This window comes from Citrobacter sp. CK206, from assembly GCF_030333125.1.
Classification (GTDB): Bacteria; Pseudomonadota; Gammaproteobacteria; order Enterobacterales; family Enterobacteriaceae; genus Citrobacter_B; species Citrobacter_B koseri.
In genome coordinates this window covers 225,404-280,833 of record NZ_JAOWGM010000026.1, presented here as the reverse complement: position 1 = coordinate 280,833, position 55,430 = coordinate 225,404, and the positions used below count along the sequence as shown (strand labels likewise).

Here is a 55,430-nt window from a genome sequence, read left to right as displayed (position 1 = left end):
CACCAACAAACGTCTGATTGCCGCAGGTGCCGGGAACCCGCCGGTGGTGGTGGATGAAACCGCTGACCTGGCGCGCGCCGCGCAGTCCATCGTCAAAGGCGCATCCTTCGATAACAACATCATTTGCGCCGACGAGAAGGTGCTGATTGTTGTCGATAGCGTTGCCGATGAACTGATGCGCCTGATGGAAGGGCAGCATGCGGTGAAACTCACCGCCGCACAGGCCGAACAGCTTCAGCCGGTATTGCTGAAAAATATCGACGAGCGTGGCAAAGGAACGGTCAGCCGCGACTGGGTTGGGCGTGACGCCGCCAAAATCGCCGCCGCGATTGGGCTGACGGTGCCGGAGCAAACGCGCTTGCTGTTTGTGGAAACGCCTGCCACGCACCCGTTCGCGGTCACGGAACTGATGATGCCGGTACTGCCGGTGGTACGGGTCGCCAACGTAGAAGAGGCCATCAAACTGGCGGTCACGCTGGAAGGCGGTTGCCACCATACGGCGGCGATGCACTCGCGCAACATCGACAACATGAACCGGATGGCAAACGCCATTGATACCAGCATCTTCGTCAAGAATGGGCCATGCATCGCCGGGCTTGGTCTGGGCGGCGAAGGCTGGACCACCATGACCATTACTACGCCAACCGGGGAAGGAGTGACCAGCGCGCGCACCTTCGTGCGTCTGCGTCGCTGCGTGTTGGTGGATGCGTTTCGCATCGTCTGATACCGGCCCCGCAGACTGTTTATAAGGAGAAAAGAGATGGCGCACGATGAACAACGTTGGCTGACGCCGAGACTCCAGAAAGCCGCTGAGCTATGTAATCAGCATCCCGTCGCCAGCGATTCGCCGCTGTGGCTGGGTATTGATTTAGGGACGTGCGATGTGGTGTCGATGGTTGTCGACCGCGACGCGCAGCCAGTCGCCGTTTGTCTGGACTGGGCTGACGTCGTGCGTGACGGCATCGTCTGGGATTTCTTCGGCGCCGTCACCATCGTGCGTCGCCATCTCGACACGCTCGAACGCCAGCTTGGCTGCCAGTTCACCCACGCGGCGACCTCATTTCCGCCAGGCACCGACCCGCGTATCTCCATCAATGTTCTGGAATCCGCCGGGCTGGAGGTCAGTCATGTGCTGGATGAGCCGACCGCCGTGGCGGATCTGCTGCGACTGGATAACGCGGGCGTGGTGGATATCGGCGGCGGTACGACGGGGATCGCCATTGTGAAGCAGGGCAAGGTGACTTACTCCGCTGATGAAGCGACCGGCGGACACCATATTTCCCTGACGCTGGCCGGAAACCGCCGCATCGAACTGGAAGACGCTGAGCAGTTCAAGCGCAGCAACGCCCGGGAGATTTGGCCGGTGGTAAAACCGGTATACGAAAAGATGGCGGAGATTGTTGCCCGGCATATCGAAGGGCAAGGTATAGCCGATCTGTGGCTGGCGGGCGGCTCCTGTATGCAACCGGGCGTGGATGAACTATTCCGTAAACGCTTCCCGGAACTGCGGGTGCATTTACCTGAACACAGCCTGTTTATGACGCCGTTGGCGATTGCCAACAGCGGGAAAGAAAAAGCGGAGGGGATCTATGCAAAGTGAATTGCAGACCGCGCTCTTTCAAGCATTCGATACCCTGAATCTGCAACGGATAAAAACGTTCAGCGTTCCGCCCGTCACGCTGTGCGGCCTGGGGGCGCTCAGCGCCTGCGGGCAGGAAGCGCAAACGCGCGGGCTGACGCATCTGTTTGTCATGGTTGACAGTTTTCTGCATCAGGCAGGGATGACCGCCGGGCTTGAACGGAGTCTGGCGATGAAAGGCGTGGCGATGAGCATCTGGCCCTGCCCGGTGGGAGAACCTTCCATCACTGACGTTTGCGCGGCGGTCGCGCAGCTGCGCGAATCAAAATGTGACGGCGTGGTGGCGTTTGGCGGCGGCTCGGTGCTGGATGCGGCAAAAGCCGTAGCGCTGCTCTTTACCAACCCAGGGCAGACGCTGGCGGATATGACGGCGCAGAGCGTACTGCGCCCGCGTCTGCCGCTGATTGCCGTGCCGACGACGGCGGGGACGGGGTCGGAAACCACCAACGTGACGGTGATTATTGATGCGGTAAGCGGGCGCAAGCAGGTTCTGGCGCATGCCTCGCTGATGCCGGACGTCGCCATTCTGGATGCGGCGCTGACGGAAGGGGTGCCTTCTCACGTAACGGCGATGACCGGGATTGACGCGCTGACCCATGCGGTTGAGGCGTATAGCGCTCTGAATGCCACGCCGTTTACCGACAGCCTGGCGATTGGCGCTATTGCGATGATCGGCAAGTCGCTGCCGAAAGCGGTGGGGAACGGGCACGACATGGCGGCGCGGGAAAACATGCTGCTGGCGTCCTGCATGGCGGGGATGGCCTTTTCCAGCGCGGGGCTGGGGCTGTGTCATGCGATGGCGCACCAGCCGGGCGCGACGCTGCATATTCCGCATGGCCAGGCGAACAGTATGTTGCTGCCGACGGTGATGGGATTTAACCGCATGGTGTGTCGCGAACGGTTCAGCCATATCGGCCGGGCGTTACTCAACAAGAAAGCGGACGATCGCGACGCGATCGGCGCAGTTAGCGAACTGATTATTGAAACCGGGCTGACAAAACGCCTCGCCGATGTTGGCGCGACGTCCGCGCATTACAGCGCGTGGGCGCAAGGCGCGCTGGAAGATATTTGTATTCGCAGTAACCCACGAACCGCCACGCAGGAACAGATTATCGACCTGTACGCGGCGGCACAATAAAGCATACCAGGATGTAGGCCGGATAAGGCGTTCGCGCCGCCATCCGGCAAAAACGCGGCACTATTGCCTGATGGCGCTGCGCTTATCAGGCCTACGAAACACCTGGCAAATGGAGATAGGGCTATGGGAATTAATGAAATCATCATGTACATCATGATGTTCTTTATGCTGATTGCCGCCGTGGACAGGATCCTGTCGCAGTTTGGCGGTTCGGCGCGTTTTCTCGGTAAATTCGGTAAGAGCATTGAGGGGTCGGGCGGTCAGTTTGAAGAAGGTTTTATGGCGATGGGCGCGCTGGGGCTGGCGATGGTCGGTATGACCGCCCTGGCGCCGGTGCTGGCGAAGCTGCTCGGGCCGGTGATTATCCCGCTGTATGAAATGCTCGGCGCGAACCCGTCGATGTTCGCCGGAACGCTGCTGGCCTGCGATATGGGCGGCTTCTTCCTCGCCAAAGAACTGGCGGGCGGCGATGTGGCGGCATGGCTGTACTCCGGCCTGATCCTGGGTGCGATGATGGGGCCGACGATCGTCTTCTCCATTCCGGTGGCGCTCGGCATTATCGAGCCGTCTGACCGCCGCTACCTGGCGCTGGGCGTGCTGGCGGGGATTGTCACCATTCCCATTGGCTGTATCGCCGGTGGTTTAGTGGCGATGTACTCCGGCGTGGAGATCAACGGGCAACCGGTGGAGTTCACCTTCGCGCTGATCCTGATGAACATGATCCCGGTGATCATCGTCGCGGTGCTGGTTGCGCTGGGGCTGAAATTTATCCCGGAGAAAATGATCAGCGGTTTCCAGATCTTCGCTAAATTCCTGGTGGCGTTGATCACCATTGGTCTGGCGGCTGCGGTGATTAAATTCCTGCTGGGATGGGAGCTGATCCCAGGCCTCGACCCGATCTTCATGTCCCCTGGCGACCAGCCTGGCGAAGTGATGCGCGCCATTGAAGTGATCGGCTCTATCTCCTGCGTTCTGCTCGGCGCCTATCCGATGGTGCTTCTGCTGACCCGCTGGTTTGAAAAACCGCTGATGCGCGTTGGCGGCCTGTTAAAAATCAACAATATGGCGGCAGGCGGCATGGTAGCGACGCTGGCGAACAATATTCCGATGTTCGGCATGATGAAGCAGATGGATACCCGCGGCAAAGTGATCAACTGCGCCTTCGCGGTCTCCGCTGCCTTTGCGCTGGGCGACCACTTAGGCTTTGCGGCCGCCAACATGAACGCGATGATCTTCCCGATGATTGTCGGCAAGCTGATCGGCGGCGTGACGGCGATTGGCGTGGCGATGATGCTGGTGCCCAAAGATGAAGACGTTCCGGCAGAAACGGAAGTGGAGGCGCAGTCGTGAACACTCGCCAGCTACTGAGCGTCGGTATCGATATCGGCACCACCACCACTCAGGTGATCTTCTCACGCCTTGAGCTGGTTAACCGTGCGGCAGTGTCGCAGGTGCCGCGCTACGAATTTATCAAACGTGAAATTAGCTGGCAAAGCCCGGTCTTTTTTACCCCTGTGGATAAGCAGGGCGGATTGAAAGAGGCCGAACTTAAGGCGCTGATTCTGGCTCAGTACCAGGCGGCGGGGATTGCGCCGGAGACGGTGGATTCCGGGGCGATCATCATTACCGGCGAAAGCGCGAAAACCCGCAATGCGCGTCCGGCAGTGATGGCGCTGTCGCAGTCTCTCGGCGATTTTGTCGTCGCCAGCGCCGGGCCGCATCTGGAATCGGTGATTGCCGGGCACGGCGCGGGGGCGCAGACCCTATCTGAACAGCGTTTGTGTCGCGTGCTCAACATCGACATCGGCGGCGGCACTTCGAACTATGTTCTGTTTGACGCCGGAAAAGTGAGCGGCTCCGCCTGTCTGAACGTGGGCGGCAGATTGCTGGAAACGGACGGCCAGGGGCGGGTGGTGCATGCGCATAAACCGGGGCAGATGATCGTTGAGGCGGTGTTCGGCGCGGGCACTGACGCCCGCTCGCTCAATGCCACACAGCTGGCGCAGGTCGTGCGGCGGATGGCGGATTTGATTGTCGAAATCATTGACGGCGAGCCTTCGCCGCTGGCGCAGGCGCTGATGCAAACCGGATTACTGCCCGCAGGGGTGAAACCGGAGGTGATCACCCTTTCCGGTGGCGTCGGGGAGTGCTACCGCAATCAGCCTGCCGATCCGTTCTGCTTTTCTGATGTCGGCCCGCTGCTGGCGACGGCGCTGCATGAGCACCCGCGACTGCGTGAGATGAACGTGCAGTTCCCGACGCAAACCGTGCGCGCCACGGTGATTGGCGCGGGGGCGCACACGCTGTCGCTGTCCGGCAGCACCATCTGGCTGGAGGGGGTGGCGCTGCCGCTGCGCAACCTGCCGGTGGCGATTCCACAAGATGAAAGCGAACTGGTGGCCGCCTGGGAACAGGCGCTGACTCAGCTCGATCTCGACCCTGGCACTGACGCATACGTGCTGGCGCTTCCCGCCCGGCTTCCGGTGCGCTACGCGGCATTACTCACGGTCATCGACGCGCTGCTGGCGTTTACCGCGCGTTTTCCCAATCCGCATCCCCTGCTGGTGGTGGCCGAGCAGGACTTTGGCAAAGCCCTGGGCATGTTATTGCGCCCACAGTTACAGCAACACCCGCTGGCGGTCATTGACGAAGTGAGCGTCCGGGCGGGGGACTATATCGACATTGGTACGCCTCTTTTTGGCGGATCGGTTGTGCCGGTGACGGTGAAATCACTCGCATTTCCTTCCTGAGGGAACGACTTATGAAACTAAAGACCACATTGTTCGGCAATGTTTATCAGTTTAAGGATGTAAAAGAGGTGCTGGCAAAAGCCAACGAACTGCGTTCGGGGGATGTGCTGGCAGGTGTTGCGGCTGAAAGCTCACAGGAGCGCGTTGCCGCGAAACAGGTGTTGTCGGAAATGTCGGTGGCGGATATTCGCAACAACCCGGTGATTTCCTATGAAGAGGACTGCGTGACGCGTCTGATTCAGGACGACGTCAATGAAACGGCCTATAACCGCATTAAAAACTGGAGCATCAGTGAGCTGCGCGAATATGTGCTGAGTGATGAAACGTCCGTCGATGACATTGCGTTTACGCGTAAAGGGCTGACTTCGGAAGTGGTGGCGGCGGTCGCGAAGATCTGCTCCAACGCCGACCTGATCTACGGTGGCAAGAAAATGCCGGTGATCAAAAAGGCCAACACCACCATCGGTATTCCGGGCACCTTTAGCTGCCGTTTGCAGCCGAACGATACCCGTGACGATGTACAGAGTATCGCCGCGCAAATCTATGAAGGGCTCTCTTTCGGGGCGGGCGATGCGGTGATTGGCGTTAACCCGGTAACGGACGACGTGGAAAACTTAAGCCGCGTGCTGGATACCGTGTACGGGGTGATCGACAAGTTCAATATTCCGACGCAGGGCTGCGTGCTGGCGCACGTCACCACTCAGATTGAAGCCATTCGTCGCGGCGCGCCGGGCGGGCTGATTTTCCAGAGTATTTGCGGCAGCGAAAAAGGATTAAAAGAGTTCGGCGTGGAGCTGGCGATGCTGGATGAAGCGCGTGCGGTCGGCGCGGAGTTCAACCGTATCGCCGGGGAAAACTGCCTGTACTTTGAAACCGGGCAGGGGTCTGCGCTTTCGGCTGGAGCCAACTTCGGCGCCGACCAGGTGACGATGGAAGCGCGTAACTACGGCCTGGCGCGGCACTACGATCCGTTCCTGGTGAATACGGTGGTCGGTTTTATCGGGCCGGAGTATCTCTACAACGACCGGCAGATTATTCGTGCCGGTCTGGAAGATCACTTCATGGGCAAGCTGAGCGGCATCTCAATGGGCTGCGACTGCTGCTACACCAACCACGCCGACGCCGATCAGAACCTCAACGAAAACCTGATGATTCTGCTCGCCACCGCAGGCTGTAACTACATTATGGGCATGCCGCTCGGCGACGACATCATGCTCAACTACCAGACCACCGCATTCCACGATACCGCAACGGTACGTCAGTTACTCAACCTGCGTCCGTCGCCGGAGTTTGAGCGCTGGCTGGAAACGATGGGCATTATGGAAAACGGTCGCCTGACCAAGCGGGCGGGCGATCCGTCACTGTTCTTCTGATGACGCGGGGATGACATACGATGGATCAAAAACAGATTGAAGAAATTGTACGCAGTGTAATGGCGTCAATGGGCGAGTCGCAGCCGCAGGCCCCCGCAGAATCCGCGCCAGCCTGTAGCGCTAAACAATGTGCCGCACCTTCAGCGCCTTCAGCGGCGGAAAGCTGCGCGCTGGATTTAGGTTCGGCTGAGGCGAAAGCCTGGGTAGGCGTGGAGAATCCGCATCGCGCGGATGTTTTGGCCGAACTGCGCCGCAGCACCGCTGCGCGCGTGTGTACCGGTCGCGCCGGCCCACGTCCGCGCACCCTGGCGCTGTTGCGCTTCCTGGCGGATCACTCTCGTTCGAAAGATACCGTTCTGAAAGAGGTGCCGGAAGAGTGGGTGAAAGCACAGGGGCTGCTGGAAGTGCGTTCGGAAATCAGCGATAAAAACCTCTACCTGACCCGCCCGGATATGGGGCGTCGTCTGAGCCAGGAGGCCATTGACGCGCTGAAAGCGCAGTGTGTCGCCAGCCCGGATGTCCAGGTGGTGATTTCCGATGGTTTATCGACGGATGCGATTACCGCCAACTACGAAGAGATCCTGCCGCCGCTGCTCTCTGGCCTGAAACAGGCGGGGCTGAAAGTCGGGACGCCGTTCTTTGTACGCTATGGCCGCGTGAAGATTGAAGATCAGATCGGCGAAATTCTTGGCGCGAAAGTGGTGATTCTGCTGGTGGGCGAGCGTCCTGGCTTAGGTCAGTCGGAAAGCCTCTCCTGCTATGCGGTTTACTCACCACGGGTGGCAACCACCGTTGAAGCGGATCGTACCTGTATTTCGAATATTCACCAGGGCGGCACGCCGCCGGTTGAAGCCGCAGCGGTAATTGTGGATTTGGCGAAACGTATGCTGGAGCAGAAAGCATCCGGCATCAATATGACCCGTTAAGGAGGCAACATGCCAGCATTAGATTTGATTCGACCGTCGGTCACCGCAATGCGCGTGATTGCCTCGGTGAATGACGGTTTCGCGCGTGAGCTTAAATTACCGTCACATATACGTAGCCTCGGTCTCATCACGGCAGACTCTGATGACGTAACGTATATTGCGGCAGACGAAGCGACAAAACAGGCGATGGTGGAAGTGGTGTATGGCCGTTCACTGTATGCCGGAGCGGCCCACGGGCCGTCGCCGACGGCCGGTGAAGTCTTGATTATGTTGGGCGGCCCGAACCCGGCGGAAGTGCGGGCGGGTCTGGATGCGATGGTGGCGCATATTGAAGGCGGCGCAGCGTTCCAGTGGGCCAACGATGCGGAAGATACTGCATTCCTGGCGCATGTGGTTTCGCGTACCGGGTCTTATCTCTCATCAACCTCAGGCATCGCGCTGGGCGATCCTATCGCCTATCTGGTGGCGCCGCCGCTGGAAGCGACGTTTGGCATTGATGCGGCGATGAAATCCGCCGATGTCCAGCTGGTGACCTACGTGCCGCCGCCGTCAGAAACCAACTACTCTGCGGCGTTTTTAACGGGGAGCCAGGCCGCCTGTAAAGCCGCCTGCAACGCCTTTACCGATGCCGTTCTGGATATTGCCCGTAATCCCGTCCAGCGCGCGTAAGAGAGGTAGCGATGATCAATGCACTGGGATTACTGGAAGTGGATGGCATGGTTGCCGCCGTTGATGCGGCGGACGCCATGCTGAAAGCCGCCAATGTGCGATTGCTCAGCCACGAAGTGCTCGATCCCGGCCGGCTGACGCTGGTGGTGGAGGGCGATCTGGCGGCGTGTCGCGCGGCGCTGGATGCCGGAAGCGCCGCAGCACAACGCACGGGCCGTGTTATCAGCCGCAAAGAAATTGGGCGGCCGGAAGACGACACCCAGTGGCTGATCGGCGGCTTTAAGCGCCAGCCAACGAAAGTCGGAAAGACGCCAGATGCGCCTGTTACCTCTGAATCCTCAGAAGCGCTGTTGGCGTTATTAGCATCAGTACGTCAGGGAATGACGGCAGGGGAGGTGGCCGCGCATTTTGGCTGGTCACTGGAGCGCGCCAGAAATGCGCTGGAGCAACTCTTTTCTGACGGGGCGTTGCGTAAACGCAGTAGTCGCTATCGTCTGAAGAAAGTATAACCTGTCGGAGGTGCCGGGGACGTTGCGCCCCGGCTTTGAAGATCATGAAAAAGACTCGTACAGCAAACTTGCACCATCTTTATCATGAAGCGTTACCCGAAGACGTTAAACTTACGCCTCTGGTTGAGGTGGATAATGTTCACCAGCGGCTGACAACGGACGTCTATGAACACGCCCTGACGATAACCGCCTGGCAGCAGATTTACGATCAGCTGCATCCCGGTAAATTTCATGGGGAATTCACGGAAATCCTGCTGGATGAAATTCAGGTGTTCCGTGAGTACACCGGTCTGGCGCTGCGTCAGTCTTGCCTGGTCTGGCCGAACTCCTTCTGGTTCGGTATTCCGGCAACGCGCGGCGAGCAAGGTTTTATCGGCACGCAGTGCATTGGCAGCGCGGAGATCGCCACCCGTCCTGGCGGGACGGAGTTTGAGCTGAGCACGCCGGATGATTATACCATCCTTGGCGTGGTTGTCTCGGAGGAGGTGCTTACCCGGCAGGCCAATTTCCTGCATCACCCGGAAAGGGTGCTGCATATGCTGCGTAACCAGTCTGCGCTGGAGGTGAAAGAGCAGCATAAAGCGGCGCTGTGGGGCTTTGTCCAGCAGGCGCTGGCGACGTTCAGCGAGAACCCGGAAAACCTGCATCAGCATGCGGTGCGTAAAGTGCTGGGGGATAACCTGCTGCTGGCGATGGGGACGATGCTGGAAGAAGCGCAGCCGATTATAACGGCAGAAAGCGTCAGCCATCAGAGCTATCGAAAATTGCTGTCCCGCGCGCGGGAATACGTGCTGGAGAATATGTCGGAGCCGCTGACGGTGCTCGATCTGTGTAATCAGCTGCACGTCAGCCGCCGCACGTTGCAAAACGCGTTTCACGCGATTCTGGGGATTGGCCCGAACGCGTGGCTGAAGCGGATTCGATTAAACGCGGTGCGAAGGGAGCTGATCAGTCCGTGGTCGCAAAGTTCGACGGTCAAAGAGGCGGCAATGCAGTGGGGGTTCTGGCATCTGGGGCAGTTCGCGACCGATTACCAGCAGCTGTTTGCCGAAAAACCGTCGCTGACGCTGCATCAGCGTATGCGTCAGTGGATGTGATGACATTATTGTGCCGGATGCGACGCTTTGCGTCTTATCCGGCCTACGGGCGCTACCGTTGCAGTTGTAGGCCGAATAAGGCGTTAGCTGTCATCAGGCAAAAACGCGGCCAGGTAAATTATACCCAGTCGCGGACTTTGATAAATTCGCTCAGCGCCGCTTCCGGGCTGCCTTCTTCCGGCTGCCAGTCGTACTCCCAGCGCACCAGCGGCGGCATCGACATCAAAATGGACTCGGTGCGTCCGCCCGTTTGCAAGCCAAACAGCGTGCCGCGATCCCACACCAGATTAAACTCCACATAGCGGCCCCGGCGATAAAGCTGGAAATGACGCTCGCGCTCGCCCCAGGCCATTGCTTTACGCCGCTCGACAATTGGCAGAAAAGCATCGGTATAGCCTTTGCCTACCGCCTGCATAAAGCGAAAGCAGCTGTCGAAATCCGGCGTGTTCAGATCGTCGAAGAAAAGCCCGCCGATGCCGCGCTGCTCATCGCGATGCTTCAGGAAAAAGTAATCGTCGCACCATTTTTTATAGCGCGGATAGACGTTCTCGCCGTAGGGCTGGCACAGATCCCGCGCCGTGCGGTGCCAGTGAATGGCATCCTCTTCAAACGCGTAATAGGGCGTCAGGTCGAAACCGCCGCCAAACCACCAGACCGGCTCCGCGCCGGGCTTCTCCGCAATAAAAAAGCGAACATTGGCATGGCTGGTTGGAATGTACGGGTTCAACGGATGCACCACCAGCGATACGCCCATCGCTTCAAAACTGCGCCCAGCCAGCTCCGGGCGGTGTGCCGTCGCGGAGGCGGGCATCGCGTCGCCGTGAACATGGGAGAAATTTACCCCAGCCTGCTCAAAGACGCCGCCGTTACGCAGTACCCGGCTGCGCCCGCCGCCACCCGCGTCGCGCTGCCAGCTATCTTCAACAAAATCAGCGCCATCAACGGCGGCTAACTGCTGGCAAATATCATCCTGAAGGCTGAGCAGGAACTGTTTTACGCGTTGTGCATCGGGTTTCATGGTTACCGTTTCTTCGAGTGTGCTTTCTGGTTATCAAACCAGTGGAAATAACTGATCACGCCATTGGCTATCGCGGTGGCGATTTTCTGCCGGAATGCGGTGGTGCCTAACAGACGCTCCTCTTCCGGGTTGGTGATAAATGAGGTTTCTACCAGTACGGAGGGAATTGACGGTGATTTTAGCACCACAAACGCCGCCTGTTCCGTATTGCGACTGTGCAGACGATGCACCGGCTTGATCTTCTTAAGAATATGCGATCCCAGCGTCAGGCTATTTTTGATGGTGTCGGTTTGCACCAGATCGAACAATACCTGCTGCAACAGATGATCTTTATCGGTCGCTTTTTTCCCCGCGACTTCATCGGCGCGGTTTTCACGGTCGGAGAGGTATTTCGCCATGGCGCTACTGGCGCCGCGATTAGAAAGCGCAAACACCGAGGCCCCTGCGGCGCTGGGGTTGGTAAAACCATCTGCGTGGATGGACATAAACAGATCCGCGCCGTGCTTGTGGGCGATTTCCACGCGATCGTACAGGGGAATAAAGGTGTCGCCCGTGCGTGTCAGGCGCGCATCAATCCCCTGGTTGCGCAAAATCGCGCGCACGTTTTTGGCGATCTCCAGCACGACGTGTTTTTCCTTCGAACCGTTGCGACCAATCGCGCCGGTGTCGATACCGCCGTGGCCGGGGTCGAGAACAACAATGCGTCTGGCGCCTGCTTTTTTGGCCTTCGGTTTGCTGTGACCATTACCGGTCTTTAGCGCTTCTTCTTTAGCGATGGCGTGCGACATGCCCGACAGCGTCAGAGCCGCCAGCCCGGCTTTCAGCACCTGGCGGCGCGATGTGAGAGTTTTTAAGGGTTTAAAAGTGCTCATACAGCCTGAGTTGTGAAAATTGAGTTCCAGATGTTATATCGTATCGCGTAATCCGTTACGACTGTTCGTGATGAGAATTGTTTTACTTTTCATTTCAATACGTGACAATCCGTCATTATGCCATTTTTTTCGCCGTTTCGCGTCAGATATTGGCTAAATCAGTCGTTCGCGCCATAATCGGAGTTTTAACCTTGAAAAGGGTCTCAATACCATGGAGATACGCGTTTTTCGCCAGGAAGATTTCGAAGAGGTGATCACCCTCTGGGAGCGCTGCGATTTGCTGCGTCCGTGGAACGATCCTGAAATGGATATCGAACGTAAGCTGAACCATGACGTCAGCCTGTTCCTGGTCGCTGAGGTGAATGGTGAGGTGGTCGGTACGGTCATGGGCGGCTATGACGGCCATCGGGGTTCTGCCTATTATCTTGGCGTACACCCGGAGTTTCGCGGTCGTGGCATCGCCAACGCGCTGTTGAACCGGCTGGAGAAAAAGCTCATTGCTCGCGGCTGCCCGAAAATCCAAATCATGGTGCGGGAAGACAACGACATTGTACTGGGCATGTACGAGCGCCTGGGTTATGAACATTCGGACGCGTTAAGTCTGGGCAAGCGTCTGATTGAAGATGAAGAGTACTGAGTTTCATCCTGCTGACTACGACGGTCATGGGCGCTTGCGCCTGCCTTTTCTGTTCTGGGGCGTGCTGCTGCTTCAGGCGCGTACCTGGGTGCTGTTTGTGATTGCTGGCTCCTCCCGCGAGCAGGGCGATACGCTGCTGAATCTGTTTTATCCCGATCACGATACGTTCTGGCTGGGGTTGTTGCCCGGCGTCCCGGCGGTACTGGCGTTTTTACTGAGCGGGCGGCGCGACGCTTTCCCGGTGCTGTGGCGCGGGCTGCGCGGCTTGTTGATTCTGGCGCAGGGCGTTCTGCTCTGCTGGCAACCGGTGCTGTGGCTGTACGGTGAACCGGTAAACGGCATCGGGCTGGCGCTGGTGGTGGCCGATATTGTCGCGCTTATCTGGTTGCTCTCTAACCGTCGTTTACGCGCCTGCTTTGCACCGGTAAAAGAATAACGGCACTTTTTGGCGAAACCGGACTCCAAACAACGTTGATTAATAAAGAAAGGAAGTGAGATGAAATCGCTGCGTTTGATTTTATGCGCAATGCCGCTGGTGCTGAGCGGCTGTTCAACCCTCTCGTCGGTGAACTGGTCTGCTGCGAATCCGTGGAACTGGTTTGGCTCGTCGACAGAGGTCACTGAGCAGGGCGTTGGGGCATTAACTGCCTCCACGCCGCTGGATGAAAAAGCGATTACTGACGCGCTGGATGGCGACTATCGCCTGCGTAGCGGAATGAAAACCCAGAACGGCAACGTGGTGCGTTTTTTTGAAGCGATGAAAGAGGACAAGGTTGCGCTGGTTATCAATGGCGACCAGGGAACCATCAGCCGTATTGATGTGCTGGACAGCGATATTCCATCGCAGGCAGGCGTTGAAATCGGTACGCCGTTTAGCGACCTTTACAGCAAAGCCTTTGGTAACTGCCAGAAAGCGACGGGCGATGACAGCGCGTCGGTCGAGTGTAAAGCACAAGACAGTCAACATATTAGCTATCTGTTCTCCGGCGAGTGGAACGGCCCGGAAGGGTTAATGCCTCCTGACGACACGCTGAAGAACTGGAAAGTGAGCAAAATCATCTGGCGCCGTTAATTTGCGTCTGAACAAACCGCCTCGCTGAAAAAACGGGTACAATACGCCCATCAATGCCACGCAGCCGTGGCATTCTTATTTTTCAGGAGGAACAATGTCTCAGGTTCAAAGTGGCATTTTGCCAGAACACTGCCGCGCGGCGATTTGGATTGAAGCCAATGTAAAAGGGGATGTCGATGCCCTGCGTGCGGCCAGCAAAGCGTTTGCCGATAAACTGGCAACCTTCGAAGCGAAATTCCCTGACGCGCATCTGGGCGCGGTTGTCGCATTTGGCAACAACACCTGGCGCGCCCTGAGCGGCGGCGTTGGGGCTGAAGAGCTGAAAGATTTTATCCCTTACGGTAAAGGTCTGGCGCCAGCAACCCAGTACGATGTGCTGATCCACATTCTTTCACTGCGTCACGACGTGAACTTCTCTGTCGCGCAGGCGGCAATGGCGGCTTTTGGCGAGTGCATCGAGGTGCAGGAAGAAGTCCACGGTTTCCGCTGGGTGGAAGAACGCGATCTCAGCGGCTTCGTTGACGGGACGGAAAACCCGGCGGGAGAAGAGGTTCGCCGCGACGTGGCGGTCATCAAAGACGGCGTGGATGCGGGCGGCAGCTACGTGTTCGTTCAGCGTTGGGAACACAACCTGACGCAGCTCAACCGCATGAGCGTTCACGACCAGGAGATGATGATTGGTCGTACTAAAGAAGCCAACGAAGAGATCGATGGCGATGACCGTCCGGTCACGTCTCACCTGACCCGCGTGGATCTGAAAGAAGACGGCAAAGGGCTGAAAATTGTGCGCCAGAGCCTGCCATACGGTACGGCCAGCGGCACCCACGGCCTCTATTTCTGCGCTTACTGCGCGCGTCTGTACAATATTGAGCAGCAGTTGCTGAGCATGTTTGGCGATACCGACGGGAAGCGTGACGCCATGCTGCGCTTCACGAAGCCAGTGACGGGCGGCTATTACTTTGCACCGTCTCTGGACAGATTGATGGCGCTGTAATTTCTTTTGCCGGATGGCGGCATCGTTTTACCCGGCCTACAGAGCCTTTTTGTAGGCCGGGCAAGCGAAGCGCCCCCGGCAGTCCTGCCTTATCGGTTACTCATGTTTTAACGCCGCGTATATCTGATCCACCACCCAACCGTATGTGGCTATCGGCATCAACCCGCTGTTAAACATATTCGGGTTCTTTTGCGGGTCGGCGACGGGTGAGTGCGGTTTGTTGCTCAGCATCACAATCGCCATCTGATTGGCCGGGTCGATAACGGTCAGCGTCCCTGTCCATCCGGTATGGCCGTATGCCTGCGCGCTGGCCAGCGTGCCGAATGTCGGCGTCATGGACGCATTGCCGTTAACGCGCCAGCCGAGACCAAACGTGGCATCCTCCGGCGAGGATTGCGTGAACATTTTCACGGTTTCCGGGCTGAACAGCGTCACGTTACCGTACCCTCCGCCATTCAGCATGGTCTGCATCAGTACCGCAATATCGCCGGTATTCGAAAACAGTCCCGCATGTCCTGAAACACCGCCCATCGAGTAGAATGCTTTTTCATCATGCACCTGGCCCCATAGGGTGGTCGTGCGGATATTGGGGAAATGAATCACGCCATCCCGGGTATTGCCGTTCAGTTCCGTCGCGGCGATCTGCTGTTGGCGGAAGCCTTTCTGTAGCGGGTTAAAGACCGTATGCGTTAAACCGAGCGGGCGATAGAGGTTCTCTTCAACATAACGATCGAGCGGCTGGCCCGTCACGGACTCCACGATAAATCCAAGCAGCATATAATCCACATCGCTGTAGATGTGTTTCGTGCCGGGGCGGTACGCCAGCGGCGTACGTTTGATCATCTCCAGCGTGGTGGCTTTATCCTGCGAATACAACTCGCCCGCGACGGCCTGGTTCGGGTATTGCGGGTCAGCGGGGAAACCGCCGGAATGATGCAGCAGATCCGCAATGCGTAACGTGCTTTTCCCTTTAATCGCATCCCCCGGGCGATCGCCAAAATCGGGAATGTATTTCGAGATAAGATCGTCCGGCTGTAATTTGCCCTCTGACATCAGTTTTTGCAGGGCAAAGTTCGTGGCATACATTTTTGTATTTGATGCCAGGTCGTACAGGGTGTCAGTGGTTGCCTTGACGGGATGAGACATCAGGACGCTGCCGTCATATTTTTTAGCCTGACCCCAGGCCTTACGATAAACAATATGACTGTCTTTAATAATGAGCAGGTTAACGCTTGGATAACCGGCATCAACCTGTTGCGCTATCCAGTTATCCAGCGCGTTAAGCCGTTCAATATTAAATCCTGCTTTTTCCGGCGCGGCGTCAGTCAATACCGGAAATGGCGCGGCGCTGGCGGTGCAACTGAGCGCCAGCAGGGAAGCAAAAAGTAATGTCATTTTCATGGTATTAGTCCAGATTCACATTACGGCAGCCAAAGAGAGCGGTAAAAATAAACCCGCCAAGATACGCAATCAGCATTCCTCCGGCATATACCGCCATTGCGGGCAGAATACCTTGCGCGGACGTCATTAACGGCAGCGCCACCAGACCGGATGGGCCAAAGGCGCTGTTTAAGCCCATCGGCAGACCCGACCAGGCCACTAAGCCGATGAAAAGCCCCCCGGCAGCGCCGCCGAGGCAGGCGGTGATAAACGGTTTCATTCGTGGCAGCGTAACGCCGTAAATCAGCGGTTCGCCAACACCGAGTAAGCCGGGAATAATCGCCCCGCGAACCTGGCTGCGTAACACGCTGTGTTTTTCTGCTCGCCAGTAGAGCGCCAGTGCGGCGCCGACCTGACCCGCGCCCGCCATAGAAAGAATAGGGAACAGGCTGTTGAATCCCTGGCTACTCATTAATGCCAGATAGACGGGAATGAAGCCCTGATGGACGCCAAACACCACCGAAACAAGAAACAGACCCGCCAGAACGGCGCAGCCCAGCGGGTTGCTGTTGAGGTGGATAAAGAGCCATGACATCCCTTCGAACAGCCAGCCGCCCAGCGGCATGATGATCAGGTAGGCCAGTGCGGCGGTGACCAGCAGGGTTAACATGGAGGTCAGCAGCATGTCCAGATCGTCGGGCATAAAGCGTCGGATAAAGCCCTCAATACGCGCGCTGGCCCAGGCGGCGATCAGTACGCCGATAATGTTGCCGCGCGGGTCGATCGGCAGGCCAAAGAAGTCCTCAATACCGGAGAAATAGCCCGTGGTGGCGGCAGGGTTGTATCCCAACAGGAACAGCGAGGCGATGATCGCCCCGTTAACGCCGGTGCCGCCGAAAGCCTGCGCGGCGTTATAGCCAATAAGAATGACCAGAAAGGTAAACAGCCCTTTACTGAACACTTTCATAAAGTTCAGGGCGTCGGGAAGCATACCTTGCGCATCGGCCGGAACGTGCAATACCGTACCCAGCAGCGTGGCAATCCCCAGCAGCAGGCCCGCAGCAATAAAACCGGGAATGAGCGGCGTAAAAATAGTGGCGAACTTCGACAGGAATTGCTGAATGCCTGAAGTTTGTTTCGCTTTTAGCTGGCTTTTGGTTTTGGCGGCGATATCTGCCGCCTGCGTGACGGTGCCGCTGTTGTCGCTCAGTAGCGCATTCATGGCATCTGCTGCCCGCTGCGCTTTACCGGGGCCAAAAATGACCTGCACCTGGTTATTCGAGAGGACCACGCCTTTCACGCCTTCGAGCGTTTTAATTGCCGGATCGACCCGATCGCTGTCATGTACCGCCAGGCGTAAACGGGTCATGCAGTTCCCGCAGGTGGCAATATTACCCGGGCCACCGACCCGGGAGATAATCGTATTCAGGAGATCATTACTGATTTCTTTTGCCATTCGCTTTATTCCTCTTCCAGTACCTGGCGAATGAAGCCGCCATGTTGCTCAAGACGCAGACTGGCTTCTGTTGCGTTGAGGTTTTTCAGTAGCATGACGATAGCGGTTTTGCAGTGACGGCCACAGGCCATCAGCGCGGCTTCAGCCTGTTGCCCGGTGCAGCCTGTCGCATTTTTCACAATATTTACCTGACGCACGTTGAGTTTTTCGTTCGTGGCGACAACATCCACCATCAGGTTGCCAAACACCTTGCCGGATTTAATCATCAGGCCGGTGGACAGCATGTTGAGAATCAGCTTCTGCGCGGTGCCCGCCTTCATACGGGAAGAACCGCTCACCACTTCGGCGCCGACAACGGGCGTGATGGCAAGCTCCGCCGCCTTTGCTACAGCGCTCCCCGGATTGCAGGAGATCCCGACCGTCCGGCAGCCGAGCGTACGGGCATATTCCAGACCGGCAATCACATACGGCGTGCGACCGCTGGCCGCAATGCCCACAACCACATCTTTTTCATTGAGTGCGAGGGTCTTCAGGTCGTTGACCCCAAGCTCGCGGTTGTCTTCCGCGCCTTCAATCGCATGCTGTATCGCGCGCTCGCCACCGGCGATCAAACCGATAACCAGGCCTGATTCCACGCCATAGGTCGGGGGGCATTCGCTGGCGTCAAGGATACCCAGGCGACCGGACGTTCCGGCGCCGGTATAAATCAGCCGCCCGCCAGCGCTGACCTGCGCATAAATGATGTCGATAGCCGCGGCGATCTCGGGCAGAACCTGCTCCACGGCGAGTGGAACCGTTTTATCTTCATCATTAATGATGCGGCACATATCGAGGGTGGAAGCCCGGTCAATCTCAAAAGAGGCGCGGTTAACACCTTCGGTAATCATATTTTCAAGTTGCATATTACTTACAGCCTTACAGGTTTAGCGCCCATTTCAGGAATGCTTTTTTCTGGGTGTCGTCAGCTTTCAGATACAGTTGCTGTAGCTGGGAGAGCTGGTCATGCGAAGTGGCGGGCGCCGCCGGGGAAGCGGAGCGCGCCGGAGAAGGTATCATCGTGCTGTCATCGTTGACGATGGCGCTCAGGTCGGTGAACACGGTGATGCTGTCACGGTCGAGAATTTTGATATCAAACGGTACGGGTTTCCCGGCCGCCGTCAGGGTGAATACCGGTTTTTGCGCCATCTGGCTGGCTTCTTTTTCGTCCAGCGGTTTTCCCGCAGACAGTTGCAGATCCACATTGCCGGAAGCGTTAAACGAGATGATATACGGGTTAGACGTTACGCGACCCCGGTTATTGTTCACCGATTCAGGATTTGCCGGACTGTCGAACTTCACTACCATTTTTTGAGCGCCGTCTGGCAGCGCCACGTCTTTACTAAAAATACTGACTTTTGCCGAACGGGCCGCCAGCACGCTGACGTTATCGCCAATAAAGAGATGCGGAGCGGCAAAAGCCTGGCTGCAAAACAACAGTGCTGCGGCGGACACAAAATATTTCTTCATTTTTACTCTCCCGGAAAAGGGGAATCAGAATTCGTAACGTAAGCCAAGGTGGAAATAGTCATCAGCCGGGTTGCTGCCGCCAAAGGAGACATCATTGCCGTTCGTCCGTTTTTTCCCTTCTTCACCATTACGCCAGGAGTAAGACGCAAATATGGAACTGCGAACGGTGAGTTTGTACTGCGCTTCAAAGGTGGTATCGCGAAGTTTCAGCCCGTCGCCGTCCTCATTTTTCAGATGGCGATAGCCGGTACGTAACGCCCAGTCCGGGCTGACGTTCCAGACCAGCGTTGCTTCGTAATCTTTATCGGTGCTGTCCGCAGAACCGTCGAGGTAGGTCACTTTATCCTGGGCATAGAGCAGGCCGAACATGAAATCGCCCAGGTAGTAGCGGGTGCCGATGCCATAAAAGGTGTATTTATCGACATTATTATCCGACAGCGTGGATGTATCGTCATGGCTCGCTTTCTCTGTCTGACCGGCAATCACCGGCTGGAGGCGGCCAAAATCGCCCATATCGAGCGTATAGCGAAGGGCGGCATTATAACCGTAATCCAGATCGGAGGTGTTGTTGCCCAGAATATAGGCGGTAGAGAAATCAAAATTGCCGAATGTGTTCTGGTACTGAATGGTGCCGTCCTGACGGAAAACCTGTACCGCCGTCGGGTCAACAAAGTTTGCCTGGCGAGCCATTGCGACATCGGAGCTGGCGAACACATCGCCGATATCCGTGAACATGATCAGGCCGGATGACACGCGCCCGCCGGTCAGCTTGCCGTATTCGGCAAAATCGATCCCTGCCCAGACGTAACGCGCGGTGAAGTCATTCGGGTTTTCCGCGCTGATGTTGTTCGCGTACTCTGCGGCATTTACCTGATACTGCGTAAAACCAATAACGGCCAGCTTGTCATTAATCGCCTGGCGGGCGGAGAAACCGATACGCGCGTCAAAATCGCCCGAGGTGTCGCCTGATTTCTTGTCAGAGATATTGAATCCGAGACGCCCGTAGAGATCGATATTCGATCCGTCATTGGCCTGGTAGATCACGGCGGCATGGCTGGCGCTGGTTGCGAGGAGAGTAAAGATTGCCAGGGACTTCAGAGTACGTTTCATTATGATTATCCTTTTCTGTGTGTAGTTTTTTGTTGCTATGAAAGACGCAAGGAATCATATATTCCATAAAAATATTTACAATAGAATCATTGAATCGTAATACAAATATTGTGAGGGCTATCAAATTCTCACCCGCGTTGTGTTATCCTGCGAACAGTGCGTTGGAATTAATGATTCCATGATGACGGGAGCGGAAGAGCGATGTTGTATCTGGCGAAAATGCGTAATGCAGAGGGAGAGTTAACGGAAAATGAACAGAAAATTGCCAGCTTTCTTTTGGCCCATGTCAGCGAGCTAAAAACCGTTTCTTCCCGCAATCTGGCGAAGCAGCTGGAAGTCAGCCAGTCCAGTATTGTGAAATTCGCCCAGAAGCTTGGCGCGAAGGGATTCACCGAGCTCAGAATGGCGCTCATTGAGGAGTACAGCGTCAACCGGGAAAAGAAACATGACACGGCGCTGCATCTGCACAGTACGATTACCAGTGAAGACAGCCTGGAGGTGATTGCCCGTAAGCTGAACAGAGAAAAAATGTTCGCGCTGGAGGAAACCTGTAGTCTGATGGATTTCGATCGCCTGAAGCAGGTGATTAACCTGATCAGCAAGGCCCGGCTTATTCAGATTACGGGCGTCGGCGGTTCGGCGCTGGTAGGACGGGATTTATCCTTCAAGCTGATGAAAATTGGTTATCGCGTGGCCTGCGAGGTCGATACCCATGTGCAGGCAACCATTGCTCAGGCCTTGCAGGAAGGGGACGTGCAAATAGCCATTTCCTACAGCGGGTCGAAAAAGGAGATCGTGCTTTGCGCTGAAGCGGCGCGTAAGCAGGGGGCGACGGTAATTGCGATCACCTCTTTGACGGACTCTCCGCTGCGGCGGCTGGCTGATTACACGCTGGATACCGTATCCGGTGAGACCGAATGGCGCAGTTCGTCTATGTCCACCCGAACCGCGCAGAACTCGGTGACCGATCTGCTGTTTGTTGGCATGGTGCAGCTCAATGATGTTGAGTCGCTTCGTATGATTGAGCGCAGCAGCGAACTGATTAATCTTTTAGGCAGGAGCTAGGGACTTTTACGTAAGATTTACCCTAATTAGTGAGCTGTTCCGCAGCACTTATTTGTTTTTTCTGTATTTTCAATGTTAATGGAGTGTAAGGCTTCATCGTAGTTTCGCTGGAGACGAGAGTAGCGCATAAGACGCACCGCTTATGCGCTGCAACAGACTGAAAAGGAGAACATTGAAATGGGTAAACTCACGGGCAAAACGGCATTGATTACCGGCGCGTCACAGGGCATTGGCGAGGGGATCGCCAGAGTGTTTGCTCGCCACGGCGCGAATTTAATTTTGCTGGATATCTCCGATGAGGCGGAAAAACTGGCGGATGAGTTGGGCGGACGCGGTCATCGTTGTACCGCCATCAAAGCGGATGTCAGGGATTTTGCATCAGTCGCGGCGGCAGTGGCGCGCGCGAAAAAGATAGAAGGTAAAATTGATATTCTGGTCAACAATGCGGGTGTTTGCCGGTTGGGCAACTTCCTCGACATGAGCGAAGAAGATCGCGATTTCCATATCGATATTAATATCAAAGGCGTCTGGAACGTCACAAAAGCCGTTCTGCCGGAAATGGTTGAACGCAAAGATGGGCGTATCGTCATGATGTCCTCCGTGACCGGGGATATGGTGGCCGATCCAGGCGAAACGGCTTATGCCCTGTCTAAAGCGGCGATTATCGGACTCACCAAGTCCCTGGCCGTGGAGTATGCGCAGTCCGGCGTTCGTGTGAACGCAATCTGTCCGGGTTATGTCCGCACGCCGATGGCGGAAAATATCGCCCGTCAGTCTAATCCTGACGATCCTGAATCGGTACTCACCGAAATGGCGAAAGCGATCCCGATGCGCCGTCTGGCCTGTCCGCTCGAAGTGGGTGAACTGGCGGCCTTCCTGGCGTCGGATGAGTCCAGCTATTTGACCGGGACGCAAAACGTGATTGATGGCGGCAGCACGCTGCCTGAAAGCGTGAGCGTGGGCGTCTGATTAACGCCGCTTTCCTCCTCACCGCATGTGGGGAGGGATTCTCTTATTCCCTTTTCGACTTTCAAATCATCAAACGGTATATAAAACCGTTACTCCTTTCGTACCCGTTATAAATATTATGACCATAAGAAAGTCATCAAATTTATAAGGGTGCGCAATGGCTGTTAACTTACTGAAAAAAAGATACCTGGCGCTGAGCGCGATGCTGTTGTTGGCCACGCAGGCGCAGGCAACAGAGCTGCTGAACAGTTCATACGACGTTTCTCGCGAACTGTTTGCCGCCCTTAATCCGCCGTTTGAACAGCAGTGGGCGAAAGATAACGGCGGCGATAAGCTGACCATCAAGCAGTCTCACGCCGGTTCGTCAAAACAAGCGCTGGCGATTCTGCAAGGGCTGAAAGCTGACGTAGTGACCTATAACCAGGTCACGGACGTGCAGATCCTGCATGACAAAGGCAAGCTGATCCCTGCCGACTGGCAAAGCCGTCTGCCGAATAACAGCTCACCGTTCTATTCCACGATGGGATTCCTGGTGCGCAAAGGGAATCCGAAAAATATCCATGACTGGAATGACCTTGTGCGTTCCGATGTAAAACTGATTTTCCCGAACCCGAAAACCTCAGGCAACGCCCGTTACACCTATCTGGCTGCATGGGGCGCGGCGGATAAAGCTGACGGTGGCGATAAAGCCAAAACCGAGCAGTTTATGACCCAGTTCCTGAAGAACGTCGAAGTGTTTGACACCGGCGGTCGCGGCGCTACCACCACCTTTGCGGAACGCGGCCTGGGCGATGTGCTGATTAGCTTTGAATCGGAAGTGAATAACATCCGTAAACAGTATGAAGCGCAGGGATTTGAAGTCGTTATCCCGAAAACCAATATTCTGGCCGAATTCCCGGTGGCATGGGTGGATAAAAACGTACAGGCCAACGGTACTGAAAAAGCGGCGAAAGCTTACCTGAACTGGCTCTACAGCCCGCAGGCGCAGACCATCATCACCGACTTCTACTACCGCGTGAATAACCCGGAAGTGATGGACAAACTGAAAGATAAATTCCCGCAGACCGAACTGTTCCGCGTGGAAGACCAGTTTGGCTCCTGGCCGGAAGTGATGAAAACCCACTTCGGCAGCGGCGGCGAGCTGGACAAACTGTTGGCGGCGGGGCGTAAGTAATGTTCGCAGTATCGACAAGACGTGTGCTGCCCGGCTTTACCTTAAGCCTCGGAACCAGCCTGTTGTTCGTCTGCCTGATATTGCTGCTTCCGTTGAGCGCGCTGGTGATGCAGCTGGCGCAAATGAGCTGGGCGCAATACTGGGAGGTTATCACCAACCCGCAGGTGGTAGCGGCCTACAAGGTCACGCTGTTGTCGGCGTTTGTGGCATCAATCTTCAACGGCGTATTTGGCCTGCTGATGGCGTGGATCTTAACCCGCTATCGCTTTCCGGGACGTACGCTGCTGGATGCGCTGATGGATCTGCCGTTTGCCCTGCCGACGGCGGTGGCGGGTTTGACGCTGGCGTCATTGTTTTCCGTGAACGGTTTTTACGGCGAATGGCTGGCGAAGTTTGATATCAAAGTGACTTACACCTGGCTTGGCATCGCGGTAGCGATGGCTTTTACCAGCATCCCGTTTGTGGTGCGCACGGTGCAGCCGGTACTGGAAGAGTTAGGCCCGGAATATGAAGAAGCGGCGGAAACGCTCGGCGCAACGCGCCTGCAAAGTTTCCGCAAAGTGGTGTTGCCGGAGCTGTCTCCTGCGCTGGTGGCGGGTATTGCGCTCTCGTTTACCCGTAGCCTCGGCGAGTTCGGCGCGGTGATTTTTATTGCCGGGAACATTGCGTGGAAAACTGAAGTGACCTCGCTGATGATTTTTGTTCGTTTGCAGGAGTTTGACTATCCGGCGGCCAGCGCGATTGCGTCGGTGATCCTCGCGGCGTCGCTGTTGCTGCTGTTCTCGATTAACACCCTGCAAAGTCGCTTTGGTCGACGTGTGGTAGGTCACTAATGGCGGAAGTTACCCAATTGAAGCGTTATGACGCCCCCCGCATTAACTGGGGAAAATGGTTTCTGATTGGCACCGGGATGCTGGTTTCGGCGTTTATTTTGCTGGTGCCGATGATTTATATCTTCGTACAAGCCTTCAGCAAAGGGCTGATGCCGGTCTTACAGAACCTGGCCGACCCGGACATGCTGCACGCGATCTGGCTGACGGTGTTGATTGCGCTGATTGCCGTACCGGTAAACCTGGTGTTTGGCGTTTTGCTGGCGTGGCTGGTGACGCGCTTTAATTTTCCCGGTCGCCAGCTGCTGCTGACGCTGCTGGATATTCCGTTTGCCGTCTCGCCGGTGGTGGCCGGTCTGGTCTACCTGCTGTTTTACGGCTCGAACGGCCCGTTGGGCGACTGGCTGGATGAGCACAACCTGCAAATTATGTTCGCCTGGCCGGGAATGGTGCTGGTCACTATTTTCGTCACCTGTCCGTTTGTGGTGCGTGAACTGGTGCCGGTTATGCTGAGTCAGGGCAGTCAGGAAGATGAAGCGGCGATTTTGCTTGGCGCTTCCGGCTGGCAGATGTTCCGTCGCGTTACGTTGCCTAATATTCGCTGGGCGCTGCTGTACGGCGTGGTGCTGACCAACGCGCGCGCCATTGGCGAGTTCGGCGCGGTGTCGGTGGTTTCCGGCTCGATTCGCGGCGAAACCCTGTCGCTGCCGTTACAGATTGAATTACTGGAGCAGGACTACAACACCGTCGGCTCCTTTACCGCCGCCGCGCTGCTGACGCTGATGGCGATTATTACCCTGTTTTTGAAGAGTATGTTGCAATGGCGCCTGGAAAATCAGGAGAAACGTGCGCAACAGGAGGAAAATCATGAGCATTGAGATTGCCAATATTAAGAAGTCTTTTGGTCGCACCCAGGTGCTGAACGATATCTCGCTGGATATTCCTTCAGGTCAGATGGTTGCCTTGCTGGGGCCGTCCGGTTCCGGTAAAACCACGCTGCTGCGTATTATTGCCGGGCTGGAGCATCAGACCAGCGGGCACATTCGTTTTCACGGTACAGACGTAAGCCGTCTGCACGCGCGCGATCGTAAAGTCGGCTTTGTTTTTCAGCACTATGCGCTGTTTCGTCATATGACGGTGTTCGACAATATCGCCTTTGGCCTGACGGTGCTGCCGCGTCGCGAACGTCCGAATGCGGCGGCCATTAAAGCGAAAGTGACGAAACTGCTGGAAATGGTGCAACTGGCCCATCTGGCGGAGCGTTTTCCGGCACAGCTTTCCGGCGGGCAGAAACAGCGCGTGGCGCTGGCGCGCGCGTTAGCCGTTGAGCCGCAGATCCTGCTGCTGGATGAACCGTTTGGCGCGCTTGATGCGCAGGTGCGTAAAGAGCTGCGCCGCTGGCTGCGTCAGCTGCATGAAGAGTTGAAATTTACCAGCGTGTTTGTCACCCACGATCAGGAAGAGGCTACGGAAGTGGCGGATCGCGTGGTGGTGATGAGCCAGGGCAACATTGAACAGGCCGATGCGCCGGATCAGGTGTGGCGTGAACCCGCCACCCGCTTTGTGCTGGAGTTTATGGGCGAAGTGAACCGTTTGCAGGGAACGATTCGCGGCGGTCAGTTCCACGTTGGCGCGCATCGCTGGCCGCTGGGATATACGCCAGCGCACCAGGGAGCGGTCGATCTGTTCCTGCGTCCGTGGGAGGTGGATGTTAGCCGCCGCACCAGTCTGGATTCCCCGCTGCCGGTACAGGTGCTGGAGGCCAGTCCGAAAGGTCACTACACCCAATTAGTCGTGCAGCCTCTGGGGTGGTATAACGAACCGCTGACGGTGGTGATGCAGGGGGATAATCCCCCACAGCGCGGCGAGCGGCTGTTTGTCGGGCTGCAAAATGCGCGGTTGTACAATGGCAACCAGCGCATTGAGACGCGCGAAGAGGAGCTTGCTCTGGCAGAATCGGCCTGATAGGTTAATATCACGTAGTTTTGCCGGGTGGCGCTGCGCTGACCCGGCCTACAATATGATCTGCGTAGGCCCGGTAAGCGAAGCGCCACCGGGCTTTTTACTGGACAGAGAAGTGAACACATTAGAACAAACAATTGGCAATACGCCTCTGGTGAAATTGCAGCGGATGGCGCCGGATAACGGCAGTGAAATTTGGGTCAAGCTGGAAGGCAATAACCCTGCCGGGTCAGTGAAAGACCGGGCGGCGCTGTCGATGATCGTCCAGGCGGAAAAACGCGGGGAAATTAAGCCCGGCGATGTGCTGATTGAAGCGACCAGCGGCAATACCGGTATTGCGCTGGCGATGATTGCCGCACTGAAAGGCTATCGCATGAAACTGCTGATGCCGGACAACATGAGCCAGGAGCGCCGCGCGGCGATGCGCGCCTATGGCGCGGATCTGATTCTGGTGTCTAAAGAGCAAGGGATGGAAGGCGCGCGCGATTTGGCGCTGGAAATGGCCGAACGCGGCGAAGGTAAGCTGCTCGACCAGTTTAACAATCCCGACAACCCTTACGCGCACTACACCACGACCGGGCCGGAAATCTGGCAGCAAACCTCAGGTCGCATCACCCACTTTGTCTCCAGTATGGGAACAACCGGTACGATTACCGGTGTGTCGCGCTTCCTGCGTGAACAGGAAAAACCGGTAACGATTGTTGGCCTGCAACCGGAAGAGGGCAGCAGCATTCCGGGGATTCGTCGCTGGCCCGCAGAATATATGCCGGGTATTTTTAATGCTCAGCTTGTGGATCAGGTGCTGGATATTCACCAGAGCGAGGCGGAAAACACCATGCGCGAACTGGCGGTACGCGAAGGTATTTTCTGCGGCGTGAGTTCCGGCGGCGCGGTTGCCGGTGCGTTACGCGTCGCCCGCGCGACGCCGGGGGCCGTGGTGGTGGCGATCATCTGCGATCGCGGCGATCGCTATCTTTCTACCGGCGTCTTTGGCGAAGAACACTTCAGCCAGGGGGCAGGGATTTAGCCTGTAGGCCTGATAAGCGTAGCGCCATCCGGCAACCGTAAAGTACGATCGCCGGATGACGACGCAAAGCGTCTTATCCGGCCTGCAACGTCAAGCGTTACGTTTCTCAACCAGCAGGTCGAGGAAGCGCCACAGTTTCTCGTTCATCTCCTGATAATTCCACTCGCGCATTTCGGCGTTCGAGCGAATAAAGCGCTTCCCTTTTGCCGCAGCCAGTTCCTGTTCTGAATGCTGGATCAGCCCTTCTACCGCCTCGGCGGTAAACTCCATATGGCACTGAAAACCGTAGACGGCGTTACCGTATTGCACGATCTGGCGCGGACATCCTTCGCTTGTCGCGAGAACGACCGACTGATCGGTTAACCCTGGCATATCGTTGTGCCAGTGCCCGACCACAAGCGGAGAGCCGAAATGAGCGAGCAGCGGATTCTGTTTCCCGGCTTCCGTCAGCGTAATCGGGTAGTGGCCGATCTCCTTTTCCGGGCTCTGGCGTACTTTTGCGCCCAGCGCCTCACCAATCAACTGGGAACCAAGACAGATGCCGATCACAATACGACGCGCAGAGATCGCCTGATTAATAAGCCGCTGTTCCGCTAAAGAGTCAAAATACGGGCACTCTTCGAGCGTAGTACGCGGTGACTGCGGGCCGCCAAACACCACCAGCATATCGAAACCATCCGCATTGGCGGGGACAGGTTCACCGGCATACACGCGGGACCAGGAGAGGGGATAACCGCGATCCTCAGCCCATTGCAGATAGGCTCCGGCAGATTCGAAAGACTCATGAACGACAAAATGAACTCGCACTTTTTCTCTCCTGTTAACGTTTTAACGCCTGATGGATATCAGCCGCCAGTTTGTTGATATCGCCGTCGCCCAGCGTCGACAGCGTAATGCGCAGGCCGTGGGCGGGCGCGTTGACGCCAAATGCTTCGCCTTCCCGTACCAGCCAGCCCGCTTTCGCCAGCATAAACGCGATGCCCTGGCTGTGGCTTTTCAACGGCAACCACGCATTCAGCCCATCGCCGGGGGCGTGTGTAAGCCCGGTTCGCTGGAGCGCGCAGGCCAGCTTCTGCTGCTGCGAAGCATAAAATTGCCGGGTCTGCGCCAGCGTTCGCTGATAGTTTTTGTCACTCAGACAGGCATGCACTAAATCTTGCAACAGATGGCTGACCCACTGACTGCCGGAATTAAGGCGCAGGCGCAGTCTGGCTGAGGTGGCGGGATCGCTGGCGACAATGGCAAGACGCAGATCCGGCCCCAGCGTCTTTGACATCGAGCGAACCACTGACCAGTGTAGCGTCTCCGGGGCGATCACCGGGTGCCAGGGAGATGAAGAGAGCAGGGCAAAGTGGTCGTCGATAATAACCAGCGCTTGCGGGTATTTCGCCGCAATGTTCTGTAGCGCGGCGGCGCGGGAGGCGCTTAAACTGCACCCCGTAGGATTGTGGGCGCGCGGGGTTAAAATGACGGCGCGGGCGCCATTTTTCAGCGCCTGTTCCAGCATCTCAGGCTGCATACCTTCGCTATCGACGCCGACGGGGATGGCGGAAAACCCGGCGTAGCGCAGCATACTGATGCTGCTTAAAAAGCAGGGATCTTCCACCGCCACGCTGTCACCCGGCAGTAAATGGGCGCACAGCAGACGCTCGATGGCGTCAATCGCCCCACTGGTGATATCAATCTCGCCTTCGCCAGGTATGGCATCCTGCATCCACTGCTTCGCCCACGCGTGAAGGCCGGGAGAAACGGCCGCATCGCCGTAAAGACGCGGTGACTTATTTATTGTCGAAAAATAACTGCTGAGATCGGGCAGCCGTTGGGGATCGGGATTGCCGCCGGAAAGATCGGTCAGCGGCGTATCGGGGCTGCTTCCTTCCAGCGCGAGCGGAGAAGGCGCACCTTTAATGACCGTACCGTTACGTCCCTGGCTCAGGGCCAGGCCGGATGTCACCAGCCGTTTGTAAGCCGCCGCGACAGTATTGCGGTTCACGTTTAATTCCGATGCCAGTTCCCGCACCGGCGGCAGCGTTTCCCCTGGCGCCAGTGCGCCGGTGGTGACATGCTGACGAATACTGTCAAAGATTTCGCTGGCGGTTTTTCCGTCGATCATTATTGACCTATGACAAAATGAATTTTAGCATATGACGATAATAGTGAGGCGTTAGCCCGCTGTCCAGTGAGAGGAGAGGTAAATGGGGCAGGATAGTGAAATACAGTCAGTGCTCTTCGACGATAAGCATCGGGCTTTACAGACCGACATTGTCGCCGTTCAGTCACAGGTGGTGTACGGCAGCGTAGGCAACAGTATTGCCGTACCGGCGATTAAAGCGCAGGGCTTGCGGGTGACGGCGGTACCCACGGTGCTGTTCAGCAATACGCCGCATTATGAAACGTTTTACGGCGGCATTATTCCTGCCGACTGGTTCAGCGGTTATCTTCAGGCCTTAAATGAGCGGGATGCGCTGCGTGAGCTTAAAGCGGTCACGACGGGCTATATGGGCAGTGCGGAACAAATCGTTCTGCTGGCGAAATGGCTGGAAACGGTGCGGATCGCGCATCCTGAGGTGTGCATTCTGGTCGATCCGGTGATTGGCGACACGGACAGCGGAATGTATGTGAAAGCGGAAATCCCGCAGGCGTATCGTCATTATCTGCTGCCGTTGGCGCAGGGGCTGACGCCGAATGTGTTCGAGCTGGAGATGCTCAGCGGCAAACCGTGCGGCACGCTGGATGAAGCGGTTGCGGCGGCGAAATCGCTGCTCTCCGACACGCTGAAGTGGATTGTGATCACCAGTGCGCCAGGCCAGACGGCGGATACCATCAATGTGGCGGTGGTGACGAGCGGCGGCGTGGATGTGATTGAACACTCGCGTGTGGAAACCGATTTAAAAGGAACGGGCGATCTGTTCTGCGCCGAACTGGTGAGCGGCATTGTACAGGGGAAAGCGCTGACGGCGGCGACGCGACATGCCGCAGAGCGTGTGCTGGAGGTGATGACCTGGACGCAGCGCTGCGGGTGTGATGAGTTGATTCTGCCACCGGCAGGGGAGGCGCGATGAAGAGCTATCGGCTGGTGGTTCGCCAGCAGGGGCGTGTGGTTGGTCACTTTGAAACGAGCGGGCTTGATGCGCTGGAGGATATCTGCGTGGCGCGCGCGATGTTCGGCATTGCGGGCGGCTATCAGTGTGAATTGCTGGTGTCGGACTCGGAGAAGCGGATGCTGGAAAGCGGGCCGGAAGGGATGAAGATCCTGATGCGCGAGAAGTGCTATCGTCCGGTCACCTCGCTGTTGTGAGTGCGTAACTATGCCGGATGGCGGCGAAAAACGCCTTATCCGGCCTACGATCTTTTATTGTAGGCCTGATAAGCGCAGCGCCATCAGGCAAACATCGCCTTATTCGGCATACGACATTTTATTGTAGGCCTGATAAGCGCAGCGCCATCAGGCGCGGTTTTACCGTAACCAGGATAAAAAAATGGCGCCAGTCGGCGCCATTTTTCCCTGCGGCAAGAATTACTTCTTGATGCGGATAACCGGGGTTTCACCCACAGTCACGCTACCGGACAGTTTGATCAGTTCTTTGATTTCGTCCATGTTGGAGATAACAACCGGAGTCAGGGTAGACTTGGCTTTTTCTTCCAGCAGCGGCAGATCGAACTCAATTACCGGATCGCCAACTTTAACGCGTTGACCTTCTTCAGCAATACGCTTGAAGCCTTCGCCTTTCAGTTCAACGGTGTCGATACCGAAGTGAACGAACAGCTCAATGCCGCTATCCGATTCGATAGAGAACGCATGGTTGGTTTCAAAGATTTTGCCGATGGTGCCGTCTACTGGCGCGACCATTTTGTTACCGGTTGGTTTGATAGCAATGCCATCGCCAACGATTTTCTCGGCAAAAACTACATCCGGCACGTCTTCGATGTTGACGATCTCGCCAGAGAGCGGAGCAACAATCTCAATAGTTCCGGTGTCTTTCTTATCATCAGAAACCAGAGATTTTAGTTTATCGAACAAACCCATGATCTTCTCCTAAGCAGTAAATTGGGCCGCATCTCGTGGATTAGCAGATTGTTTTTTCTTCAATGAACTTGTTAACCAGCGTCATTAACTCGTCCGTTGTCGGTTGAGCAAGAGCCTGCTCTGCTAACACCTTCGCATCTTCGAAGTTCGTGTTACGGATAATCTTCTTAATGCGCGGGATAGAAATGGCGCTCATAGAGAATTCGTCCAGACCCATCCCCAGCAACAGAAGTGTAGCACGTTCGTCGCCTGCAAGCTCACCACACATGCCAGTCCATTTACCTTCAGCATGAGAAGCATCAATAACTTGCTTGATCAAGTTCAGCACGGACGGTGACATTGGCTGGTAAAGATGTGAAATCATATCATTACCACGGTCAACTGCCAGGGTGTACTGCGTTAAATCATTGGTGCCGATACTAAAGAAATCAACTTCTTTGGCTAAATGACGAGCAATAGTTGCCGCAGCCGGTGTTTCCACCATCACGCCAATCTCAATGCTTTCATCAAATACTTTACCTTCGTCGCGCAGTTCCTGTTTGTAGATTTCAATCTCTTTGCGCAGCGCGCGAACTTCTTCAACAGAGATGATCATCGGGAACATGATGCGCAGTTTACCGAACGCAGAAGCGCGCAGAATGGCGCGAACCTGGTCACGCAGGATCTCTTTGCGATCCATAGCGATACGTACCGCACGCCAGCCCAGGAACGGGTTCTCTTCTTTCGGGAAGTTCATGTACGGCAGTTCTTTGTCGCCGCCGATATCCATAGTACGGACGATAACCGCCTGAGAGCCGCAGGCTTCAGCGACGGCTTTGTACGCCGCAAACTGTTCTTCTTCAGTCGGCAGCGCGTCACGGTCCATGAACAGGAATTCAGTACGATACAGACCAACGCCTTCCGCGCCATTGCGCTCTGCGCCTTCAACGTCACGAACGGTACCGATGTTGGCGCAAACTTCTACCTGATGACCGTCCAGCGTGATAGCCGGCAGATCTTTCAGTTTAGCGAGTTCCGCTTTCTCGGTTGCAACCTGCTCCTGAACGGCGCGCAGTTTTTCAATTTCTTCGTTGGTTGGGTTGACGTAAACCTGATTGTTTACGGCATCCAGAATCAGATAGTCGTCGTTTTTCACCTGAGAGGTGACGTTACCGGTGCCCACGATGGCCGGCAGTTCCAGAGAACGCGCCATGATAGAGGTGTGGGAGGTACGGCCGCCTGCGTCAGTGATGAAACCCAGCACCTTTTGCAGGTTCAGCTGTGCGGTTTCTGACGGGGTCAGGTCAGCGGCAACCAGGATGACTTCGTCCTTGATTGCGCTCAGGTCGATGATTGCCAGACCCAGGATGTTGCGCAGCAGGCGCTTACCAATGTCACGCACGTCAGCCGCACGTTCTTTCAGGTATTCATCATCCAGTTCTTCCAGGGCAGTGGCCTGACCTTCGATAACTTCATGCGCAGCTGCGTCAGCTGTCATGTTCTTATCTTTAATCAGGGCTATGATTTCCTGCTCCAGCTCCTCATCTTCGAGCAGCATGATATGCCCTTCAAAGATGGCTTCTTTTTCTTCACCGAACGTTTCACCAGCTTTCGTTTTGATCGCTTCCAGTTGCGCAGATGCCTTGGCACGACCGCTCAGAAAACGTTCAACTTCCTGATCAACCTTGTCGGCAGAAATTTTTTTCCGGTCAATGACGATTTCGTCTTCTTTCAGCAGCAGTGCTTTGCCGAAAGCGATACCCGGGGATGCTAAAATGCCTGAAATCATAACCCTACCTTACTTGTGACTGATTTTTAAAAGAACCCGGGAACTTACTCGAGTTCCGCCATCAGTTTGACCAGATGCTCTACCGCTTTTTGTTCGTCTTCGCCTTCAGCAGCGATGGTGACAACGGTGCCCTGAGTCAGGCCCAGAGTCTGTAGTTTGAACAGGCTTTTTGCGCTGGCGCTTTTGCCGTTGGAAGTCACAGTAATCTCAGAAGTGAAGCCTTTCGCTTCTTTAACAAACTGAGCAGCAGGGCGGGTGTGCAGACCGTTCGGAGCGGTAATGGTAACTTCTTGCTGGAACATTGTATTTCCCCAACTTATAGGTTTAGTGTTGTGGAACTAAAGTCTAGCCTGGCGGTTTGACTTTAGCCTGTATTGTTAGCGTCGGCGTAAACGGGACGCGACACACCAGGTGTTATGCGCAATCCGTTGCTGGCAACTGCTGGCCGCTGACGTTTCGCTCGTCATTAAACATTATGCCGTGAAAGGAAGACTTGAACCAAATCATTAAATCGATTCAGCTAGCGCTTTTCCTGTAACGATTAATTTCGGGCATCAAAATAATTAGTCTGGTTAAATACCAGACCCGGCAGGGTGAATCAATGCCAGGAGGGTTGAAAATTTGAAGCAGGCCACAAAAAAGCACCCAAAAGGGTGCTTTTTTACGCGTTTTTAACATGCTGGCATTACTGTTGCAGTTCTTTTTCAGTAAAGAGATCGGCAAACAAAGCAGTGCTCAGATAACGCTCACCCGATGACGGTAGGATAACCACAATATTCTTATTGGTAAAGGTTTCATCTTCCTGGAGCTTAAGCGCTGCCGCAACGGCCGCGCCGGAAGAGATCCCCGCCAGTATACCTTCTTCTTCCATCAGGCGACGAGCGGTGGAAATGGCTTCTTCATTTGTGATACCGACAACTTTATCAATCAGTTTCAGATCGAGGTTGCCCGGAATGAAGCCTGCGCCAATGCCCTGAATTTTGTGCGGGCCGGGCTTCAGTTCTTCACCAGCCAGCGCCTGCGCGATAACCGGAGAGTCGGTCGGTTCTACTGCTACGGTAATGAGGTCCGTTTTGCCTTTGGTGCCTTTGATGTAGCGGGTGACGCCTGTCAGCGTACCGCCGGTGCCGACGCCGGAGATAAAGACATCGACCTGACCATCGGTATCTTCCCAGATTTCCGGGCCGGTGGTTTTTTCGTGAATTTCCGGGTTAGCCGGGTTGCTGAACTGCTGAAGCAGCAGGTATTTTTCTGGATCGCTGGCGACAATCTCTTCCGCTTTCTGGATAGCGCCTTTCATGCCTTTCGCGCCTTCGGTCAGTACGAGGTTCGCCCCCAGCGCTTTGAGCAGTTTGCGACGCTCAACGCTCATGGTGTCCGGCATGGTCAGCGTCAGCTTGTAGCCACGCGCGGCAGCAACATAAGCCAGCGCGATACCGGTGTTGCCGCTGGTCGGTTCCACCAGTTCGACGCCCGGTTTCAGCACGCCGCGTTTTTCGGCATCCCAAATCATATTGGCACCGATACGGCATTTAACGCTGAAGCTCGGGTTACGTGATTCCACCTTCGCCAGAATGCGTCCGTTACCGATACGGTTCAGTCGAACCAGCGGCGTATGACCGATAGTCAGCGAGTTATCTTCAAAAATCTTACTCATGGCCTGTCCTTAACTGTATGAAATTGGGATACATGGGCTAGCATACCTGCTCAGAGAATATGCGGAAGTAAGGATTTAGCATATCTATATTCGGAAGGGAAATAATGGCTACCGAGATGGAATAAGGAGCGGCATAAGCCCCTCCTTTTTTATACAACTATTTTACAGGTTTATGAGTTCGCTGTGATTCATTTCCATGACCCATGTCTGGAACGGTAGCAATCAACCCACATCGCCGTTGCGCCACACACGGCGACGGGCATGATCACCAGGTTAAGCACCGGGATCATGGTGAACAAACTGGTTAACGCGCCGAACTGCATATTGGCGACTTTCTGCGTGCGCAGGGCGGCGCGCATCTCTTTGAACGGGACTTTGTGGTTGTCGAAGGGATAGTCGCAATACTGAATCGCCAGCATCCACGCGCTGAACAGGAACCACAGCACCGGGGCGACGGTTTGCCCGACTCCTGGAATAAAATAGAGAATTAACAGCACAATGGCGCGCGGCAGATACCAGATGAACTTTTGCCATTCGCGTTTCATAATGCGCGGCACATCTTTCATAATACCCAGTACGCCGGTATCTGGCGGCGTTGCGCCGGTCAGGCGCGCCTCAAGCTGTTCCGCCAGCAGCCCATTGAAAGGGGCTGCGATCCAGTTGGCAATGGTTGAAAAGAAATAACCGAAGACCAGTAAAACCGAGATGACCGCAATGGGCCACAGCAGATAGCTTAACCACTGCAACCAGTCGGGAACGTGGCTCATCAGCGAAGGGATCCAGACGTCCAGTTGCGTAAACAGCCACCAGAATGCGCCGCCCATCAGCAAAATGTTTACCAGTAACGGCAAAATAACAAAGCGACGGATCCCCGGTTGCGTGACCAGTTTCCACCCCTGTGAGAAATAGTAAAAGCCGCTGCGAGGTGCAGTTGCGGATGATGACACCATAATCAGGACATGCTCCTTTAATAAAGCCCCGGGTAAACTTTGCGTATCTTACCGGGTTGTGACGCGTTCGCCAGTTAAGAAATGTTCGAAAAAACAGCAAAAAGCACGATTTCGTTCATCTTTATGCTGTGAAAGCCAAGAGCGCACTTGCACTTGACGTAATCGGCAAATACTCTTAGTGAGTAAATGTTTGCCGTGGTGGCAAGGTGTTAGAACAACAGAGAATATAATGATGCAGGATTTGCGTCTGATATTAATCATTGTTGGCGCGATCGCCATAATCGCTTTACTGGTACATGGTTTCTGGACCAGCCGTAAAGAACGATCTTCTATGTTCCGCGATCGTCCACTGAAACGCATGAAGTCAAAACGTGACGACGATTCTTACGACGATGACGTCGAAGAAGAGGAAGGCGTGGGTGAAGTTCGTGTTCACCGCGTGAATCATGCCCCCGGCAACGTTCAGGAGCATGATGCGCCTCGTCAGTCGCCGCAACACCAATACCAGCCGCCTTATGCGTCTGCGCAGCCTCGTCAACCGGCTCAGCAGCCGCCTGAAGCGCCAGCGCAGCCGCAGCAACGGCCGCAGTATGGGCAGCCGTCACAACCGCAACCGGCACAACAACCGGCACAGCCTGTGCAGCAGCCAGTACAGCAACAGCCGGTAGCGCCGCAGGTTCAGTCTGCGCCGCAACAGCCTGTTCAGCCAGCGCCACAGCAACCTGCGCCTCAGCCTGCTCCGCAGACTTTCCAGCCAGCGGAACCTGTCACAGAGCCTGCGCCAGCGCCTGAACCAGTAGTGGAAGAAGCGCCCGTCGCGGAAAAACCGCAGCGTAAAGAAGCGGTCATTATTATGAACGTCGCCGCTCATCATGGCAGCGAGCTTAGCGGCGAAGTGCTGCTGAACAGCATCCAGCAAGCGGGCTTCAAATTTGGCGATATGAATATTTTCCATCGCCACCTGAGCCCGGATGGCAGCGGCCCTGCGCTGTTTAGCCTGGCCAACATGGTGAACCCGGGAACGTTTGATCCTGAAATGACCGGTGATTTCTCCACGCCGGGGGTCACTATCTTTATGCAGGTGCCTTCTTACGGCGACGAGTTGCAAAACTTTAAGCTGATGCTCCAGTCTGCGCAGCATATCGCTGATGAAGTCGGCGGCGTGGTGCTTGATGACCAGCGCCGGATGATGACGCCGCAGAAACTGCGTGAATATCAGGATCGCATTCGCGAAGTGAAAGAATCCAACGCCTGAGAAACCCAGGCGTGATCCCCCCTTTCTGAACCCCCGCCTGTCGGGGGTTTTTTATCATTGATGGTGCGATATGGAATCAATCGAACAACAACTGACAGAACTGCGAACCACGCTTCGCCATCATGAGTATCTTTACCATGTGATGGATGCGCCGGAGATCCCGGACGCTGAGTATGACCGTCTGATGCGCGAACTTCGTGAGCTGGAAGCGCAGCATCCAGATTTAATTACGCCGGACTCCCCGAGCCAACGCGTCGGAGCGGCGCCGCTGGCGGCGTTCAGCCAGATTCGCCACGAAGTGCCCATGTTGTCGCTGGACAACGTGTTTGATGAAGAGAGTTTTCTGGCGTTTAACAAGCGCGTGCAGGATCGGCTAAAAAGCGGCGATAAACTGACCTGGTGCTGCGAGCTGAAGCTGGACGGCCTGGCCGTCAGCATCCTGTATGAAAACGGCGTGCTGATCAGCGCGGCAACGCGTGGAGATGGAACGACCGGCGAGGACATCACCTCCAATGTGCGTACCATTCGCGCTATTCCGCTGAAGCTGCGTGGCGATAACATTCCGGCGCGTCTGGAGGTTCGTGGCGAAGTTTTCCTGCCGCAGGCCGGGTTTGAAAAAATTAATGAAGAGGCGCGCCGCACCGGTAATAAAGTATTTGCCAACCCGCGTAACGCTGCGGCGGGGTCGTTGCGCCAGCTTGATCCGCGTATTACCGCGAAGCGACCGCTCACTTTCTTTTGCTACGGCGTCGGCATTCTGGAAGGTGGCGAACTGCCTGATACGCATCTGGGGCGCTTGCTGCAATTTAAAGCCTGGGGGCTTCCGGTAAGCGACCGGGTGACGCTGTGCGACTCTCCCGAAGCGGTGCTGGACTTCTATCACAAAGTGGAAGAAGACCGCCCGACGCTGGGTTTTGACATTGACGGCGTGGTGATTAAAGTCAACTCGATGGCGTTGCAGGAACAGCTTGGATTCGTCGCCCGCGCGCCGCGCTGGGCGGTGGCCTTTAAGTTCCCGGCGCAGGAGCAAATGACGTTTGTACGCGATGTAGAGTTCCAGGTGGGGCGGACTGGCGCGATCACGCCCGTCGCCCGTCTCGAACCGGTGCATGTTGCGGGTGTGCTGGTCAGCAACGCCACCTTGCACAACGCGGATGAAATTGAGCGTCTTGGCCTGCGCATTGGCGACAAAGTGGTGATTCGCCGCGCGGGGGATGTGATCCCGCAGGTGGTGAACGTGGTGCTTTCCGAACGCCCGGAAGAGACGCGCCCGGTCGAGTTCCCGACGCATTGCCCGGTGTGCGGTTCTGATGTTGAGCGCGTGGAAGGCGAAGCGGTCGCTCGCTGTACCGGCGGCCTGATCTGCGGCGCGCAGCGCAAAGAGTCGCTCAAGCACTTTGTTTCCCGCCGGGCAATGGACGTTGACGGCATGGGCGATAAAATTATCGACCAGCTTGTCGAGAAAGAGTATGTCCACACCCCGGCAGATCTGTTCCGTCTGACGGCAGGCAAACTGACGGGCCTGGATCGTATGGGGCCGAAATCGGCGCAGAATGTGGTGAATGCGCTGGAAAAAGCGAAAGAGACCACCTTCGCGCGATTCCTCTATGCGCTCGGTATCCGCGAAGTGGGCGAAGCCACGGCGGCAGGGTTGGCGGCGTACTTCGGTACGTTAGAGGCGCTGGAAGCGGCCTCTATCGACGAACTGCAAAAAGTGCCGGATGTCGGCATTGTGGTCGCTACGCACGTCTTTAACTTCTTTGCTGAAGAGAGTAACCGGGACGTGATCGGGCAGTTACTGGCGGAAGGCATTCACTGGCCTGCGCCGATCGTGGTTAACGCCGACGAAATCGACAGCCCGTTTGCCGGTAAAACGATCGTCCTGACGGGCAGCCTCAGCCTGATGTCGCGAGATGATGCGAAAGCGCGCCTCGTGGCGCTGGGGGCAAAAGTGGCGGGCAGCGTATCGAAAAAAACCGATCTGGTAATTGCGGGCGAAGCGGCAGGATCTAAGCTGGCGAAAGCGCAGGAACTGGGGATTGACGTGATCGACGAAGCAGAGATGCTCCGCCTACTGGGTGTCTGACATGGAAAAAGAGCAGCTGATTGAGATAGCCAACACGGTGATGCCGTTCGGCAAGTACAAAGGGCGTCGGCTCATTGATGTGCCGGAGGAGTATTTGCTGTGGTTTGCCCGTAAGGATGAATTTCCGGCGGGAAGACTGGGCGAGCTGATGCAAATCACGCTGCTGATTAAAACCGAGGGGCTGACGCAGCTGGTGCAGCCCCTGAAACGGCCTCTTTAAGCCTTCGCGGCGCGGCCTTCTTGCTGCGCCTGCAACTTATCGGTCTGGCGTTTGTAGCGACGCGCCAGCATCGCGCAGACCATCAACTGGATCTGATGGAAGATCATCAACGGCAGCACCATCATCCCAATCACTGAGGTGGGAAACAGGATATTGGCCATCGGGATGCCGTTCGCCAGACTCTTTTTCGACCCGCAGAAGACAATGGTTATCTCATCTGCTTTGTTGAATCCGAACCTGCGGGCGGCAAACACGTTAACGCCAATGACAATCGCCAGCAGCACAAGGCTGACGACGACAATAAACAACAACGAGCCCCATCCCACTTTGTGCCAGATACCGTTAACGACGGCTTCGCTGAATGCGGAATAGACGACCAGCAGAATGGAGGTCTGGTCCGTTTTTGCAATCCACTTTTTATGACGCGCGACCCAGTTGCCAATCCACGGACGCGACAGGTGCCCCAGCACAAACGGCAGCAGCAGTTGCAGCATGATCTTGCCGACCTGTTCCAGGCTGCCTTCCGCTCCGTGGATATTCATCACCAGGCCGACGAGCAGCGGCGAAAGAAAAATCCCCAGCAGGCTGGAGGCCGATGCCGAACAGACGGCCGCAGCGACGTTTCCTCCCGCCAGAGAGGTAAAGGCGATGGCAGACTGTACGGTCGCGGGCAAAATACACAGGTACAGGAAACCGGTATACAGCATGGGATCGACATTGACGGGCGCCCACCAGGCAAATAACACCCCGAGAACCGGAAACAGGATGAAGGTGCTGCACATTACCCACAGGTGCAGCCGCCAGTGGCTGCCGCCCGCGATAATGGCTTCGCGTGAGAGTTTTGCGCCATGCATAAAAAACAGCAGCGCAATCGCGGCGGTGGTTAAGCCTTCAAAAAACGGAACGAAATCCCCTTTGGCCGGAAAAAAGGAGGCCAGCAAAACGACGGTGATAAGCGTCAGCGTGAACGGATCAAGAATACGAAAAAGTTTCATAAAAACTCCTGAAAGTCGATGCAGGTATTTTGCTTTTTTCCGTTTGAGAAATAAAATTGATTTATTGCATCTATATATGAATTTAACAGATGAATTATTCTCTGCGTCAACTTCGTATCTTCGTCACCGTTGCTCAGGCTAAAAGCTTTAGTCGGGCAGGGGACGTCATTGGTCTGAGTCAGTCTGCGGTGAGCCACAGCGTAAAAGAGCTGGAACGGCAGACGGGAGTTAAGCTGTTGGATCGCACCACGCGAGAAGTGACGCTGACGGAAGCGGGTCAGCAGCTGGCGGGGCGTCTGGAGCGTGTTCTCGATGAACTGCACAGTACTCTGCGGGAAGCCGGAAGAGTGGGGACGCAGTTAACCGGCACCGTGCGCGTGGCGGCCAGCCAGACGATTTCCGCGCATCTTATCCCGCAGTGCATCGCGCAGAGTAACCAGCTGTACCCGGAAATTGATTTTGTACTGCACGATCGTCCCCAGCAGTGGGTGCTGGAGAGCATTCGTCAGGGTGATGTAGATTTTGGCATTGTCATCGATCCCGGGGCTGTTTCGGATTTGCAATGTGAAGCCGTGCTGTCGGAACCTTTTTTGCTGTTGTGTCGCCAGGATAGTCCGTTAGCGCAGCGGGAGTGGGTTAACTGGCAGGATCTTAAACATGAGCGGTTGGTATTGCAGGATTACGCCTCCGGCAGCCGCCCGTTGATTGACGCGGCTTTCGCGCATTTTGCCATTGATGCCACGATCGTGCAGGAGATTGGGCATCCCGCAACGCTGTTTCCGATGGTGGAGGCGGGGATTGGCATCAGCGTGTTGCCCGCGCTGGCGTTGCCGCTGCCTCAGGGAAGTCATTTGCAGGTGAAACGGCTGACGCCCGTCGTCGAAAGGCAGTTGATGCTGGCGAGACGCAAAAACCGGTCGCTCTCTACGGCGGCTCAGGCGCTGTGGGACGTCGTGCGCATGCAGGCCAGTGAACTTACCGCTGGCCGTGCACGCGATCCGTTGTATCAGATATAAACATCAATTTGGTGATCGTCGGAAGGCGCGTTGACACCTTCGGCCCTGAGTTGTTTCTGCTCCTGCTTCTGCTGCGTTTCTTCTGCCTGCTGGCGCTGTAATTGCGCCAGCTGCGCCTGCAACATTTTAATTTGCGTCTGTATCAGTTCCTGCTGCTTTTGTTTCTCTTCTGTGCTGCCACTGCCGTCAGCAACCTCTTTGAGCTGCTGTGTAAGCTTTGTAATTTGCTGCGTGATGCGCGAGATTTGCGCAGACAGATCGTTACCGGTAGCGGCTTTGCTGCCCGTGCTGCCGCTCTGAACGGCGGAGACTGAAGTGTTGATCGTCGTCATTACCATTTCCTCTTGCCTTAAAACGTTAATATCGGCAGAGGTGAACAGACCTTCAGCAGTCCCTGCCATTTCTGGTGGGTAAATCAGGCAAAGTCTGACCATTTTATTTTACGTATCAATATACATTTTATATCGATCGTCCGGGAAAACGGTATTGGTAATCGGTTGGTTACTCTCGTTATAACAACGACGTACCCAACGTATTTATCGATTATTCCGTTTTTAAGGACCTCTTATGACCCACACCCTTTTTTCGCAGAATCCCTGGTACAGCGCTGACATCATTCGCGCGCACAAGCCTGATTTTATCCCGCGTGTTGCTTTCATTCTTGGCTCCGGTCTGGGAGCGCTGGCGGAGCAAATTGAAGACGCGGTGGCGATTTCTTATGCGCGTTTACCTGGTTTTCCGGTCAGTACCGTTCACGGGCATGCGGGGGAACTGGTGCTGGGGAATCTGGCTGGAGTCCCGGTGGCATGTATGAAAGGCCGTGGGCACTTTTACGAAGGTCGCGGCATGACGATCATGACTGACGCGATCCGTACCCTGAAACTGCTGGGCTGTGAACTGCTGTTTTGCACTAACGCCGCCGGCTCTCTGCGCCCGGAAGTCGGGCCAGGCAGCCTGGTCGCGTTGAGCGATCATATCAATACGATGCCGGGCACGCCGATGGTGGGGATGAACGACGAACGCTTTGGCGATCGCTTCTTCTCACTGGCCAATGCCTACGATGCGGATTACCGCGCCATTCTCCAGTGCGTTGCAGGGGAAGAGGGCTTCACGCTTCACGAAGGGGTGTTTGTCTCTTATCCGGGGCCGAACTTTGAGACGGCAGCGGAAATTCGCATGATGCAGATCATCGGTGGCGACGTGGTGGGAATGTCGGTCGTCCCGGAGGTGATTAGCGCGCGCCATTGCGGACTAAAGGTGGTGGCCGTATCCGCGATCACCAATCTGGCGGAAGGGCTGGGTGATGTGAAACTGTCCCATGCGCAAACGCTGGCGGCGGCTGAGCTTTCCCGGCAGAACTTCATCAATCTGATTTGCGGTTTCTTACGCCAACTGGCTTAAAACACAAAATAATAATGGCCCTGCTTGCAGGGCCGTACTTTACGGCAAGGAACGAAAAAATGGGTATTACGTCCCGCTTAAAAGTCATGTCGTTTTTACAATATTTTATCTGGGGAAGCTGGCTGGTGACCCTGGGTTCTTACATGATTAACACCTTACATTTTACTGGCGCTAACGTTGGAATGATCTACAGCTCAAAAGGGCTGGCGGCGATTATTATGCCGGGCATTATGGGGATCGTCGCCGATAAATGGCTGCGTGCCGAGCGTGCATATATGCTCTGCCATCTGGTGTGCGCCGGCGCGTTGTTGTATGCCACGACCGTGACCGACCCGGATGCGATGTTCTGGATAATGTTAATTAATGCAATGGCCTATATGCCGACTATTGCCTTATCCAACAGCGTTTCTTACGCCTGCCTGGCGCAGTCCGGCCAGGACCCGGTTACTGCATTCCCGCCCGTTCGCGTCTTTGGCACCGTGGGCTTTATTATCGCTATGTGGACAGTCAGCCTGATGGGGCTGGAGCTAAGCAGCGCGCAGCTGTACATTGCCGCTGGCGCTTCGCTGTTACTGGCGCTGTATGCCTTTACGCTACCGAAAATTCCGGTGGCGAAGAAGAATACGTCCACCACGCTTGCCAGCAAACTGGGGCTGGATGCGTTTGTCTTATTCAAAAATCCGCGAATGGCGATTTTCTTTTTGTTTGCGATGATGTTAGGGGCTGTGCTGCAAATTACGAATGTTTTCGGTAATCCCTTCCTGCACGATTTTGCCCGCAATCCGGCGTTTGCCGACAGCGTTGTGGTGAAATATCCCTCCATCCTGCTGTCTGTTTCCCAAATGGCTGAAGTGGGTTTCATTCTGACTATCCCGTTCTTTCTGAAACGCTTTGGCATTAAAACCGTGATGCTGATGAGTATGCTGGCATGGACGCTGCGCTTTGGCTTTTTTGCGTTTGGCGATCCATCCCCGTTTGGTGTTGTGCTGCTGCTGATGTCGATGATTGTTTACGGTTGCGCTTTCGACTTTTTCAATATTTCAGGATCGGTATTTGTTGAGCAGGAAGTCAGTTCGACGATCCGCGCCAGTGCGCAGGGGCTGTTTATGACTATGGTCAATGGCGTAGGCGCCTGGGTCGGGTCAATTTTGAGTGGTATCGCCGTGGACTACTTCTCGGTGGACGGCGTGAAAGACTGGCAGACCATCTGGCTGGTATTCGCCGCTTATGCGCTGGCGCTGGCAGTGATTTTTGCGCTGTTTTTCAAATATAAACATGAGCCAGAAAAATGGCTGGCGAAACCACTGGCGCACTAACGGCTGAAACGGCGGAGTGCCTGCCGCCGTTTCAACGTCCCTGAGACAAATGTGCTAACGTTGCGCATTATTCCTTATCTGTGGAGCGCAATAATCATGGAACGCGTACATCGTATAGATCTTAAATTATTGCGCTATTTTCTCGCTGTTGCTGAGGAGCTGCATTTTGGCCGGGCGGCGGCGCGTCTGAATATGTCTCAGCCTCCTCTGAGTATTCATGTCAAAGAGCTGGAAAATCAGCTCGGCACGCCGTTGTTTGTTCGCCATTCCCGCAGCGTGGCGTTAACGCATGCGGGGAAAATTCTCATGGAAGAGTCGCGGCGTTTGTTGTTCAGCGCGAATCAGGCATTTGCGCGCGTGGAACAGATCGGACGTGGTGAGGCAGGGCGCATTGAACTGGGCGTTGTGGGCACGGCGATGTGGGGGAAAATGCGTCCTGTGATGCGCCGTTTTTTGAAAGAGAACCCCAATGTCGAGGTGTTATTTCGCGAAAAAATGCCTGCGATGCAGATGGCGTTACTGGAGCGACGCGAGCTGGATGCTGGCATCTGGCGGATGGCGATCGAACCGACGGAGGGATTTACCAGTCTGCGTTTACATGAATCCGCATTTCTGGTGGCGATGCCGGAAGATCACCCTCTGGCTTGCTGCCCGGCGATCCCTCTTGATGCGTTACGCAACGAATATTTCGTTACCATGCCTTCGATTCATACCGACTGGGCATTTTTGCAACGTGTTTGTCAGAAGGCCGGATTTACGCCGATGATAGTGCGTGAAGTTATGGAGCCGCAAACGGTGCTGGCGATGATCAGCATGGGGATTGGCATTACGTTAATCGCGGACAGTTATGCGCAGATGAACTGGCCGGGCGTGGTGTTCCGCCCTCTGGAAGAACGTATTCCGGCAGATTTGTATATTGTTTACGAGCCGCAGCAGGCAACACCGGCATTAACGAAGTTGATTGATGCGCTGATTCGTTGAGCATTGCCGGATGGCGGCGCAAGCGCCTTATCCGGCCTACAAGACCCGTATGCCTGATAAGCGAAGCGTCATCAGGCATATAAATATCGCGCATAGCAAAAAGGCGCCTTTAGGGCACCTTTTTACATTGGTGGGTCGTGCAGGATTCGAACCTGCGACCAATTGATTAAAAGTCAACTGCTCTACCAACTGAGCTAACGACCCGAAGTGGTGGGTGATGACGGGATCGAACCGCCGACCCCCTCCTTGTAAGGGAGGTGCTCTCCCAGCTGAGCTAATCACCCACTTCAGTACTTCATTTTACTGCAAGAAATTCAGCTGGCGAGAAAGTGGTGGGTGATGACGGGATCGAACCGCCGACCCCCTCCTTGTAAGGGAGGTGCTCTCCCAGCTGAGCTAATCACCCACTTCTCAATTTCTTGCTACACGGCGGAGACTACATAAAGTAGTTGGTGGGTGATGACGGGATCGAACCGCCGACCCCCTCCTTGTAAGGGAGGTGCTCTCCCAGCTGAGCTAATCACCCCCGCTGTGTGGAGTCGCATTATAGGGAGAGTTGAAAATGAGTCAACGCATTTTCTAAAGAAATTGTCCGTTCGTCGTAAATTTAAACAAAACGATCGCGAATTACTCCGTTCAGCATGATTTGTATACGAAAATCGCAAAGCGTGATGTTCCAACCCGAACAACATTGAGGAATCAGACCACGGTGATAGAATACCAGCCTGATAATCTTTCCCGGATTTGCCGGTTGTCGGCATCTTTAATAAACGTAAGGCCATTTCATGAAAATCAAAACTCGCTTCGCGCCAAGCCCGACAGGCTATCTGCACGTCGGCGGCGCGCGTACTGCTCTTTACTCCTGGCTTTTTGCACGTAACCACGGCGGTGAGTTTGTGCTGCGTATTGAAGACACCGATCTCGAACGCTCCACGCCGGAAGCTATTGAAGCCATTATGGATGGTATGAACTGGCTGAGCCTGGAATGGGATGAAGGCCCGTATTTCCAGACCAAACGTTTTGATCGTTACAACGCGGTGATTGATGAGATGCTGGAAGCGGGTACGGCATATAAATGCTACTGCTCCAAAGAGCGTCTGGAAGCACTGCGCGAAGAACAAATGGCGAAAGGCGAGAAGCCGCGTTACGACGGCCGCTGCCGTCATGGTCACGAACATCATTCTGACGATGAGCCTTGCGTTGTGCGCTTTGCCAACCCGCAGGACGGCTCCGTTATTTTTGACGACCAGATCCGTGGGCCGATCGAATTCAGCAACCAGGAGCTGGACGATCTGATCATTCGTCGTACCGACGGTTCCCCGACCTATAACTTCTGCGTGGTTGTGGATGACTGGGATATGGAAATCACCCATGTGATTCGTGGCGAAGACCATATCAACAACACGCCGCGCCAGATTAACATCCTGAAAGCGCTGAACGCGCCGGTTCCGGTGTACGCGCACGTTTCCATGATCAACGGCGACGACGGTAAAAAACTGTCCAAGCGTCATGGCGCGGTCAGCGTGATGCAGTATCGTGACGACGGCTACCTGCCGGAAGCGCTGCTGAACTACCTGGTGCGTCTGGGCTGGTCCAGCGGCGATCAGGAGATCTTCACCCGTGAAGAGATGATCAAGCTGTTCTCGTTGAATGCCGTGAGCAAATCCGCCAGTGCGTTCAACACTGACAAACTGCTGTGGCTGAACCATCACTACATCAATTCTCTGGCGCCGGAATATGTGGCAACGCACCTGCAATGGCACATTGAGCAGGAGAATATCGATACCCGTAACGGCCCGCAGCTGGCTGAACTGGTGAAACTGCTGGGCGAACGCTGCAAAACACTGAAAGAGATGGCGCAAAGCTGCCGCTATTTCTATGAGGACTTTGCTGAGTTCGACGCGGATGCGGCGAAAAAACACCTGCGCCCGGTCGCGCGTCAGCCGCTGGAAGTGGTGCGTGATAAGCTGGCGGCCATCACAGAGTGGAGCGCAGAAAACGTACACCATGCAATTCAGGCGACAGCCGATGAGCTGGAAGTGGGGATGGGTAAAGTCGGTATGCCGCTGCGCGTTGCCGTCACCGGCGCTGGCCAGTCTCCGGCGCTGGACGTCACGGTGCATGCGATTGGTAAATCCCGCAGCATTGAGCGCATCAATAAAGCGCTGGCTTTTATCGCGGAACGTGAAAATCAGCAGTAAGGTGTATTAACCGTAGGCCGGATGGGGGTTGCGCCGCCATCCGGCCTGTTGCCCGATGGCGCTGCGCTTATTGGGTCTACGATTCATCAAGGCCCAAACGGGCGAGAAAACCGCGTATGCCTTCTCGCGACAGAAACTGCGCCAGCTTTTCCTGCTCTTTGGACGACATGTTTTCCACGGCATCAATAATCTGGCGATAGGCGTGGCTGCGCACAACGTGGCTGTATTCGGCAAGCGGCTCCTCCGCCTGATAAAACGCAGAATGGTTGCGGAAGGCAGGGATGTTAAGAATAAATTCCTGTACGCGAGCATCAATGTGAATGAGCCTTGCCCGACCGCCTTTTACGCCCGGAAACTTTTCAGTTTCCCATCCTTGTTCCCTGATCCACCGATTAACGGTTTGTCTGGCGACGCCAAGGCACTCCGCCAGCTCTTCGGTCGTCATTTTGCTGCGTAATTTTTTCATATTATTTGCTATCGCGAATCCCTAAGCGTTGTAACAAACCGGTAATCCCTTCACGCAAAAGCAAAGACGTAAAGTGCTTCTGTTCAGATGGCGTCATCTCTTTGGCCAGCGTGACCAGCAGCGATTCAAGAGAGGTATCGCTGGTTAACGAAAAGGATTCCGATGCTCCCTCCGCAGAGCGCTCGGCGCTGCGGATATATTCGCGAACCTGCTCATTAACGTGTACCAGCCGGGCTTTTCCTCCCTGTACGCCTGGTTTGGGCGACGTCGTCCAGCCTTCCTTGCGCACCCATTTATTGATGGTTTGTCGGCTGTAACCGGTCAGATTAGCGAGTTCTTCTGGCGTCATCCGTTCCTTGAACATAACGATTCCCTGAATAGTCGTATGGTTAATTAGCGGTTCACTTTATAGCATCATTTTAGTTGAAACCGTGACGCGTTTAACTACTAAATGCGAGTTGTTACGCAATGTTCTTCATTTGCCTGCTTTTTCAGCGATTGAATTTGCCGGTGGCATTTTGCCGTTGACACATGCGAAGGGAATTCATATGATGCCGCCCGTCAACTCGACAAGCTTTACGTGACGGGGCTATAGCTCAGCTGGGAGAGCGCTTGCATGGCATGCAAGAGGTCAGCGGTTCGATCCCGCTTAGCTCCACCAAATTTGAATCCCAACAAATCTGGTACGTAAAAGCATCGTGGGGCTATAGCTCAGCTGGGAGAGCGCTTGCATGGCATGCAAGAGGTCAGCGGTTCGATCCCGCTTAGCTCCACCAAAATTTGAACCCTCGCTGAAAAGCGGGGGTTTTTTGTATCTGCGTTCCCGCCATTTTTGTAATACAGTTTCAGAAAGCGTCAATACCTTTGTATCAAATGAAAGAACGTGTAAGAGCGCCTGATATCAGGCCTGTGCAGGTTTGCTTCGCGTCACGAATAAACTTATTATTTGTGTGCCTTATGGCGTGACTGATGAGAACAGGGAATCTATGCAGGATAAGCATAACTTACTAAAAAATATAAGAATATTTATCGTTTCTTTGACGCTATCCATTGTCGGCATACAGTTCTCCCGCTCTATTTCTCCGCTCGCCGTTGTCGATGACAGCTCTATTTTCCTGGCCTGGCTGCCGCTATGCGTCATGTTTTCCGTGCTGTTCTTATTTGGCCGACGCGGTATTGCCCCCATCATTTTAGCGATGATGGCGACCAATCACTGGAACCTTCATCTCCCGTTAATGCAGGCAGCGGTGCTGTTATTTTGTCAGACCTTTTCCGTATTGGGCATTTGCGGGATTGTCCGCTGGCAAGTGGGGGCGCGCTGGCGTCATGGATTGCCTGACAGGAATATCTGGTTGCGTATCTTCTGGCTCGGGTTTGTCGCGCCGGCGGGCATCAAAGCCAGCATGTATCTCGCGGGGCATTGTCTGGACTACCCTGTTGCGATATCAACATTCTTTGGTACGGCAACCATTATTTATACTATCGTGGATATTCTGAGCCTGATTTCAGCGGTCCTGATTTTCACTATGCTCTTTTATTATCCTCTGCGGATGATAATCAACCCGCGCTATTGCCGCATTTTCTGGCGCAGGGACATTGCGCCGTATCTGGTCAAAGAGAAGCGTCTGTTTACCCTGACCTGGATCTCCGTCGTCGTGGCGCTGATCGTTCTGATGTGCGCGCCTTTTGATGCCGACTATATTGCCGGTTATCTGGTGCCCGTCTTTTTTATTGTTTTTACGCTCGGCGTGGGCAAGCTGAGTTATCCGCTGCTGAACCTCAGCTGGGCCATCTCTGCGCTGTGCCTGCTGGTGTATAACCGGAATTTCTTGCAGGGCGTCGGCTCTGAATATTCACTGGCCTTTATCCTCTCTGTTCTCATCTCCTTTAGTATTTGCTTGCTGTATATGGTGTGTATTTATCAACGCAGCGAATGGTTGAACCGACAGTGGCATGGTCAGGCGTTAACCGATCCGTTGACGCGCCTTCCTAACATTCGCGCGCTGGAGCAATTTTTGTTGCAGGGAACAGGACAAACGGTGTGCTGCCTGCGGATGGAAAACCTGGAATTTTTGAGTCGACATTACGGCATGCTGATGCGCGTTCATTGCAAACGCTCGGTGTGTCGAATGCTGCAACCGTTCCTGCAAGAAAACGAGAGCGTATTTCAGGTGCCAGGCAGCGAATTGTTGTTAGTGCTTCGCGGCCCTGAGACGGAAGCCCGCCTGCAACATATGGTTAATCTCCTCAATAGTCGCAAAATTTACTGGAACAATACCGGGCTGGACATGGAATACGGCGCCGCGTGGGGCGCTTACGACGGCAGACAGGAGACGCTGCAACCCCTGCTGGGGCAGCTTAGCTGGTTGTCGGAGCAATCCTGCGCGAACCACCGGGTTATGGCGCTGACCCAAAGTCTTGAGGCGGTCTCCGATCAGACGACGGAACGGGTATTACTGCTGCAAAAGGTTCGCAAGGCGCTGGAAAACGGCGATCTGGTTTTGTACGCGCAACCGATTCTCAACGCGCAGGGGAAAGGGTATGCGGAGGTTCTGGCGCGACTGAAAAGTGATGACGGCATTATGACGCCGGATCAGTTTATTCCACTGATTGCCCAATTTAACCTCAGCGCCCGCTTTGATTTACAGGTTGTGGAAGCCCTGCTGCGATGGATAGCCACCCATCCGACGACAGCGCCGGGCGCCCGTTTCTCGGTCAATTTAATGCCGTTGACGTTACTGAATAAAGAGAGCGCATCACGCATTATCGGCCTGTTCAGGCGTTATGGTATTACGCCTGAAAGCGTGATCATCGAAATCACCGAAGAGCAGGCGTTTTCCAATTCTGAAATCAGCACGCAGAATATTGCGCAACTGCGGAATTTCGGTTTCAGGATAGCCATTGATGATTTTGGTACGGGATACGCGAACTATGAACGTCTTAAACGCCTGCGGGCAGACATCATCAAGATTGATGGTTGCTTCATAAAAGACATTATGACGGACTCTCTGGATGCGATGATCGTGAAATCAATTACCGATCTCGCGAAAGCGAAATCCTTATGCGTGGTTGCCGAATTTGTCGAGACGCCGGAGCAGCGGGAATTACTCTTAAGCCTGGGCGTGAACTATCTGCAAGGTTATCTGATTGGGCGACCGCGCCCGCTGGAAGCGCCACAGCTATAAAAAAACCGGGGAACATGTCCCCGGTTGCGCGTCGTAAGGCCAGATGAAGGCGTTTGCGCCGCCGCCTGGCGATACCGTAATTACAGCACCAGCGCTGCGATAGACGCAGACAGTACGCTCACCAGCGTTGAGCCGTACACCAGTTTCAGACCAAAACGTGAAACCACGTTGCCTTGCTCTTCGTTCAGACCTTTAATCGCGCCTGCGATAATCCCGATGGAAGAGAAGTTAGCGAAGGAGACCAGGAATACAGAGATGATGCCTTCCGCGCGCGGAGAGAGCGTAGAGGCGATTTTCTGTAGATCCATCATGGCGACGAATTCGTTAGATACCAGTTTGGTCGCCATGATACTGCCTACCTGAAGCGCTTCATTCGCCGGAACCCCCATGACCCAGGCCACCGGGTAGAAGATGTAACCCAGAATGCCCTGGAAGGAGATGCCCAGAACGGCCGCGAACAGGGCGTTCAGCGCCGCGATCAGGGCGATAAAGCCAATCAGCATCGCCGCAACGATAATCGCGACCTTAAAGCCCGCCAGAATGTATTCGCCCAGCATTTCGAAGAAGCTCTGACCTTCGTGCAGGTTAGACATCTGAATATTTTCTTCGCTGGCTTCGACGCGATACGGGTTGATCACTGACAGAACGATAAAGGTGCTGAACATGTTCAGAACCAGCGCCGCAACGACATATTTCGGCTCCAGCATGGTCATGTACGCGCCCACGATAGACATGGATACGGTAGACATCGCCGTTGCCGCCATCGTGTACATACGATTGCGGGACATTTTGCCGAGGATGTCTTTATACGCGATAAAGTTCTCAGACTGGCCCAGAATCAGGGAGCTGACGGCGTTAAATGATTCCAGCTTACCCATCCCGTTGACTTTGGATAAGAGGAAACCAATCGCGCGAATCACAACCGGCAGAACGCGGATGTGCTGAAGAATACCGATCAGCGCGGAAATAAAGACGATGGGGCAAAGGACTTTCAGGAAGAAGAAGGCCAGGCCCTGATCGTTCATGCTGCCGAAAACGAAGTTGGTTCCTTCGTTGGCAAAACCGAGCAGTTTTTCAAACATCTCGGAGAAACCTTTCACGAAGCCCAGGCCAACGTTTGAGTTCAGGAAGAACCAGGCCAGTAAAACTTCGATAACAAGCAGCTGAATGACGTAACGAATGCGAATTTTTTTACGGTCATGGCTTACCAGCAGTGCGAGTACCGCAACAACAGCGAGGGCCAGGACAAAATGAAGGACGCGGTCCATATTTGCTCCAAATATGAGGCAGGTTTAATTTCCGTGCACATTCTATGCAACAACAATAAAGAAAACGAGATCAAACACACACTATAATAAGGAGCTGTGATGAGATTCAAAATTAGTGATCTGGAATACGTTTCTGTTATGTTTAGTATGGAAGTGAAAAGTTATGTCATTGTGCTAATCTCATACAATTAACGAACAACTTGGTTTTGTTTTTCGACCCTCCCTTGCTGACCCATAGCCTGGCGCTATCAGAGATATCAACGTTACCCATTAAAATGCACTTGATAATCATTCTCAATAAACATAGCATAAAACATAGCAAAGGCTATGTTTCTGAGGCAAAAGATGACAAACGATCGCGTTGAAAGCAGTAGTGGACGGGCGGCGCGCAAGTTAAGGCTCGCATTGATGGGCCCGGCGTTCATCGCCGCGATCGGATACATCGATCCCGGTAACTTTGCGACCAATATCCAGGCCGGGGCCAGCTTTGGCTATAAATTGCTGTGGGTGGTTGTCTGGGCGAACCTGATGGCGATGCTCATTCAGGTTCTGTCGGCCAAACTGGGGATTGCGACAAGCAAAAACCTGGCGGAGCAAATTCGCGATCATTACCCGCGCCCTGTCGTCTGGTTCTATTGGGTTCAGGCGGAAATCATCGCGATGGCCACCGACTTAGCGGAATTTATCGGGGCGGCGATCGGCTTTAAACTCATTCTCGGCATCTCTCTATTGCAGGGGGCGGTGCTGACGGGTATCGCCACATTCCTGATTCTGATGTTGCAGCGTCGTGGGCAAAAACCGCTGGAAAAAGTGATTGGCGGATTACTGTTGTTTGTGGCCGCAGCCTATATTGTGGAACTGATTTTTTCGCAGCCAAGCCTGGCGCAGTTGAGCAAAGGGATGATCATCCCCAGCCTGCCGAACTCTGAGGCGGTATTTCTGGCCGCCGGGGTGCTGGGCGCGACCATCATGCCCCACGTTATCTATCTGCACTCTTCTTTAACGCAGCATCTGCACGACGGCTCCCGGCAGCAGCGCTATGCCGCCACCAAATGGGATGTGGCGATAGCGATGACGATTGCAGGGTTCGTGAACCTGGCGATGATGGCGACCGCTGCCGCCGCGTTCCATTTTAGCGGGCATACCGGTATTGCCGATCTTGATCAGGCGTATCTGACGCTGGAACCGCTGCTTAGCCATGCTGCGGCGACGGTGTTCGGCCTGAGCCTGGTTGCGGCGGGGCTCTCTTCCACCGTGGTCGGTACGCTGGCGGGGCAGGTTGTGATGCAGGGATTTGTTCGCTTCCACATTCCGCTGTGGGTACGCCGCACCATCACGATGATGCCGTCGTTTATCGTTATTCTTATGGGGCTTGATCCAACCCGAATCCTGGTGATGAGTCAGGTCCTGCTGAGTTTCGGCATTGCGCTGGCGCTGGTGCCGTTATTGATTTTTACCAGCGATCGCACATTAATGGGCGATCTGGTGAATACCCAATGGGTCAAGTACATCGGCTGGATGATTGTGGTGCTGGTGGTGGCGCTGAATATCTGGTTGCTGGTAGGAACCGCGCTGGGGTTGTGATTTGAAGACCGTATAGCCAGGGAAGTTAAGAGAAATGGTTGAATCGGTATTGCTGATAAAAACACAATTCGAAAATAGCCCCGTTTGAACGGGGCTATTTTTAATGACGGTGTCCGTGACCCCGGCCAGGGTGGTGGTCGCGATCGCGCCAGCCTTCGCGGTAGCCGCGTTCATAGGCTTTGCGCTTATCCCAGCCGCGATGATAGCCATTATCGTGTCGCCACCAGCGATTTTTACGCCATTCATAATGGTGGTGCCAGTAATCCCGGTCGCGCCAGTATCTGCCGTCCCAGTAGTTGCCGTAATTATCGCGATCGCCAATTTGTAATTTTATCGATGGCAACAGGGTGATTTCGCCAGCGTTCGCGGCAAGCGGTGTAAAAGCCAATAAGGCTGCCGCCAGAATCAGTGACCTGAACATTCTTTTTCTCCTTCACGATCGAGCCGTAATCGGCCTGTTAACGCAATATTACGGGGCGGTAAAGCCCCGTTTCATCGCCTTAACTCTTAAATCATGAGTGAGAGCACTTTTTGCTAAAAAGTGATTATTGGCCGCCGTTCAGGATTGCGTTGATTTCTGCGCATTCGGCGGGAGAAAAATGACGATTCGCCAGCATCCCCACGGCATCTTCAATTTGCGCGGTCTTGCTGGCGCCAATCAGCACTGACGTCACTTTGTCGTCGCGCAGCACCCAGGCCAGCGCCATCTGGGACAGTTTTTGCCCCCGATGTCCGGCCAGCGCATTTAACTGGCGCACTTTTTCCAGTTTCTCCGGGGTAATCTGATCCGGGTTAAGGAAGCGGCTTCCGCTGGCGGCCCGGGAATCAGTCGGAATGCCGTTGAGATAACGATCGGTTAATTGCCCGCCCGCCAGCGGTGAAAAGGCGATACTGCCAACGCCTTTCTCCTGCAATAATGCCAGTAAGCCGTCTTCGACCCAGCGCTCAAACATCGAGTATTTGGGCTGGTGAATCAGGCACGGCGTGCCCAGGTCGTCCAGGATCTCAATGGCCTGTCTGGCCAGATCCGCCGGATAGTTAGAAATCCCGACGTACAGCGCTTTTCCCTGACGAACAATATGATCCAGCGCTTTCATCGTCTCTTTGAGCGGCGTTTCCGGGTCAGGGCGGTGGTGATAGAAGATATCGACATATTCCAGCCCCAGACGTTTCAGGCTTTGATCGAGGCTGGCTATCAAATACTTGCGCGAACCCCAGTCACCGTAAGGGCCATCCCACATGGTATAACCCGCTTTAGTAGAAATGATCAGTTCATCGCGCCACGGTAAAAAGTCTTCCTGTAGGATACGGCCAAAGTGGCGCTCTGCTGAGCCTGGCGGCGGGCCGTAATTATTCGCGAGATCAAAATGGGTAATTCCCAGATCAAAAGCACGCTGTAGCAGCGCCCGGCTGTTCTCTACCTGAGTGGTATCACCGAAATTGTGCCATAGCCCAAGTGAAATGGCGGGGAGCTTTAAACCGCTCTGACCGCAGCGGCGATACTCCATTGTCTGGTAGCGATTTTCATCGGCCCGATAAACCATGTTGTTGCCCTCTGAATGACGTGAGTTTCCAGTGTATACGTTTACACGGATTGTTATTCAATGAGATTACACCGTGAAAAACTGTAAATCCTGCTTTCCACCCCTTTTGCAGCAGCTTTTCTGGACAGCTATCACAGTTCTTTAATACTCAACATGAGGTTACCGTCAGAAGGATAGCTGTCATGCAAACCCCATACTCCGTTGCGGATTACCTGCTGGACAGACTGGCAGGCTGCGGTATCGGGCATCTTTTTGGTGTGCCGGGCGATTATAATTTGCAGTTTCTTGACCATGTGATTGCGCATCGTGACGTATGCTGGGTAGGGTGCGCGAATGA

56 protein-coding genes and 6 tRNA genes (2 of these 62 running past the window's edge) are annotated in these 55,430 nt (G+C 55.1%); 37 read left to right on the top strand and 25 right to left on the bottom strand.

Translation table 11 applies throughout. The features are described from left to right. From OGX81_RS11455 to eutR, 10 genes are all read left to right on the top strand, one after another. Window positions 1-724, top strand: the 3' portion of a protein-coding gene (locus tag OGX81_RS11455) for an aldehyde dehydrogenase family protein (RefSeq protein WP_110123746.1). The gene continues 680 nt to the left of window position 1, outside the view; the window shows 724 of its 1,404 coding nt (coding positions 681-1,404); its start codon lies off the left edge, out of view; the stop codon is at window positions 722-724. Window positions 725-760: 36 nt separating this feature from the next. Then, window positions 761-1,600 (top strand): ethanolamine utilization protein EutJ, encoded by an 840-nt coding sequence (gene eutJ, locus OGX81_RS11450; RefSeq protein WP_012131333.1) that lies wholly within the window; start codon window positions 761-763, stop codon window positions 1,598-1,600. Further along, window positions 1,590-2,777: an ethanolamine utilization ethanol dehydrogenase EutG gene (gene eutG / locus OGX81_RS11445; RefSeq protein WP_012131334.1), complete on the top strand. Its 1,188-nt coding sequence runs from the start codon at window positions 1,590-1,592 to the stop codon at window positions 2,775-2,777. The genes eutJ and eutG overlap by 11 nt, the downstream gene beginning before the upstream one ends. A 123-nt stretch (window positions 2,778-2,900) precedes the next feature. Next, entirely contained in the window at window positions 2,901-4,127 is a 1,227-nt protein-coding gene (gene eutH / locus OGX81_RS11440; protein ID WP_047462122.1) for an ethanolamine utilization protein EutH, read from the top strand. Continuing rightward, window positions 4,124-5,527, top strand: coding sequence for an ethanolamine ammonia-lyase reactivating factor EutA (gene eutA, locus OGX81_RS11435; RefSeq protein WP_047462125.1), 1,404 nt, complete (start codon window positions 4,124-4,126; stop codon window positions 5,525-5,527). The genes eutH and eutA overlap by 4 nt, the downstream gene beginning before the upstream one ends. 11 nt (window positions 5,528-5,538) lie before the next feature. Further along, window positions 5,539-6,900, top strand: a complete 1,362-nt coding sequence (gene eutB / locus OGX81_RS11430) for an ethanolamine ammonia-lyase subunit alpha (protein ID WP_012131337.1) — start codon at window positions 5,539-5,541, stop codon at window positions 6,898-6,900. 20 nt (window positions 6,901-6,920) lie between these two features. Continuing rightward, window positions 6,921-7,826 (top strand): ethanolamine ammonia-lyase subunit EutC, encoded by a 906-nt coding sequence (gene eutC / locus OGX81_RS11425; RefSeq protein WP_012131338.1) that lies wholly within the window; start codon window positions 6,921-6,923, stop codon window positions 7,824-7,826. Window positions 7,827-7,835: 9 nt separating this feature from the next. Beyond that, a complete protein-coding gene (gene eutL, locus OGX81_RS11420) occupies window positions 7,836-8,495 on the top strand; it encodes an ethanolamine utilization microcompartment protein EutL (RefSeq protein WP_047462132.1) in 660 nt (219 codons plus the stop codon). A gap of 11 nt (window positions 8,496-8,506) precedes the next feature. Continuing rightward, window positions 8,507-9,004 carry an ethanolamine utilization microcompartment protein EutK gene (gene eutK / locus OGX81_RS11415; protein ID WP_012131340.1) on the top strand — a complete coding sequence of 166 codons (498 nt, stop codon included), beginning with the start codon at window positions 8,507-8,509 and terminating at the stop codon, window positions 9,002-9,004. A 44-nt stretch (window positions 9,005-9,048) separates the two neighbouring features. Then, the gene (gene eutR / locus OGX81_RS11410; RefSeq protein WP_047462135.1) at window positions 9,049-10,101 is read left to right on the top strand and encodes an HTH-type transcriptional regulator EutR; all 1,053 of its coding nucleotides are present in this window, start codon (window positions 9,049-9,051) and stop codon (window positions 10,099-10,101) included. Window positions 10,102-10,219: 118 nt separating this feature from the next. Here the strand turns inward: eutR and hemF are convergent, their stop codons facing one another. Further along, complete coding sequence (gene hemF / locus OGX81_RS11405; protein WP_071258033.1) at window positions 10,220-11,119, bottom strand: oxygen-dependent coproporphyrinogen oxidase; 900 nt, start codon at window positions 11,117-11,119, stop codon at window positions 10,220-10,222. 2 nt (window positions 11,120-11,121) lie between these two features. Continuing rightward, window positions 11,122-11,991 (bottom strand): N-acetylmuramoyl-L-alanine amidase AmiA, encoded by an 870-nt coding sequence (amiA, locus tag OGX81_RS11400; protein WP_012131343.1) that lies wholly within the window; start codon window positions 11,989-11,991, stop codon window positions 11,122-11,124. 211 nt (window positions 11,992-12,202) lie between these two features. Here amiA and OGX81_RS11395 point away from each other — a divergent pair, with 211 nt between their 5' ends. The 4 genes from OGX81_RS11395 to OGX81_RS11380 all read left to right on the top strand — a co-directional run bounded on the left by OGX81_RS11395 (window position 12,203) and on the right by OGX81_RS11380 (window position 14,694). Next, entirely contained in the window at window positions 12,203-12,628 is a 426-nt protein-coding gene (locus OGX81_RS11395; RefSeq protein WP_012131345.1) for a GNAT family acetyltransferase, read from the top strand. Next, on the top strand, window positions 12,615-13,064 hold the full coding sequence (locus tag OGX81_RS11390; RefSeq protein WP_104868370.1) for a DUF2919 domain-containing protein: 450 nt from the start codon (window positions 12,615-12,617) through the stop codon (window positions 13,062-13,064). The genes OGX81_RS11395 and OGX81_RS11390 overlap by 14 nt, the downstream gene beginning before the upstream one ends. Before the next feature lie 60 nt (window positions 13,065-13,124). After that, complete coding sequence (locus tag OGX81_RS11385; protein WP_024130133.1) at window positions 13,125-13,700, top strand: RpoE-regulated lipoprotein; 576 nt, start codon at window positions 13,125-13,127, stop codon at window positions 13,698-13,700. 94 nt (window positions 13,701-13,794) lie between these two features. Continuing rightward, window positions 13,795-14,694, top strand: a complete 900-nt coding sequence (locus tag OGX81_RS11380) for a Dyp-type peroxidase (RefSeq protein ID WP_104868371.1) — start codon at window positions 13,795-13,797, stop codon at window positions 14,692-14,694. Between the two features lie 96 nt (window positions 14,695-14,790). On the opposite strand, the gene pbp4b is transcribed toward OGX81_RS11380, so the two are convergent. Genes pbp4b through OGX81_RS11355 form a run of 5 tightly spaced genes read right to left on the bottom strand, consistent with a single transcriptional unit; the run spans window position 14,791 to window position 20,146 of the window. Continuing rightward, entirely contained in the window at window positions 14,791-16,095 is a 1,305-nt protein-coding gene (gene pbp4b / locus OGX81_RS11375; protein ID WP_047462148.1) for a penicillin binding protein PBP4B, read from the bottom strand. A gap of 4 nt (window positions 16,096-16,099) precedes the next feature. Beyond that, window positions 16,100-17,530, bottom strand: coding sequence for a PTS N-acetylmuramic acid transporter subunit IIBC (gene murP / locus OGX81_RS11370; RefSeq protein WP_012131350.1), 1,431 nt, complete (start codon window positions 17,528-17,530; stop codon window positions 16,100-16,102). A 5-nt stretch (window positions 17,531-17,535) separates the two neighbouring features. Then, complete coding sequence (murQ, locus tag OGX81_RS11365) at window positions 17,536-18,432, bottom strand: N-acetylmuramic acid 6-phosphate etherase (RefSeq protein ID WP_012131351.1); 897 nt, start codon at window positions 18,430-18,432, stop codon at window positions 17,536-17,538. Window positions 18,433-18,445: 13 nt separating this feature from the next. Then, a complete protein-coding gene (locus tag OGX81_RS11360; protein WP_012131352.1) occupies window positions 18,446-19,036 on the bottom strand; it encodes a DUF2057 family protein in 591 nt (196 codons plus the stop codon). A gap of 24 nt (window positions 19,037-19,060) precedes the next feature. Further along, window positions 19,061-20,146, bottom strand: coding sequence for a porin (locus OGX81_RS11355; protein WP_012131354.1), 1,086 nt, complete (start codon window positions 20,144-20,146; stop codon window positions 19,061-19,063). Window positions 20,147-20,347: 201 nt separating this feature from the next. Between OGX81_RS11355 and murR the strand changes: the two genes are divergently transcribed. The 7 genes from murR to cysM all read left to right on the top strand — a co-directional run bounded on the left by murR (window position 20,348) and on the right by cysM (window position 27,173). Continuing rightward, complete coding sequence (gene murR, locus OGX81_RS11350; protein ID WP_012131355.1) at window positions 20,348-21,211, top strand: HTH-type transcriptional regulator MurR; 864 nt, start codon at window positions 20,348-20,350, stop codon at window positions 21,209-21,211. 177 nt (window positions 21,212-21,388) lie between these two features. Then, on the top strand, window positions 21,389-22,180 hold the full coding sequence (gene ucpA / locus OGX81_RS11345) for an SDR family oxidoreductase UcpA (protein ID WP_012131356.1): 792 nt from the start codon (window positions 21,389-21,391) through the stop codon (window positions 22,178-22,180). Window positions 22,181-22,337: 157 nt separating this feature from the next. After that, complete coding sequence (gene cysP, locus OGX81_RS11340; protein WP_049009733.1) at window positions 22,338-23,354, top strand: thiosulfate/sulfate ABC transporter substrate-binding protein CysP; 1,017 nt, start codon at window positions 22,338-22,340, stop codon at window positions 23,352-23,354. Continuing rightward, entirely contained in the window at window positions 23,354-24,187 is an 834-nt protein-coding gene (gene cysT, locus OGX81_RS11335) for a sulfate/thiosulfate ABC transporter permease CysT (RefSeq protein WP_012131358.1), read from the top strand. The genes cysP and cysT overlap by 1 nt, the downstream gene beginning before the upstream one ends. After that, complete coding sequence (gene cysW, locus OGX81_RS11330) at window positions 24,187-25,062, top strand: sulfate/thiosulfate ABC transporter permease CysW (RefSeq protein ID WP_012131359.1); 876 nt, start codon at window positions 24,187-24,189, stop codon at window positions 25,060-25,062. Before cysT ends, cysW begins: the two co-directional genes overlap by 1 nt. Beyond that, on the top strand, window positions 25,052-26,149 hold the full coding sequence (gene cysA / locus OGX81_RS11325) for a sulfate/thiosulfate ABC transporter ATP-binding protein CysA (RefSeq protein ID WP_104868372.1): 1,098 nt from the start codon (window positions 25,052-25,054) through the stop codon (window positions 26,147-26,149). Before cysW ends, cysA begins: the two co-directional genes overlap by 11 nt. Before the next feature lie 112 nt (window positions 26,150-26,261). After that, on the top strand, window positions 26,262-27,173 hold the full coding sequence (gene cysM / locus OGX81_RS11320) for a cysteine synthase CysM (RefSeq protein WP_024130134.1): 912 nt from the start codon (window positions 26,262-26,264) through the stop codon (window positions 27,171-27,173). Between the two features lie 90 nt (window positions 27,174-27,263). Here cysM and OGX81_RS11315 read toward each other — a convergent pair whose 3' ends face one another. Continuing rightward, complete coding sequence (locus OGX81_RS11315; protein ID WP_012131362.1) at window positions 27,264-27,980, bottom strand: type 1 glutamine amidotransferase; 717 nt, start codon at window positions 27,978-27,980, stop codon at window positions 27,264-27,266. A 13-nt stretch (window positions 27,981-27,993) separates the two neighbouring features. Next, on the bottom strand, window positions 27,994-29,286 hold the full coding sequence (gene ptsJ, locus OGX81_RS11310; protein WP_104868373.1) for a MocR-like B6 salvage transcription factor PtsJ: 1,293 nt from the start codon (window positions 29,284-29,286) through the stop codon (window positions 27,994-27,996). 82 nt (window positions 29,287-29,368) lie between these two features. Between ptsJ and pdxK the strand changes: the two genes are divergently transcribed. Beyond that, complete coding sequence (pdxK, locus tag OGX81_RS11305; protein ID WP_104868374.1) at window positions 29,369-30,235, top strand: pyridoxine/pyridoxal/pyridoxamine kinase; 867 nt, start codon at window positions 29,369-29,371, stop codon at window positions 30,233-30,235. Continuing rightward, window positions 30,232-30,471, top strand: coding sequence for a hypothetical protein (locus tag OGX81_RS11300; RefSeq protein WP_012131365.1), 240 nt, complete (start codon window positions 30,232-30,234; stop codon window positions 30,469-30,471). Before pdxK ends, OGX81_RS11300 begins: the two co-directional genes overlap by 4 nt. Window positions 30,472-30,690: 219 nt before the next feature. On the opposite strand, the gene crr is transcribed toward OGX81_RS11300, so the two are convergent. The 5 genes from crr to cysZ form a co-directional block, all read right to left on the bottom strand. Beyond that, complete coding sequence (gene crr / locus OGX81_RS11295; protein ID WP_000522253.1) at window positions 30,691-31,200, bottom strand: PTS glucose transporter subunit IIA; 510 nt, start codon at window positions 31,198-31,200, stop codon at window positions 30,691-30,693. Between the two features lie 40 nt (window positions 31,201-31,240). Next, window positions 31,241-32,968 carry a phosphoenolpyruvate-protein phosphotransferase PtsI gene (gene ptsI, locus OGX81_RS11290; protein WP_104868375.1) on the bottom strand — a complete coding sequence of 576 codons (1,728 nt, stop codon included), beginning with the start codon at window positions 32,966-32,968 and terminating at the stop codon, window positions 31,241-31,243. 44 nt (window positions 32,969-33,012) lie between these two features. Beyond that, window positions 33,013-33,270, bottom strand: coding sequence for a phosphocarrier protein Hpr (gene ptsH, locus OGX81_RS11285; protein ID WP_005971891.1), 258 nt, complete (start codon window positions 33,268-33,270; stop codon window positions 33,013-33,015). Window positions 33,271-33,653: 383 nt separating this feature from the next. After that, a complete protein-coding gene (cysK, locus tag OGX81_RS11280) occupies window positions 33,654-34,625 on the bottom strand; it encodes a cysteine synthase A (RefSeq protein ID WP_047462171.1) in 972 nt (323 codons plus the stop codon). Between the two features lie 188 nt (window positions 34,626-34,813). Continuing rightward, window positions 34,814-35,575 carry a sulfate transporter CysZ gene (cysZ, locus tag OGX81_RS11275; protein WP_049011408.1) on the bottom strand — a complete coding sequence of 254 codons (762 nt, stop codon included), beginning with the start codon at window positions 35,573-35,575 and terminating at the stop codon, window positions 34,814-34,816. 229 nt (window positions 35,576-35,804) lie between these two features. Here cysZ and zipA point away from each other — a divergent pair, with 229 nt between their 5' ends. From zipA to OGX81_RS11260, 3 genes are all read left to right on the top strand, one after another. Then, the gene (zipA, locus tag OGX81_RS11270; RefSeq protein WP_104868377.1) at window positions 35,805-36,830 is read left to right on the top strand and encodes a cell division protein ZipA; all 1,026 of its coding nucleotides are present in this window, start codon (window positions 35,805-35,807) and stop codon (window positions 36,828-36,830) included. A 70-nt stretch (window positions 36,831-36,900) separates the two neighbouring features. Continuing rightward, window positions 36,901-38,916: an NAD-dependent DNA ligase LigA gene (gene ligA, locus OGX81_RS11265; RefSeq protein WP_012131372.1), complete on the top strand. Its 2,016-nt coding sequence runs from the start codon at window positions 36,901-36,903 to the stop codon at window positions 38,914-38,916. Window position 38,917: 1 nt separating this feature from the next. Continuing rightward, complete coding sequence (locus OGX81_RS11260) at window positions 38,918-39,136, top strand: DUF3820 family protein (protein ID WP_012131373.1); 219 nt, start codon at window positions 38,918-38,920, stop codon at window positions 39,134-39,136. Here OGX81_RS11260 and OGX81_RS11255 read toward each other — a convergent pair. Next, complete coding sequence (locus OGX81_RS11255) at window positions 39,133-40,131, bottom strand: bile acid:sodium symporter family protein (protein ID WP_012131374.1); 999 nt, start codon at window positions 40,129-40,131, stop codon at window positions 39,133-39,135. The two genes, OGX81_RS11260 and OGX81_RS11255, sit on opposite strands and share 4 nt — an antisense overlap. Before the next feature lie 89 nt (window positions 40,132-40,220). Between OGX81_RS11255 and OGX81_RS11250 the strand changes: the two genes are divergently transcribed. Beyond that, complete coding sequence (locus tag OGX81_RS11250) at window positions 40,221-41,147, top strand: LysR family transcriptional regulator (RefSeq protein ID WP_012131376.1); 927 nt, start codon at window positions 40,221-40,223, stop codon at window positions 41,145-41,147. Here OGX81_RS11250 and OGX81_RS11245 read toward each other — a convergent pair. Then, on the bottom strand, window positions 41,138-41,479 hold the full coding sequence (locus OGX81_RS11245) for a FlxA-like family protein (protein WP_024130136.1): 342 nt from the start codon (window positions 41,477-41,479) through the stop codon (window positions 41,138-41,140). The genes OGX81_RS11250 and OGX81_RS11245 overlap by 10 nt on opposite strands. A 235-nt stretch (window positions 41,480-41,714) precedes the next feature. Between OGX81_RS11245 and xapA the strand changes: the two genes are divergently transcribed. The 3 genes from xapA (at window position 41,715) to OGX81_RS11230 (ending at window position 44,845) form a co-directional block, all read left to right on the top strand. Next, window positions 41,715-42,548, top strand: a complete 834-nt coding sequence (gene xapA / locus OGX81_RS11240; protein ID WP_104868378.1) for a xanthosine phosphorylase — start codon at window positions 41,715-41,717, stop codon at window positions 42,546-42,548. Between the two features lie 59 nt (window positions 42,549-42,607). Further along, complete coding sequence (locus tag OGX81_RS11235; protein ID WP_104868379.1) at window positions 42,608-43,864, top strand: nucleoside permease; 1,257 nt, start codon at window positions 42,608-42,610, stop codon at window positions 43,862-43,864. Between the two features lie 96 nt (window positions 43,865-43,960). After that, window positions 43,961-44,845 carry a LysR family transcriptional regulator gene (locus tag OGX81_RS11230; protein WP_012131381.1) on the top strand — a complete coding sequence of 295 codons (885 nt, stop codon included), beginning with the start codon at window positions 43,961-43,963 and terminating at the stop codon, window positions 44,843-44,845. Between the two features lie 128 nt (window positions 44,846-44,973). Here OGX81_RS11230 and OGX81_RS11225 read toward each other — a convergent pair. The 4 genes from OGX81_RS11225 to OGX81_RS11210 form a co-directional block, all read right to left on the bottom strand. Next, window positions 44,974-45,049, bottom strand: a tRNA-Lys gene (locus OGX81_RS11225). Between the two features lie 4 nt (window positions 45,050-45,053). Then, window positions 45,054-45,129: transfer RNA gene (locus OGX81_RS11220), tRNA-Val, on the bottom strand. A 46-nt stretch (window positions 45,130-45,175) separates the two neighbouring features. Continuing rightward, window positions 45,176-45,251: transfer RNA gene (locus OGX81_RS11215), tRNA-Val, on the bottom strand. 44 nt (window positions 45,252-45,295) lie between these two features. Next, window positions 45,296-45,371 (bottom strand) — tRNA-Val (locus tag OGX81_RS11210). A gap of 259 nt (window positions 45,372-45,630) precedes the next feature. Here OGX81_RS11210 and gltX point away from each other — a divergent pair. Next, window positions 45,631-47,046, top strand: a complete 1,416-nt coding sequence (gene gltX, locus OGX81_RS11205) for a glutamate--tRNA ligase (protein WP_047462188.1) — start codon at window positions 45,631-45,633, stop codon at window positions 47,044-47,046. A 76-nt stretch (window positions 47,047-47,122) separates the two neighbouring features. Here the strand turns inward: gltX and OGX81_RS11200 are convergent, their stop codons facing one another. Both OGX81_RS11200 and OGX81_RS11195 read right to left on the bottom strand, forming a co-directional pair. After that, window positions 47,123-47,512, bottom strand: coding sequence for a MerR family transcriptional regulator (locus tag OGX81_RS11200; RefSeq protein WP_012131383.1), 390 nt, complete (start codon window positions 47,510-47,512; stop codon window positions 47,123-47,125). Window position 47,513: 1 nt separating this feature from the next. Beyond that, the gene (locus OGX81_RS11195) at window positions 47,514-47,876 is read right to left on the bottom strand and encodes a YfeC-like transcriptional regulator (protein ID WP_012131384.1); all 363 of its coding nucleotides are present in this window, start codon (window positions 47,874-47,876) and stop codon (window positions 47,514-47,516) included. 221 nt (window positions 47,877-48,097) lie between these two features. Between OGX81_RS11195 and OGX81_RS11190 the strand changes: the two genes are divergently transcribed. From OGX81_RS11190 to OGX81_RS11180, 3 genes are all read left to right on the top strand, one after another. Next, window positions 48,098-48,173 (top strand) — tRNA-Ala (locus OGX81_RS11190). A 39-nt stretch (window positions 48,174-48,212) separates the two neighbouring features. Further along, window positions 48,213-48,288, top strand: a tRNA-Ala gene (locus OGX81_RS11185). Between the two features lie 210 nt (window positions 48,289-48,498). Beyond that, window positions 48,499-50,697 (top strand): bifunctional diguanylate cyclase/phosphodiesterase, encoded by a 2,199-nt coding sequence (locus OGX81_RS11180; RefSeq protein WP_104868380.1) that lies wholly within the window; start codon window positions 48,499-48,501, stop codon window positions 50,695-50,697. A gap of 80 nt (window positions 50,698-50,777) precedes the next feature. Here the strand turns inward: OGX81_RS11180 and nupC are convergent, their stop codons facing one another. After that, a complete protein-coding gene (nupC, locus tag OGX81_RS11175) occupies window positions 50,778-51,965 on the bottom strand; it encodes a nucleoside permease NupC (protein WP_012131386.1) in 1,188 nt (395 codons plus the stop codon). A 275-nt stretch (window positions 51,966-52,240) separates the two neighbouring features. Here nupC and OGX81_RS22125 point away from each other — a divergent pair, with 275 nt between their 5' ends. Together OGX81_RS22125 and OGX81_RS11170 are read left to right on the top strand one after the other, a co-directional pair. Beyond that, a complete protein-coding gene (locus OGX81_RS22125) occupies window positions 52,241-52,330 on the top strand; it encodes a hypothetical protein (RefSeq protein WP_418222348.1) in 90 nt (29 codons plus the stop codon). Continuing rightward, the gene (locus OGX81_RS11170) at window positions 52,311-53,549 is read left to right on the top strand and encodes an Nramp family divalent metal transporter (RefSeq protein ID WP_047462196.1); all 1,239 of its coding nucleotides are present in this window, start codon (window positions 52,311-52,313) and stop codon (window positions 53,547-53,549) included. The genes OGX81_RS22125 and OGX81_RS11170 overlap by 20 nt, the downstream gene beginning before the upstream one ends. A 100-nt stretch (window positions 53,550-53,649) precedes the next feature. Here OGX81_RS11170 and ypeC read toward each other — a convergent pair whose 3' ends face one another. Both ypeC and mgrA read right to left on the bottom strand, forming a co-directional pair. Beyond that, window positions 53,650-53,970, bottom strand: coding sequence for a DUF2502 domain-containing protein YpeC (ypeC, locus tag OGX81_RS11165; RefSeq protein WP_024130138.1), 321 nt, complete (start codon window positions 53,968-53,970; stop codon window positions 53,650-53,652). Window positions 53,971-54,094: 124 nt separating this feature from the next. Further along, on the bottom strand, window positions 54,095-55,093 hold the full coding sequence (gene mgrA, locus OGX81_RS11160; RefSeq protein ID WP_104868381.1) for an L-glyceraldehyde 3-phosphate reductase: 999 nt from the start codon (window positions 55,091-55,093) through the stop codon (window positions 54,095-54,097). Window positions 55,094-55,275: 182 nt separating this feature from the next. Between mgrA and OGX81_RS11155 the strand changes: the two genes are divergently transcribed. Next, window positions 55,276-55,430, top strand: the 5' end (the start) of a protein-coding gene (locus tag OGX81_RS11155) for an alpha-keto acid decarboxylase family protein (RefSeq protein ID WP_104868382.1). It continues 1,501 nt past the right edge of the window; 155 of the gene's 1,656 nt are visible here — the first part of the coding sequence; it begins with the start codon at window positions 55,276-55,278; its stop codon lies off the right edge, out of view.

Coding starts and splice junctions, on each gene's coding strand:
- OGX81_RS11255 (WP_012131374.1), bottom strand. CDS start 40,131: ATGAAACTTTTTCGTATTCTTGATCCGTTCACGCTGACGCTTATCACC.
- OGX81_RS11360 (WP_012131352.1), bottom strand. CDS start 19,036: ATGAAGAAATATTTTGTGTCCGCCGCAGCACTGTTGTTTTGCAGCCAG.
- OGX81_RS11390 (WP_104868370.1), top strand. CDS start 12,615: ATGAAGAGTACTGAGTTTCATCCTGCTGACTACGACGGTCATGGGCGC.
- xapA (WP_104868378.1), top strand. CDS start 41,715: ATGACCCACACCCTTTTTTCGCAGAATCCCTGGTACAGCGCTGACATC.
- OGX81_RS11180 (WP_104868380.1), top strand. CDS start 48,499: ATGCAGGATAAGCATAACTTACTAAAAAATATAAGAATATTTATCGTT.
- OGX81_RS11385 (WP_024130133.1), top strand. CDS start 13,125: ATGAAATCGCTGCGTTTGATTTTATGCGCAATGCCGCTGGTGCTGAGC.
- murQ (WP_012131351.1), bottom strand. CDS start 18,432: ATGCAACTTGAAAATATGATTACCGAAGGTGTTAACCGCGCCTCTTTT.
- OGX81_RS11170 (WP_047462196.1), top strand. CDS start 52,311: ATGACAAACGATCGCGTTGAAAGCAGTAGTGGACGGGCGGCGCGCAAG.
- murP (WP_012131350.1), bottom strand. CDS start 17,530: ATGGCAAAAGAAATCAGTAATGATCTCCTGAATACGATTATCTCCCGG.
- pdxK (WP_104868374.1), top strand. CDS start 29,369: ATGGGGCAGGATAGTGAAATACAGTCAGTGCTCTTCGACGATAAGCAT.
- amiA (WP_012131343.1), bottom strand. CDS start 11,991: ATGAGCACTTTTAAACCCTTAAAAACTCTCACATCGCGCCGCCAGGTG.
- ptsJ (WP_104868373.1), bottom strand. CDS start 29,286: ATGATCGACGGAAAAACCGCCAGCGAAATCTTTGACAGTATTCGTCAG.
- OGX81_RS11355 (WP_012131354.1), bottom strand. CDS start 20,146: ATGAAACGTACTCTGAAGTCCCTGGCAATCTTTACTCTCCTCGCAACC.
- crr (WP_000522253.1), bottom strand. CDS start 31,200: ATGGGTTTGTTCGATAAACTAAAATCTCTGGTTTCTGATGATAAGAAA.
- cysT (WP_012131358.1), top strand. CDS start 23,354: ATGTTCGCAGTATCGACAAGACGTGTGCTGCCCGGCTTTACCTTAAGC.
- OGX81_RS11200 (WP_012131383.1), bottom strand. CDS start 47,512: ATGAAAAAATTACGCAGCAAAATGACGACCGAAGAGCTGGCGGAGTGC.
- OGX81_RS11300 (WP_012131365.1), top strand. CDS start 30,232: ATGAAGAGCTATCGGCTGGTGGTTCGCCAGCAGGGGCGTGTGGTTGGT.
- eutJ (WP_012131333.1), top strand. CDS start 761: ATGGCGCACGATGAACAACGTTGGCTGACGCCGAGACTCCAGAAAGCC.
- cysP (WP_049009733.1), top strand. CDS start 22,338: ATGGCTGTTAACTTACTGAAAAAAAGATACCTGGCGCTGAGCGCGATG.
- eutC (WP_012131338.1), top strand. CDS start 6,921: ATGGATCAAAAACAGATTGAAGAAATTGTACGCAGTGTAATGGCGTCA.
- gltX (WP_047462188.1), top strand. CDS start 45,631: ATGAAAATCAAAACTCGCTTCGCGCCAAGCCCGACAGGCTATCTGCAC.
- OGX81_RS11395 (WP_012131345.1), top strand. CDS start 12,203: ATGGAGATACGCGTTTTTCGCCAGGAAGATTTCGAAGAGGTGATCACC.
- ptsI (WP_104868375.1), bottom strand. CDS start 32,968: ATGATTTCAGGCATTTTAGCATCCCCGGGTATCGCTTTCGGCAAAGCA.
- cysK (WP_047462171.1), bottom strand. CDS start 34,625: ATGAGTAAGATTTTTGAAGATAACTCGCTGACTATCGGTCATACGCCG.
- cysW (WP_012131359.1), top strand. CDS start 24,187: ATGGCGGAAGTTACCCAATTGAAGCGTTATGACGCCCCCCGCATTAAC.
- OGX81_RS22125 (WP_418222348.1), top strand. CDS start 52,241: ATGCACTTGATAATCATTCTCAATAAACATAGCATAAAACATAGCAAA.
- OGX81_RS11260 (WP_012131373.1), top strand. CDS start 38,918: ATGGAAAAAGAGCAGCTGATTGAGATAGCCAACACGGTGATGCCGTTC.
- eutL (WP_047462132.1), top strand. CDS start 7,836: ATGCCAGCATTAGATTTGATTCGACCGTCGGTCACCGCAATGCGCGTG.
- OGX81_RS11195 (WP_012131384.1), bottom strand. CDS start 47,876: ATGTTCAAGGAACGGATGACGCCAGAAGAACTCGCTAATCTGACCGGT.
- OGX81_RS11235 (WP_104868379.1), top strand. CDS start 42,608: ATGGGTATTACGTCCCGCTTAAAAGTCATGTCGTTTTTACAATATTTT.
- pbp4b (WP_047462148.1), bottom strand. CDS start 16,095: ATGAAAATGACATTACTTTTTGCTTCCCTGCTGGCGCTCAGTTGCACC.
- cysZ (WP_049011408.1), bottom strand. CDS start 35,575: ATGGTGTCATCATCCGCAACTGCACCTCGCAGCGGCTTTTACTATTTC.
- eutR (WP_047462135.1), top strand. CDS start 9,049: ATGAAAAAGACTCGTACAGCAAACTTGCACCATCTTTATCATGAAGCG.
- eutK (WP_012131340.1), top strand. CDS start 8,507: ATGATCAATGCACTGGGATTACTGGAAGTGGATGGCATGGTTGCCGCC.
- OGX81_RS11245 (WP_024130136.1), bottom strand. CDS start 41,479: ATGACGACGATCAACACTTCAGTCTCCGCCGTTCAGAGCGGCAGCACG.
- eutB (WP_012131337.1), top strand. CDS start 5,539: ATGAAACTAAAGACCACATTGTTCGGCAATGTTTATCAGTTTAAGGAT.
- eutG (WP_012131334.1), top strand. CDS start 1,590: ATGCAAAGTGAATTGCAGACCGCGCTCTTTCAAGCATTCGATACCCTG.
- murR (WP_012131355.1), top strand. CDS start 20,348: ATGTTGTATCTGGCGAAAATGCGTAATGCAGAGGGAGAGTTAACGGAA.
- ypeC (WP_024130138.1), bottom strand. CDS start 53,970: ATGTTCAGGTCACTGATTCTGGCGGCAGCCTTATTGGCTTTTACACCG.
- nupC (WP_012131386.1), bottom strand. CDS start 51,965: ATGGACCGCGTCCTTCATTTTGTCCTGGCCCTCGCTGTTGTTGCGGTA.
- OGX81_RS11230 (WP_012131381.1), top strand. CDS start 43,961: ATGGAACGCGTACATCGTATAGATCTTAAATTATTGCGCTATTTTCTC.
- OGX81_RS11380 (WP_104868371.1), top strand. CDS start 13,795: ATGTCTCAGGTTCAAAGTGGCATTTTGCCAGAACACTGCCGCGCGGCG.
- mgrA (WP_104868381.1), bottom strand. CDS start 55,093: ATGGTTTATCGGGCCGATGAAAATCGCTACCAGACAATGGAGTATCGC.
- ucpA (WP_012131356.1), top strand. CDS start 21,389: ATGGGTAAACTCACGGGCAAAACGGCATTGATTACCGGCGCGTCACAG.
- ligA (WP_012131372.1), top strand. CDS start 36,901: ATGGAATCAATCGAACAACAACTGACAGAACTGCGAACCACGCTTCGC.
- zipA (WP_104868377.1), top strand. CDS start 35,805: ATGATGCAGGATTTGCGTCTGATATTAATCATTGTTGGCGCGATCGCC.
- eutH (WP_047462122.1), top strand. CDS start 2,901: ATGGGAATTAATGAAATCATCATGTACATCATGATGTTCTTTATGCTG.
- hemF (WP_071258033.1), bottom strand. CDS start 11,119: ATGAAACCCGATGCACAACGCGTAAAACAGTTCCTGCTCAGCCTTCAG.
- ptsH (WP_005971891.1), bottom strand. CDS start 33,270: ATGTTCCAGCAAGAAGTTACCATTACCGCTCCGAACGGTCTGCACACC.
- OGX81_RS11250 (WP_012131376.1), top strand. CDS start 40,221: ATGAATTATTCTCTGCGTCAACTTCGTATCTTCGTCACCGTTGCTCAG.
- cysA (WP_104868372.1), top strand. CDS start 25,052: ATGAGCATTGAGATTGCCAATATTAAGAAGTCTTTTGGTCGCACCCAG.